This window comes from Salinibacterium sp. NYA9b (genome assembly GCF_976973725.1).
The window spans coordinates 569,748-627,418 of record NZ_OZ333476.1 but is presented as its reverse complement, the minus strand read 5'-3'; the positions used below and the strand labels follow the sequence as shown (position 1 = coordinate 627,418).

The window sequence follows — 57,671 nt, the reverse complement described above, 5'->3', positions numbered from 1 at the left end:
CGGGAGAATCAGCTTGTCGAGGATCTCTTGACGAGGAATAACCTTCAGGAATGCCTGACGCACAGCCTGTGCGGTGTCTTCGTCTCCGCCATAGGTGGCGGGGTCGAAGGGACCACCGTTGTTGAACGTGAGGTCAACGTGCTCGTAAGTTGCTTCATCCGCGGTGATGTAGTCAGCGTTGTCGAGTCCCTTGACGAGCTCAAGCACGTCAGGAGTCGGCTGGCCGGCTGCGATCTGAACGTCACCGTTCTCGATGGCCTGAACCTGTGCGGTCGAGTCCTCGATCTGGCGAACGATGATGCGCTCGTACTTGGGCGAAGGGCCCCACGTGTAGAGAGGGTTCGCGACGAGAGCGACGTACTCGTTTTCGACGAGCTCGTCGAGAACATAGGCACCGCTGGAGAGAGCAACGAGGTCGCTGTCGGGAGTGCTTGCGGCCTGGTACTCGTCGTTCCACGCCTTGGCTACCGGGGTGAGCCATTCGACGTCATCGTTCTGTACAGCCTCGACGAACATCTCCTTGGCTTCCTCGGGATCTTCGATCTCGGGGTACGCAAGGGAAACAACACCGTGAGCGGCAACACCGAGGTCGTATTGGACCTCCCAGTCGACGTAGGCGGAGTCGTAGACGAACGTGATGCTCTTATCGTCGATTTCCGGCAGAGTAGACGAGAGATCCGCGCGAGGGTTCGCATAGGTGAAGAGCGGCTCACCATCAGCATCCGAGACACCGGCGAAGATCGTAGTCCACGCGAGCAGCAAGTCAGCGGAGTCGATGGGGGTTCCATCGGACCACGTGACATCGTCGTTGACCGTGTACTTGACGGTCAGCGGGTCATCGCTCGTCTTCTCGAACGTGCCAAAGTCGGTGTTGTGCACGAGAGCTGGCTCGTTGTCGTAGTACCAGAACGACGAATTCATCATGTACAACACGACAGCGTTAGCAGTGTTGTTGCCTGCTGCACTATCTCCGTTGAAGTTGTCAATCAGGTCATTCCAAGCAACCGTGATTTCGGTGTCGGCAATAACTTCTGACTCGTACGGCGGAGTACACCCGGTTAGGGCGAGGGCTCCGGCCGCGAGCACAGCTATAGCAGCTGAGACGCGCTTCTTCTTCATCTTTCCTCCAGTAGAAAGGTGGTCGAAGGGACGGTGTAGACCAATCCCATGGCCGCCATTACACCGTATTGCTGAACGTCAGGGCAATAGAAACTGACGATTCGCACAATTCGCAACAAGAACGACACAATCCTGCGCGGATTCCTGTGTCTACCCCACAGTGGGGGTGATGCGCGGATGAGCGGAGGGTGAGAGGGCACAGCATTTGTGGCCTCCACGGGGGTGCGCCAAAGGGCCCGCCACACACACACGTTCGAGAATTGGCCTACCGCGCGACTGAACGCTATGACACAAGAAATTTACACACCAGCACAGCAAGAGCACACGGCATCCAACCTAGACTTGAACCCAGCTAAGCCCACACCGGCTGTCACTGTTGCCGCTGGACAACAGAAAGGAGTGCGCTGATGCCTGCAGAAAACGCCCCGATCACCATTTCGATCGAACGCACCGTTGACCCCGCCCGTATCGCGCAAGCTACTGCCTGGATGCAAACCGGCATCAACCTCGCCACCACCTACCCCGGCTTTCTCGGCTCCGGCTGGGTACGCGCCGGCACCGACAGCACTACGTGGCACATGCTTTACCGGTTCGCGGATGACGCAGCACTCTTGCACTGGGAGCAATCCCCCGAACGTGCGTGGTGGCTGCAGAGCGGCAGCCCGTTCATGAGCCAGCACCGCAGCGAGCGCCGCACCGGCATCGAAGGCTGGTTCGATGAACCGACCGAGGTGACCGTCGAGCACGCGGGAGCCACCCCTGCGGTTTCCGCCGCACCACCCCGCTGGAAACAAGCCGTGACCATTTGGTTGGGCTTCTTCCCCCTCAACCTCGCATTCACCTACCTTGTGACCCTGCTCGTGCCCGGCTGGGATACGCTGCCGATCCTCGCGCGCGTGCTTCTCACCACGCTCTTCCTCACGCCGATCATGACCTACGTGTTACTGCCCGGAGTAACCCGGATGCTGCGGCGCTGGTTGTCACCGACGAAGTAACGGCGCGGCCAGAATGGCGCACAGCGCGTAAGCTGAAGGGCTATGTCTGCCTCCGAAGTTCACTCCGCCAGCACCGCGACTGTCGCGAGCGCTGACATCGTGGTGACCTTCCCGCCCGAGCTGCCCGTCAGCCAGCGCAAAGACGACATCGCGAAGGCCATTCGCGACAACCAAGTCGTGATCATTGCGGGAGCGACCGGTAGCGGAAAAACTACCCAGCTACCCAAGATTTTGCTCGAATTGGGCAAGACATCCATTGGGCACACGCAGCCACGAAGGATTGCCGCGCGCACCGTTGCTGAGCGCATTGCCGAAGAACTCGGTAGCGAACTCGGAGACCTCGTGGGTTACCAAGTGCGATTCACCGATCGTGTGGGCAAGAACACGCGCGTGAAGCTCATGACCGACGGCATCCTGCTCAATGAGATCCACCGCGACCGCGACCTCAAAAAGTACGACGCGATCATCATCGATGAGGCCCACGAACGCAGCCTCACCGTCGACTTCTTGCTCGGCTATCTCAAGCAGCTGCGGGCCCGCCGCCCCGATCTCAGCATCATCATCACGAGTGCCACAATCGACCCCGAAAGCTTCTCGAAACACTTCGATGGCGCGCCCATCATTGAAGTCTCTGGCCGCACCTTTCCCGTCGAGATTCGGTACCGTCCCCTCGTTGCCGAAGAAAGCACTGGCGACGATCTCGAAGCGGAGGATGCCGAAGAAGCGGCCGCGAACCGCACCGACCGCGATTATCTCGAAGGCATCAACGACGCCCTCGACGAGCTCTCTCGCGAGAGCGACGGCGACGTGCTCGTGTTCCTCTCCGGCGAAACCGAAATTCGGGATGCCGAAGAATCCATCCGCGCACGCATCAGCGCCGGCAAGCTCTCCGAGGGCACCGAAGTGCTCCCCCTCTACGGCCGACTGAGCTCCGCCGAGCAGCACCGCGTGTTCGAGTCGCGCCGCACGCCAGGCACGCGACGCCGCATTGTGCTCGCCACCAACGTTGCCGAAACCAGCCTGACCGTGCCCGGCATCCGCTACGTCATCGATGCCGGAACCGCGCGCATCAGCCGGTACAGCACGCGCGCGAAGATTCAGCGTCTGCCGATCGAGGCCATCAGCCAGGCCAGCGCCAACCAGCGCTCGGGCCGTTCCGGACGAACGAGTGACGGAATCGCGATCCGCCTCTACTCCGAAGAAGACTTCAACGCACGCCCCGAGTTCATGGAACCCGAGATTCTGCGCACCAACCTCGCGGCGGTCATCCTGCAGATGATCTCTCTCGGCCTCGGCAACATCGCCGAGTTCCCCTTCCTGCAGCCGCCAGATTCTCGCGGCATCAAAGACGGTCTCGACCTGCTCACCGAACTCGGTGCCGTCGAGAACACCGCTGCGCTCCGCAGCACCAAAACCTCATCGAGCGTTACCGGCCCACGCTCAGCCGGCGGAAAAGAACCGAAAGATGCGGCCCCGCGCATCACCCGCATCGGCAAGCAGCTCAGCCAGTTGCCGATCGATCCCCGGCTCGCGCGCATGGTGCTCGAATCGAAGCAGCACAGCACGACCCGCGAAGTCATGGCGATTGTTGCCGGTCTCAGCATCCAAGATCCCCGAGAACGCCCGCTCGATAAGCGCCCGCAAGCCGACCAGCAGCACGCCCGCTTCATCGACCCCACCAGTGACTTTCTCACCATGCTCAACCTCTGGAACTACCTCGAAGAGAAACAGAAAGAACTCTCGGGCAACCAGTTTCGACGTATGTGCAAAAACGAATATCTCAACTATTTGCGCGTGCGCGAATGGCACGATGTTTACCGCCAGTTGAGCCGGATGGCCAAGCCGCTCGGTCTCGTGATCGGTGACGCGCACTCGAATCCCGACGGCATCCATCGCTCACTGCTGGCCGGCTTGCTCAGCCACATTGGCCTCAAGGATGTCGCCAAGCGCGACTACATCGGCGCCCGTCAGACTCGGTTTGTCATCTTCCCCGGCTCAGCACTGGCCAAGAAACAGCCCAATGCGATCATGAGCGCTGAGCTCGTGGAAACGAGCAGGCTCTTCGCACGGATGAATGCGTCAATCGATCCGGTGTGGGCTGAGAAGCTTGCCGGCGATCTCGTGAAGCGCAGCTATTCGGAACCGCACTGGGAGAAGAAGCAAGGCGCCGCCGTCGCGTTCGAGCGCGTGACGCTCTATGGCGTCACGCTGGCCGCTCGCCGCCGCATCCAGTTCTCGCGCGTTGATTTGCCTGCCGCCCGCGAACTCTTCATTCGCCATGCCCTTGTCGAGGGTGAAGACGACCTGACGAAACGCGACAAGCGCGTGTGGGGCTTCGACGCCTCCAACCGCGCACTGCGGCGTGACCTCGAGCAACTCGAAGAGCGCAGCCGTCGCCGCGATATCTTGCACGACGACGAAACCATTTTCGAGTTCTACGACAAGCGTGTGCCCGCCACCGTGGCCTCGGTGCGCGACTTCGAAGGCTGGTGGAAGAAAGCTCGTCACGACTCCCCCGACCTGCTGACGCTCACGACCAACGACCTGCTCGAGAATGCGGATGACGCCGAAGTCGACGACACCGCGTTCCCCACCACGTGGGTGCGCGGCGATCAAACGCTGAGCCTGAGCTACCGCTTCGAACCCGGCACCGACGATGACGGCGTGACCGTCGCTGTGCCGCTGCCCCTACTCGCCGGACTTCGCCCCGAAGGCTTCGACTGGCAAGTGCCTGGGCTGCGCGAAGAACTCGTGACCGCGCTCATCAAGGCCCTGCCGAAGCCCATTCGCCGCAACGTCGTCCCCGCCGCTGACTGGGCTCGCCGCTTGCTCGAAAACGCTCCAGACGATCCGGCAGCCGCCGCCCTCGACGAGGGCCCAGGCGTGACCGAATATCTGGCCAAAGAAATCGCGAGACTGACCTACGTCAAGGTCGCGGCATCCGACTTCGAACTCGACCGCGTTCCCGCCCACTTGAAGGTCACCTTCGCCGTGATCAACGAGAGCGGCAAAAAAGTCGGCGCCAACAAGTCACTGCGCAGCCTGCAAGCGAGCCTCAAGCCGGTCGCCCGTGAGAGTGTTGCCCGGGCTGTGGAAGGCGCCGCCCAACGGTCGCCGGAACGCCCCGCAGACGCCCTCGAACGCTCCGGAATCACAACCTGGGATTTCGGCGAACTCGATCGCTCCCGCGACACCAAGCACGGCGGCAACACCATCCGCGCCTACCCTGCACTCGTGGATGACGGCGACTCGGTGTCCATTCGCCTCATGTCGACTCCCTACGATCAGGCCATCGCGCACCAGAGCGGTGTGCGTCGCCTGCTGCTGTTGGCGATTCCCTCGCCGCTCGGCTACATCAACGAACATCTCACGGGCACTGAAAAGCTGGTGCTCGCCCAGAGCCCGTATCGCTCCACGAATGCGCTCTTCGACGATTGTTTGCGCGCGTGCGTTGACTCCGTGATGGGCGATCGCGACATCTTCTCGCAGAGCGAATTCGAAGCGCTGCGGAACGAGATTTCGGCAGGGCTTGTCGACTCGCTGTTTGCGACCGTCTCGCTCGTGGCATCCATTGTTTCAGGCGTTCGACTGGCCGATAAAGCGATCCGTGCCGCAACAAGCATGCACCTGATTGCACCACTCGGAGATGCGCGCGAACAGCTCGATGCGCTCGTCTTCCCCGGCTTCGTGTCGGCGACAGGGCTCATCCAGTTGCGCCGGCTCCCGGTCTATCTGAAGGGCATCGAGCATCGGGTTGCAAAGCTCACGGAGAACCCCGGTCGCGACCGCGGGTGGATGTCCGAAGTCGAATTAGCGACCCGACGCTATAAGGACGCGGGCGGCACTCTGCCGCTAGAGCAGCATCCCGAACCGCAGATCGTGCGCGCCCGGTGGATGCTCGAAGAACTACGGTTGAGCCTCTTTGCGCAACACTTAGGAACCGCCGAATCGGTAAGCCTGCAGCGCATAGCCAAAGTGCTCGCTTCCTAAACCCTGTTATTCAGCGGCCCGTCACCCCCACAAGTTACTCTGGAGGCTGCGAGAAGCACGATAACCGGCCTCTCTTCTGAAAGAAAGCAGTTCACGCGTGTCCGAAAGCACCACCGATCACCCGACCACCCACGAAGTTTCCGCCGAGATCGCGCGCTCGTGGCTTTTGGTTGCCGCAACTCGCCCCGAAGACTTCGACGCTGCTGAGCGCTCACGCGCCGACCAGATCATCCTCGACGTTGAGGATGCCGTAGACCCGCGCCTCAAGTCCACAGCTCGCGATTCCGTTGTCGAATGGTTGAGCAATGGTGGCAGCGGGTGGGTTCGCATCAACGACCGCACCTCCGATTTCTGGTCAGACGATGTGGATGCTCTCGCCGGTCTCCCGGGCTTGCGCGGAGTCATGCTGGCTAAGGCCGAAGCAGCAGCTCACGTTTCTGAAACCTTCGACCGCCTCAAGGGAGTCACTCCCGTGATCGCCCTCGTGGAGTCGGCCCTCGGCATTGAAGAAGCAGTGTCGATTGCCCGCGCCCGCGGCGCCTACCGTCTTGCCTTTGGCAGTGGCGACTACCGTCGCGACACCGGTGCCAGCGCCGACGACCTCGCCATGGCCTACCCTCGCTCGCGCCTGGTTATCGCCAGCCGCGTCGGCAACCTGCCCGGCCCCATCGACGGCCCAACCGTCGGCACGAGCCACCCCGTTCTTCGCGAACAGGGCGGCATGGCCGTTTCCCTCGGCATGACAGGCAAGCTGTGTCTCGACATCGAGCAGCTGCCGATCATCAACGAAGTCATCAGCCCTACTCGTTCGGATGTCGCGTGGGCTCGCGAATTCTTGGAAGACTTCGAAGCTCGTGGCCGCGTCATCCGCGACGGCAGTGACCTGCCCCGCCTTGGCCGCGCACAGAAGATTGACAAGCTCGCTCGCGCGTTCGGTGTCGAACCGGCCTAACCGTAGTGCTTAAGCGGACTCGCCGTTAGTCTTGAACCATGACAACGGCAGTCATTGTTGACGCGATTCGTACGCCTTCGGGCCGGGGGAAACCGGGCGGAGCGCTCTCTGGCGAGCATCCGGTCGATCTCCTCGCTGTGGTGTTACGCAGCCTCGTCGACCGACACGATCTCGACCCCGCCACCATCGATGATGTGATGGCGGGCTGCGTCACGCAATCCGGCATGCAGGCGGTCAATATCGCCCGCAATGCAGTGCTCGCAGCGGGGCTTCCCGAGACGGTGCCGGGCACCACAATCGATCGTCAGTGTGGCTCAAGCCAGCAGGCTGCGCACTTCGCTGCGCAGTCGATCATGGCGGGCGTGAACGACGTCGTGATCGCGTGCGGTGTGGAACTCATGAGTTCTCACCCCATCGGCCAAGCCACCCTCGGCTACAGCACCACGAGCTCATTGCTCGACGACCGCTACCCCGCAGGCCTGGTGAATCAGGGCATCTCCGCCGAGCTCATTGCGGCACGCTGGGGGCTCGACCGCGATGACCTCGATGTCTTCGCCGCGCTCTCGCATGCCCGTGCTTCCGCCGCCGATTTCAGCGCCGAGATTCTGCCCATTGGCGAGTTCAGCCACGATGAAACGATCCGGCCAGGCACGACAGCAGAAGGTCTCTCCGGCCTCGGCCCAGCCTTCTACGATGCCGAGATTGCCGCCCGTTTCCCCGAGATTCAGTGGAAGGTCACCGCGGGCAACTCTTCACCCCTCACCGACGGCGCTTCGGCGGTGCTCATCATGAGCGAAGAGCGCGCTGCCGCTTTGGGGCTCCGGCCACTCGCACGGTTCCACTCCTTTGCGGTCGTCGGCTCCGACCCGATTGAAATGCTGACCGGGATCATCCCCGCAACCCACCGTGTGTTGGAGCGCAGCGGCATCCGCCTCGATCAGCTCGACAGCATCGAAGTCAACGAAGCTTTTGCCTCGGTCGCTCTCGCCTGGCTGCAAGAGTTCCCGGTCGATCCCACGATCGTGAACCCGCGCGGCGGCGCCATTGCCCTCGGTCACGCCCTCGGCTCGTCCGGCACACGCCTACTCACCACTCTCGTCAACCAGCTCGACAGCACCGGCGGTCGTTATGGCCTTCAGGTCATGTGCGAAGGCGGCGGCATGGCCAACGCAACCCTCATCGAAAGGCTCTAATTGAAGATTCAGGATGCCGCAGCACTCATCACCGGTGGCGCAAGCGGACTCGGTCTTGCTACCGCCCGCGCTCTCGCCGCGCAGGGTGCGAAGGTCACCATCGCCGACCTTCCCAGCTCCCGTGGAATCGAGATCGCCGCCGAATATGGCTTCCTGTTCGCACCAACCGATGTGCGTTCAGAGGTGGATGTTCAGGCTGCCGTTGCCCTCGCCTCCTCAACCGCACCGCTGCGCATCGTCGTGAACTGTGCTGGCGTTGCGACCCCGGGCAAGACGCTCGGCCGCAAGGGAGTGCTGCCGCTCGACACCTTCGAGACCGTGATCGGCATCAACCTCACGGGAACATTCAACGTCATCCGCCTGGCGGCGGCCGCGATGGTCGAAACCGAACCGATTGACGGCGAACGCGGCGTGATCGTGAATACGGCATCCGTCGCAGCCTTCGACGGCCAGATTGGTCAGCCCGCCTACGCGGCGTCGAAGGCTGGCGTCGCAGGTATGACGCTTCCGCTGGCCCGTGAGTTCGCTTCGGCCTTGGTGCGCGTCATGACCATCGCGCCCGGCATCTTCGAGACGCCGATGATGGCAGGCCTGCCGCAGGAGGCGCAAGATTCTCTCGGCGCTCAAGTGCCGCATCCGTCTCGCTTGGGACGACCGGCGGAGTACGCCGCGCTCGTGCAGCACATCGTGGAGAACCCCATGCTCAATGGCGAGGTTATTCGCCTCGACGGTGCGATCCGGATGCAGCCGCGCTAGCAGCAGCACCCGGATCGACCGAAGCCCGCAAGCGAGCCAAAGGAACCGAGCGAATCGCGCTTAGAGTACCTTCGAGAGGAAGGCCTTCGTGCGGCCGTGCTGCGGGTTGCCGAGCACCTCGTCGGGATCGCCGGACTCGACGACAACGCCGCCATCCATGAACACGAGCTGGTCAGCGACTTCGCGCGCGAACCCCATCTCGTGCGTGACCACGATCATGGTCATGCCGGATTCGGCGAGACCCTTCATGACGTCGAGCACTTCGCCCACGAGTTCCGGGTCGAGAGCCGACGTCGGCTCGTCGAAGAGCATGAGCTTGGGCTCCATGGCGAGAGCGCGCGCAATGGCCACTCGCTGCTGCTGACCACCGGAAAGGTGTGCCGGGTAGGCATCCTCTTTCTCGGCCAGCCCAACCTGCGCGAGAAGTTCGCGGCCCTTCGCGATTGCAGCGTCCTTCTTCACCCTGTTGACGCGGATGGGCGCCTCAATGATGTTTTCAAGGGCCGTCATGTGCGGGAAGAGATTGAAGCGCTGGAACACCATGCCGATATCGCGGCGCTGGCGGGCGGCTTCGCGTGGCTTGAGCTCATAAAGCTTGTCGCCGCGTTCTTCGTAACCGACCAGAACACCGTCGACACTGAGTCGACCGGCATCCACATTTTCTAGATGATTGATGCAGCGCAGGAACGTCGACTTGCCGGAGCCGCTTGGGCCAACCAGGCACATCACTTCGCCCTGGGGCACCGAGAGCGAAATGCTCTTCAACACCTCATTGGAACCGAAACTCTTCGAGACGCGATCGGCATGCACCATCGGTGCGCCGCTTGTCGTTGCGTTCGTCATCGGTGCTCCTTTCCTGACGGATCCGTACTGGAATCGGATGCCTCACCCGGAGTGTCAATAACACCGGTCTTCACCGAGATCGCTCCCGTCTCCGTGCCCGCCTTTTCGGGGCGTGCTTGACCAACACCGCGCGAGAATCGCTTCTCGAGGAAGTACTGGCCGACCATCAGGATCGAGGTGAACAGCAGGTACCAGGCCGAGGCTACGAGCAGCAGCGGAATGGGGTCGAAGATCACGACAGAGATGTCGCGCGAGCGACCGTAGAGCTCGAGGCTGAACGGAATGGCTGTGACCAGCGAGGTGGTCTTGAGCATCGAAATGACTTCATTGCCGGTGGGCGGAATGATGATGCGCATTGCTTGAGGGATGACGACCCGCGTCATCGTTTGCATCCACGACATTCCGAGGGCGGTTGCCGCCTCGTCTTGTCCCTTGTCGACCGAGAGAATTCCGGCGCGCACGATCTCGGCCATGTAGGCAGATTCGTTGAGCGCCAATCCGATCACGGCAAGCCAGAACACGCTGATGAGGTCGCTGGTCTCCAACGACAGCCACGGCTCAGTGAACGGGATGCCGACATCGATCGTGGAATAGATCGTGGCGAACAGTCCCCAGAAGACGAGTTGCACATACACCGGAGTGCCGCGGAAAACCCAGAGGTACAGCCAGGCAATGCCCTTGACGACGGGGTTATCAGACAGCCGCATTACGGCGAGGGTGACACCGAGGATGATCGCAATGACCATCGAATACACCGTCAGCAGCAGGGTGTAGCCGGCGGCCTGCGAGATGCGCTGGTCGAAGATGTATTTGCCGAAGTTCGCCCAGCCATACGCCTCACGCTGAGACGCGTCGACGAGAAAGAGCACGAGCATCGCGACGAGGATGACCGCGATGACGTTGCGCCAGGGGTGACGGAGACGAATCGCTTTGATTGCCTCTGCTTGATCAACGCCGTTCGGCGACACCTGTGCAGGTGTCGCCGAACGGTCAGAGCGTGATGCAGCCATCTACTTAGCTGGACGTTGCCGCGTTGATGGTGATGGACGAGACGGCGCCACTGAAGACACCCCAGTCATCGAGGATCGACTTGTAGGTTCCGTCATCGACCATCGACTGCAGCGCTGCCTGGAGGGCATCCGACAGAGCCGAATCCTTCTCTACAGCGATGCCGTACGGTGCGGTGTCAAACGAGTCGCCTGCGAGTTCAATCTTGTCGCCGACCTGGCTCACCGCGTACTGGGTGATGGGCGAGTCAGCGCTCATGGCGTCCGCACGGCCCAGAGCGAGAGCGTTGGTCGCCTCGTCTTGAGTGTCGAACTTGAGAATGTCGATGGGCTCCTTGCCGGCATCCGTGCATTCCTGCGACTTCGCGGGAAGCTCGTCAGTCTCTTCGTACGTCGCGGTCTGCACTGCAACGGTCAGGCCACACGCATTGGCGGGATCAACGTCGACGCCAATGAGCTGGGCCCACTGAATTCCAGCCTCGTAGTAGTTGACGAAGTCGACGACCTTCTCGCGCTCTTCATTGTCGGTGAAGGAGGAAAGCCCGATGTCGTAGCTACCGCCGGTGACGCTGGGGATGATCTTGTCGAAGCTGGAGGGCTGGTACTGGGTGTCGAGACCGAGCTTGGCAGCCATGGCGTTGCCGAGGTCAACTTCCCATCCGATGGGGTTACCCGCGTCATCCTTGTACTCGTTGGGGGCGTAGGTCGGGTCGATACCGATTACGAGAACGCCGGCCTCTTTGATGTCGTCGGGCAAGAGGGCAACAGCTGCTTCGTCAATGCCGACCTCAACAGTGCTGCCGCCGGTGGTACCGGTGTCGGTGTCGGTGCTGTTGTCAACACATCCCGACAGTGCGAGGACGGTGACGACGGCCAATGCTGGCAGCGCGTAGGTGATTTTCATGGTGCAACCTTTTTCTTTATCCCGATGAAAGCTGGTGCCGGCGATAAGGCGTCGCCCCTGACGGGTGCGCCACTGAATCATCGACGCTGGAAGCCTACCCCCGGGTGCGCGCAATATTACGCTCACTTGCGCCGTGTACTTGCGGCGCCAAGAGAGCAGTGACGAATATTCAGCGGATGCACGGCTCAGCGGCAGCCCCGGAGCACGAATGCGGGGCTTAGTACTCGCCCTGCGTCGCAGCTTCGAGCTCGGCCAAGTTGATGGTGCGCAGCTCACGAAGCCGTGTATCGCGGTCTTTCAGGTACTGCGGATCAGCGGTCGGAATATACGAATCGCGCAGCTTCGCGATAATCGCCGTGCCAATCTCACTCCACGCTAGTTCGCGCGCCTCATCGATGATGGCTGAAATGAGTTCGCCATTCATGGATGCCTGGCGCAGGCCCTCAGCGAGCCCCGCCTGCACGGCGCGGTTGCGGTCAGAGTGGGAGCCACGAAGCAGCGGTTCCGTCTGCTCGGCGAGGTGGTCGAATTCGACGTGCACCAAGCCAGCTAACGCACCGTCGTCGTAGTCGAGGTGGTCACGGGCGGCATCCACAATAATGCGGTTCTTGACGGCCATTCGCACGGCATTACGCGCGATCAGCACGCCCTCTTCGACTACCCGTTCGATGGGTGCCGCTTCGACAGGCTCGGGCGCCTTAAACTTGCCCAAGTTAAGGCGCGGGCGCCGCCGAAAAATACTCACAGTGCAATTGTTCCGGGTTAGGTCGATGAGGGGTATCCCCCATCCGGTGCAGCTTAGATGGCGAAGCTGAACGGACTATAAAGACTTCTCATAACAGACGCTGAAAGGGATCGCTGCGTAGGTGCCGAATACATCGATGCGTTCGTAACCAAGGCTCTCGTAGAGCGCCATTGCGGGCGTCTGCAAGTTGCCCGTCTGCAGAATCAGTGAGCGTGCATTCGCTTCGCGAGCAACTGCTTCTAGCTCGAGCATCAGCAGACGCGCTGCGCCTTTGCCACGGTGACGAGAGTCGACGAATACCTTTTTCACTTCAAGCGATTGCTCAAAGGGACGAAGGGCCGCATGCCCAATCACTGTGTCTCCGTCGAGCACCAACAGCGTGTGGCTGATGTCATCGGGCGAGACAGTCAACGCCGCTCTCACCGCGGTGCGTCCGGCATCGTCAAGATCAGCCTGACGGCCGGCATAGATCGCGCCCGTCTCTTCATCCATCGCCGCTCGCTGCTCGACCGCTCGCGGGTCTAACCAACCGACCCGCGCAACGGTCAGGCTCACTCGACTTTGGCTTTGGTGGTTGCCGACGCGTTGGCCTCGTATGAGGTGTTGGTCGACTCAAAGAAGTTCACGAGCTCAAGAGTGTCATTGGCTGTCGCCATCCACTTGGCCGGGTTCGAGACCTTGTAGTGCGCCTCGAATCCGAGCTCCTCCAAACGACGGTCAGCCAGGTACTTGACGTACTGGTTGATGTAGTTGGCGTTGAGGCCGAGAATGCCACCGGGGAGCAGGTCGTGGTTGTAGGCCTCTTCCATCTCCACAGCATCCAAGATCATCTGGCGAATTTCGTCAGCGAACTCTTCGGTCTGAATCTCGGGGTTCTCTTCGAGCACCGTGAGAATCAGGTTGATACCAAACTTGAGGTGCAGGCTTTCGTCGCGAACAACCCAGTCCATGAGCGAACCGAAGTTGCGCAGCAGGTTGCGCTGGCGGAACGACAAAGCAACCATGAAGCCCGAGTAGAACCAGATGCCTTCGAGCACCACGTTGTAGGCAACGAGGTTACGGATGAAGTCCTGCTTGCCCTCGATGGTGTTGATGTCGAGAGTTTGCTCCGTCATGCGACGGATGTACTTCATCTCAAACTCTTCCTTGCGCGCCATCGACGGCACATCAACGTGAGAGTTGTAGGCCGCTTCACGGTCGATGGGGAAGGTTTCGAGAACGTACTCGAAGCTCATGCAGTGGTTAGCTTCTTCCCACATCTGCTTCGCGAGGTACAGCGAGCATTCTGCGGCAGAAACGTAGGGGTACACGCCGAAAGCGAGTGCCTTATTGACGAGCAGCTCATTCGGGTTGAAGTAGCTCATGAGGAACGTCACTGCGTGACGCTCTTCATCAGTCATCTTCTTGAAGTCGGCGATGTCTTCGCCCAGCTGGATCTCGTTAGGGAACCACGTGTTGGCGACGGCCTGGTCGTACAGGTCCATTGCCCACTGGTACTTGATCGGCTTCAGCAGGAGGCCGTCTTGGAGGCCTGTTCCTAGAATTCCCATTACTGGCAGCTATCGCACTGCAGGTCGTCCATGGGATCGACGGGAACGAAGTAGTCGTCTGTGGTGTTTTCGCGGTTCATTATGCTTCTGCCTTCTTTGCGAACCCGCCGAAGCCTCGGCGTGCGGGGGTTGATGATGCTGCTGTTGCTCCGGTCTCAGACGCGGCAGCCTTAGTCGACGAGATCTCCTCGGACTTGTTGACCTTGACGGTCGACTGCTCTGCCTGGTGGCGGGGCTTCATGTGGAGGTAATAGGTGGTCTTGACGCCGCGCGACCAGGCGTCGAAGTAGATGTCCATCATGTCTCCGAGGTCACGCGTCTCGAGGTACATGTTGCGGCTGATCGCCTGGTCAATCCACTTCTGGGCACGAGCGGCAACCTCAAGGAACGCATACGGCGAGAGCTGGAAGCTCGTCTTGAATACGGCCTTGATGTCGTCGGGGATGCCGGCAACGTTCTGGATGTCACCCTGGCTGCGCAGGATGGCTTCGCGGTTCTTTTCCCACAGTCCGTGCTCCTGAAGAGTCGCAACAAGGTTGCGGTTCACTTCGAGGAACTTGCCGTTCGAGGTTGAGCGGCTGAAGATCTGCGAGAACTGCGGGTCGAGGCCGGGCGTGGTGCCCGCAACGAGACCAATGGATGCGGTGGGTGCGATCGCCATGAGCGTTGCGTTACGCATTCCGCCCTTGACCTTCTCGCGCATGGCATCCCAGTCGAGGCGTGTCTTGCGGTTGACCTTGATCTCCATGCCACGGTCTTCTTCCGTGAGCGCGATGGAGTCGAGCGGCACGAGGCCCTCCGACCAGCGGCTGCCTTCGAAGTTCGTGTACGAGCCACGCTCCTTAGCGAGCTCGGTGCTGGCGTCGATCGCAGCGTAAGAAACGTGCTCCATGATTTCGTCGATGAGGTCGTAGGCCTCTTCGCTCTCGTAGCTGTAGCCGAGCTTCTCGATGATGTCGGTGAAGCCCATCACGCCGAGACCAACCGCACGGTTCTGCTCGTTGGAGAAGTCTGCTTCTTTCACGCTGGAGCGAGTGATGTCGATGAGGTTGTCGAGCTGGCGCACAGCCAGTCGAGCGCTCTCGGCGATCTTCACGAAGTCCACTCCGCCCTCGGGGAGGAGGTGACGCGAGAGGTTGATCGACGCAAGGTTGCAGACGGAGACGTTGTCTTCATCCTGCGGGAGCGTGATCTCGGTGCAGAGGTTGGAGAGGTGGATCGTGCCCGTGTTGTTGTTGAGCGCACGGTTGTTGATCGTGTCTTTGAAGGTCAACCACGGGTGGCTCGACGTCTGCAAAGAGATGAGGATCGACTTGAACTGCTCGCGAGCACCGATCTTCTTGAACATGTGCATTTCGCCGGCATCCGCCATCGCAACATATTCGTTGTAGCGCGTGGAGAATGCCTGGCCGTACAGCTCGTTGAGGTCAGTGACTTCGAGCGGGTCGAAGAGGTACCAGGAGTCGTCGTTCTGAACGCGCTTCATGAACTCGTCGCTGATCCACACGGCCGTGTTGGCGGTGCGGGTGCGACGGTAGGGGTCACCAGAGTTGCTGCGGAGTTCGAGGAACTCCGGGAAGTCCATGTGCCAGTTCTCCATGTAGAAGCAGAGGGCGCCGAACTTCTTGCCACCGCGGCTGACCGCACGCAGGATCGAGTCGATCGTGTGCATGAACGGGATGGGACCGGTTGAGGTGGTGTTGTTGGAGCGGATGGGCGAACCCTGAGCGCGAAGCTTGGTGACCGAGAGGCCAATTCCGCCGGTGCCCTTGGTGAGCCACATGACATCGCGCGTCGTCTTGGCGATGTGCTCCATGTCGTCTTGCATTTCCATGACGAAGCAGTTGGCGAGCTGCGGGTAGATCGTTCCCGCGTTCACGAGAGTGGAGCCGGCAGCCAAGTATTCGAGGCTCGACATCTTTTCGTAGAACTTGAGGGCAGCCTCGTTCGGGTTCGCTTCGTTGAGCGAGAGGCCCATCGCGATGCGCATCCAGAAGTACTGCGGAACCTCAAGAGCGTCGCCGTTGCGACCCTTGATGCCGTAGCGGTTGTTGAGGGTGACAACACCGATGTACTTGAGCAGCTCGTCGTGAGCGGGCTCAAGGTGCTCGGCGAGAGCATCCAAGTCGAACATGGTCGTGAGGCGCGGGTCGAGCAATCCCTCTTCAACGCCACGGATGACGTTGGGGCCGAAGTGCTCTTTGTGCAGGCGCTTGAGATCAGCAGCGTCGGTGTAGTCACCGAGAACGCGCTTGTAGATGGTCTTGAGGAGAAGACGGGCTGCAACGGTGTCGAACGCCGGGTCGTCTTTAACGTTCTGGAGCGCTACTTGGATAACAGCTTCGTCGAGCTGCTGCGTCGTGATGCCGTCAAACAGCGTCAGTTCGAGCTCGGAAGCGATCTGGGTTACCCACGTGATGTTGTCGTCGAGACCAGTGGCGGCATCTTCAATTGCGAGGTTGATCTTGTTGGCGTCATACGGCTCTCGCTGACCGTTGCGCTTGACGACTGTAATTGCCACGAAAACTCCCTAAAATCCCCATAAAACCTCGAAAACCGCGACCCCCGGCCAAGCGGTCTCACCACTATATATCGTGGGTGCCACCTGTCGCCAACCCTAGATGTAGTGGGCGTGTCCTCCACAGGTGTGGATAACTTCGCGGAGTTTTCCACAGCCTAGGGATAACCACTGACACCCGAAAACCCGCTGAAATCCGGGCCATTTGGCCAGCTAAGCTGGAGTCCTTGTGAACGCATACATCGACCTGTTGAAAACTCCGGGCATCGCCAGAATCATTGCCGCCCAGCTCACCGCGCGACTGCCCGGCGGCATGCTTTCGTTGGCGATCCTTCTTCACGTCGAGCAGATCCACAATTCCTACGGTGCTGCCGGCCTCGTGCTCGCCGCAACGAGTATCGGGCAAGGCGTGGCCGGGCCTCTCACGAGCCGCTGGATGGGCATTTGGGGAATGCGCAAAGTGCTCATCCTCACCCTCATCATTTCAGCGACCGCAATCTTCACCATCGCACTCGCTCCGCTCAGCGTCGGCATGTTCATGGTCGTGGGTCTCATCGCTGGACTCAGCAACCCGCCCGTGCAGCCTGCTGTGCGCACGATCTACCCCAAAATGGTGAACTCGAAACAGCTCACCCCACTGTTCTCTCTCGATGCCTCCGCCCAAGAAATCATTTGGGTTGCCGGCCCTGTAGTTGCTACTTTCCTCGCGATCCAGATCTCGACCACCACGGCCATTGTGGTTGCTGGCGCGTTTCTCATCGGCGGCGGAGCCTGGTTCATTGCCAGTCCCGAAGTCGGTCAGGTGCGCATCCCGCGCAGCAAACGTTCATTCGGCACCGTACTTCGGCGCCGCCCCGTCTTGCTGGCAACGATCACCGGGTTCCTGCTGGTCGGCGCGGCATCAGCAGTCGAAGCATCCGTCGTTTCAGTGTTCGGTCATGACGGCCCTCAAGCAGGCTTCGTGCTCGGCATCTGGGCGATTGGTTCACTCCTTGGCGGCCTGTTCTTGGGCCATTTGCCCATCGGACCATGGGCACTCGCCCGTCGCATGTTCATCGTTTTCGTCGGCATGGCCTTGGCGATGATCTACCTCGACTTCTGGTGGCTCGCCGCCATGCTGCTCATCGCTGGGGTCGGCATCGCGCCAGCATTCGCCGTCATTTTCGCCATCGTTTCCGCCAGCGTAAAGTTCAGCGATACCGCCGAAGCCTACGGCTGGGTCGGCACTGGTCAGCTCATTGGCGCAGCTCTCGGCTCAGCAATCGCCGGATTCCTGATCGACCTTCACGGGCCCATCGGCGGGTTCTGGGCGGCAACCGTCATCGCCGCACTGGGAGCACTCGTCCCCGCACTACTCCGCGGTTGGCACCCCGACCTGCGCGGCAAAGACGCGAGCCCCATCCCCGACACCGAACCGATCAGCACACTGCGCCAATAGCAACCGCGTCAGGCAGACACTCCCGGCGAGAACACCCGGCTACACGTCTGAGCATGATCGTGGGTGCGGATGCTCGGGCTCCTGCTCGTGCTACCAGCGCGGATGCACAGCCGCACGGAAGTGGCGGTCGTAAATGTCGCGCACCCCGGCCATGAAACCCTCGCTCAGCTCCGGCACTTCGCCAGCACCAGCATTGGACTGAGCCTGAGCAACGTTGCGTGCTCCCGGAATCACTGAACTGACGCCGGGCTGCTGGGCCACCCACGCCAGAGCAACCTGCGGGGTCGAGAAGTCAGCAACAGCGGGCTCGGCAGCGAGCAGCGCCGCAAACTCCCCCGCTGCAGCAACTCCGGTCTCGAAGTCGACGCCGGAGAAGGTCTCGCCCACATCAAACGCTTCACCGTTGCGGTTGTAGGTGCGGTGATCGTTTTGCGCGAACGTCGTATCGACGCGGTACTTGCCGCTGAGCAGCCCCGAGGCCAGCGGAACACGGGCAATGATGCCGACGCCGGCATCGAGCGCGGCCGGGAGTACCTCATCCAACGGCTTGAGACGGAACGCGTTGAGGATAATTTGCACGCTCGCGACGTTAGGTCGCGCGATCGCGGCGAGCGCCTCATCCGCGGTCTCAACACTCACGCCATAGGCCGCAATCGCACCGTCGGCAACGAGGGTGTCGAGGTCGTCAAAGACAGCATCCATGCTGAAGACCGCGGTGGGCGGGCAGTGCAGTTGCACGAGATCGAGGGTGTCGACGCCGAGATTGCGGCGCGAGCGGTCAGTCCATTCGCGGAACTTGGGGAGTGTGAAGTTGCTCGGGTCTTGGGCTTCGCGGCGCCCCATCTTGGTGGCGACCGTAATGTCGAGCTCAGGCCGGTCAGCGAGGTAGCTACCAATGAACTTTTCGCTGCGACCATCACCATAGACATCGGCGGTGTCGAAGAAGGTGACTCCACCATCCGCTGCGGTGTCGAGCACGCTGCGAGCATCCGCCTCGCTCACGTCACCCCAGTCCGCACCGAGCTGCCAGGTGCCAAGACCGATTGCGGAAACAGAGCGGCCGGTGCGGCCGAGAGTGCGAATATCCATGGGATAACGCTACGCCCTCTAGCGGTCGGTCGGCACGCCATCAGTGGGTGCCTGGCGCTCGGGGCGGTCGGTAGCACCGGTTCCTGATCTGGCGCCTGCCCGCTCTCCCGAAACACTGCCGACAGGGTCTTCGCCGCCGATAGCCGTCGACACGAGGGTGGCCGCTGAGTCGTCGCCCGCGTGTGCAAAGCCGCCAAGAATGGTGTCGCCCACGGCGCCGCCGGTATAGGCGTCGTAGCTTGCACCGGCCACGATCACGTCAGAGCTAAAGACAATCGACTGGGTTGTTTTCAGGGTGGTGAAGGCCGCCACCGCATTGCCGGCGCTATCGACGAGAGTCACCACGGTGTCCGCGGGGAGGTCGGTATCGAACGTGAACGAGACAGTGGCCTGTTCGGATTCGGCGTCCGGCGCTTCTGCCATTGCTGAGCTGCCTGCTGCAAGAAGTGTTCCGCCCGAAATGGTGAAGGTGCTGTCGGTATCGAGCGCGCCATTGCGACTGTCGGTGGTGCCGGTGACAACGATCGTTCCGCCCTCAATGCTGGCCACACCGTTCACGTCAATACCGTCGCTGCCAGAATCGATCAGAATCTCCCCACCGGTGATCAACAAAGTGTTAGTGCTTTCGGCGGCGTCCTCTGTTCCCGTCGCTGGCCCACCAGCTTCGTCGCCGTCAGAACCGTCCGATGACGACACGTTGATGCCATCGTCGCTCGCGGTGACATCGATGAAGCCACCCGAAATCGTGACGGCCTGACCTTCGATGCCCTCGGCACTCTGGGTGATGAGCAGGGTTCCGTCGCTGATGTAAGCGGTGCCCTCGGCGTGGAAACCGTCATCACCGGTTGCGAGCGTGACGTCGCCCGAGGCGAGGTGAATGGCGCCATCGGAGTGCACCGCGTCATCCGAAGAATCGACGGTAATGCTAGCGCCCTCGAGCACGGTGAAGTCGCCTGACTTCAGCCCCTTCGACGACACATCAGCATCGGCGAGAACAGCGGCCCCGCCACCGGCCACCACTGCGAGTGAGCCGCCCGTGACGACCAGATCGGTTTCTGCCTGCACGCCGTCGCCCGCGGCATCCACAACCACAATGCCTGCCGTGATCGCAATGAAACCGCGAGTTTCTTCGTCTTCGTTGTCAGCTTTGAGTCCGTCGCCGCCCGCCGTGACCGTGACGTCACCGCCCTGAATCACGAGGTAATCCTTGCCACGGATGCCGTCATCAACGGCGTCGACAGCGATGCTTCCCGAGTCGATCGTGAGCCCATCGGAGCTCGCGATCGCATCGTTCGCGTTGCCGGTTACCGCGAGCGAGCCGTCACCCCAAATGAGGAGATCGGTACTGCTATCGAGCGCTGCCCCCGCCTCGGAATCCTCGGCATAAGCGCTCGTGTCACTGAGCGAATTGGCGCTGCCACTCGCCAGAGCAATCTGTGCCTCATCCGCCGCCGCGAAATGGATCGCGGCCGTGGTCGAGCTGGAGATATCCGCACCATCGAGCACGAGACGCACAATGCCATCGTCGGCGGTATCGACAATGACCTGGCCATCATCGAGGGTGCCACCGAGCACATAGGTACCCGCCGTGGTGATCGTGATCGTGCTGCCATCAATAACCGCACCGGCACCACTGGCGATTGCCGTCGACCCCTGCAGAGCGATCGATACTGCCTGCGCCACGGTGTAGTCAAAGTCGGTGGATGCCGTGGGCTCGGTGTCGTTCGCCGCCATGACCTGCTCGGCATTCTGCGTCGCGTCAATATCCAGAGCCCCTACCGCGGCCGCCTCAGACGCGGTGTCGCCGAGGGCCGTAGTGGAGCATCCGGCCAACACCACTGTGAGCACAATCGTGGAGAGACTGACGGCAAAGAGCTTCGACTTTCTCACGGCATCCTTAGGGTGGGGCGGTTAGGCGGCGAGAACCGAGGCCGGGTCTTGGGCTTCAAGGGCCGGAGTGAAGTGGCGGCGCAATACGCGTGCCCACCGGTTGTTGGGGAGTTCTGGCCGCAACGCAGCGAGCCCCGTCGCAAACTTGGAAATGCGGTCGGGGCGGTGCCCCATTCGCCACAGGATGCGGTCAACCTCGCTGGCCTGACCTGACGACTTCGTCTCCACAATCACCGTGTCGGCGAACGACAGCTCAGTAGTGCCGAACTCGGCATCGTCGAACTCGGAGCTGTCGTGCTCGGAGCTGTAGGGGCCGTCGGCGGCGTGCTCGTCGGCGGCAGTGCGCTGCCAGGCGAGTGAACTGTCGATCGTGCAGCGGCTGCCACTGGCAGGCAAGAACAGGGTGGTGCGGGTGTAGCGGGTGGTGAGCACCGGCTCCATTGTCTCCGTATCGATTCCCTCGACCGAAGCGTCGTGCAGCAGTTCGTCGATGTAACCACGGCCGGCCTCCGTGAGGTGATCGCGCTCGTCGAAGCTATACGGCAAACGCTGCTTGGCGGTGGTTCCCCGCGAGCCCTTGGTCTTGACCTCGAGGTAGCAGTCGCCGGTGTCCATGTAGCTGCGAGTGCGAGCCTTGAAGCGGCGACGACGCGGGTGGGCCGCCAGCAAGTAGCTGGCGGCATCCGGAGTATCGAAGTAGACCGATTCGTAGTCGAAGTGCTGCTGACTGTTGATCTCCAGCACCCTGGCCTGGTCTTCAAGCTCACCGAGCAGTGCGACCAGATCCGAAGCCGGCACCAGATACTTGCGGTCAACGCGCGTCAGGAGAGAGGCCCGTTCGGCCAACTCCTCAAGCGAGATCGTGGCGAAGCGTTCGGTGTTGGGGGTAGTCATCGGTGTGCTCCTTCCAGGAGCTCTGACGCGGTGGTCGGGGTGGTGGCAGTCGAGGTGTGGGCGCCGCCGCTGATCCGGTAGCGCACATCCACGACGGTGGTGTCGTTGACAAGGTCAAGCTTGGTGATCGTGAGGGAGTGCACCTGAGCGCCAAGCAGGTTCTCGAGGCGCAGACGCAGGATGGACTCGTCGGCGATTGCGGCATCCAGAGTCACCGTCTGCTGACGGTAAGCGCGGAACAGTCGCGGGCTATCTCCGAAGGTCATGACCAGCAGAATCATCGCCATGAGAGCGGGAGCCACAAAGCTAGCGAGGGCCGTGCTGGTAGTGGTACTCGAGAGGTCAGCCGCGCCGAGCCCGGCAATGAGACCGAGAGCCAGAGCCGCGAAGTAGTAAGCCACCTCGTGTTGCGCGATCTCAGAAGAGCGCAGACGGATGATGGAAAGCACGCCGAAGAGGCCGAGACCGAGACCAACACCCACCGCGCTATCGGCGAGCATGACCGTGACGGCCATGACACCCACGTTCACGATGAGGTAAGCCACGAGCAGGTCGCGGCGGCGGTGGCGAGCAAAGTACAGAGCGAAGGTGAGAAGGCCGATGGCGACAAGGTCAAGGGCGATCATGGTGAGTTGGCTCATTGCGGGCCTCCAGGTTGGTGCGGACGGTGATCGTGCTTTCACGCTGATACTCATTGAGCCCGAGAACCCTATGTACTTTCTATGAACAGACTTCGCGCGGCGTGGGAGTCTGAAGCTGGCTCAGAATGAACGCCGCAGGTGAGAGAATTCGAGGATGGATGCCCTCCTCGACTCTCTCGCCCGCACAACGCCCGTCGACATTTCGCCGACCCTGCTGATCGTGATCGTGGCCGCCGCAGCCGTGCTGAGCATCCCGCAGCCGATTTGGAAATGGTTTGGACTCTTCACGACCCTCGTGCACGAACTCGGGCACGCCGTTGGCGCGATCCTGACGGGTCGCTTCGTTCACGGCATGAAAATCCGCATGAATCACTCGGGCGAAGCCGTCAGCAGCGGGCGTGGCAAACTCGGCTCCGTCATCAGTGGATCGCTTGGCTACCCGGCTCCCGCAATCGTCGGAGCCGTGCAACTCTGGTGCGTCACGCAGGGCTACACCGCTATGGCATTGTTCGTCGGCGGGATCATCCTCGTGCTCACCCTGCTCGTGATCCGCAACCTCTTTGGCTTCCTCGTTGTCGCCGTCTCCGCCGCCGCGAGCGCCGCCCTCTGGGTGTGGGCAACGCCCGAACAGCAAAGCTACGTATTGCTGATTATCGCGATTGCGCTTCTCGTGGGAAGCGTGCGCGGCCTCGCCACCGTGATCGGCGTACACACTCGTCGCCGCGACCAGCTGAACACCTCAGACGCCTACCTGCTCTTCAAACGGACAGGCGTCCCGTCGGTCTTCTGGCTGCTCGTGTTTGCTGCGCTGATCGGTGCCAGCGTGGTCTGGGCCGTCACCATGGTTCTCGAAACGTACTAGCGCGGTCTCGCCTGTCTAGGCCAGAACGGCCGGAGCTGCGCTGATCGCTGCTAACTGCGCGGCCGCAGAATTCCGCGTGCGATGCGTTCCGGGCGGAACCCGTAGCCCACAAGCCTCGCCAAAAGAGGACGAAGGCGCGGGAGAACCACCGCGATCACAAAGCGTTCGCGCAAGCGCGGTGGGTTGTGCAGAACGACTCCACTTGTCGCGCGATTGATGAGCCGATGCGCTACCCGTTGCATGCGCTGCATGAGCGCCGTTGGAAGCGCGCGGCGACGCTGCAGCGCAGCACACGCCGCATCGATCGCTGCGGCATCCGTTCCCTTGCTCCGCAGTGTGGGAACCAGGATGTTCGCGAGAGCAACCGCATCCTGAATCGCGTAGTTGATGCCCACGCCGAAAGCGGGCGACATGGCATGGGCGGCATCCCCGATACACAGCGCGCCAGGAACGGACCATTCGCGCAAGCGGTTGATCTGCACCGACAACAGCTTCACATCATCGAAGCTGCCAATCTCGGCCGTGACGTCAGCCAGACGCGGGGCGATGCTCGCGATCGTGTGACGGAAGGCTTCGATGCCGGCCGTCTGAAACTCAGGAAAAGTGCCCTTGCGGATGAGGAGCCCGCACTGAAAATAGTCCGGCCGCGGAATCGTCACGAGAGCAGAACCATTCCGGATGTTCGCCAAGGTATCCCGCATGGGTTGTGTCGGCCGCGGCACCCGAAACCACAACACATCAATGGGAACGCCGTAATCAACGGGCACCAAACCGAGCGAGTCTCGCACGGCAGAATCGCGCCCGTCAGCCGCAATCGTGAGCGCGGCATTCACGCGCACAGGGCCATCAGGCGTGCTCGCCTCAACACCGACCACTCGGCCGTTTTCCTGAATTTCCGACTGCGCGGTCGCCTCAAGCACCAGCCGGAACGAAGGCTGTGTGCGCGCTTCCTCAACGAGCAACGTCAACAGATCCCACTGCGGCATGAGCGTGACATAACGATGCGGGGCAGGCAGGGTCGTGAAATCAACCGCCTGCACTCGGACGCCATCAATGACTGCATCCAGACTCGACAGTTCGCTGTGCTCGATCGCTTTCGCAGAGGTGCCGAGCCCCAACTGGTCGAGCAGATTCAGTGTGGACGGGTGCACCGTATCGCCGCGAAAATCGCGCAGAAAGTCAGCGTGCTTCTCCAACACCACAACATCGATGCCAGCGCGGGCAAGGATGAGCCCGGCCACAATTCCCGCCGGACCTCCGCCCGCAATACAGACAGTGGCATCGAGTTGTCGAGCCATAAGAGTTCCCTCCGTTGGCCTCCACGGTACTCCCCCGCTTCACAGCGGTTCGCGACTGCGCTGCTGGGCTGCGCTGGTTCGCTCTTGCGCTAGTGCGCGCTATCGCTGCTTGTCTGCAAGCTCATGGCCCGCGTCAAGAACGGCGACCAAACGCTTCGCGAGTCGTTTGCGCACGAGGTGATCGTTCGCCTCGACCCGGTGCATGGTGACGTGCCTCATCTGTTCGATGATGCGCATGGTGCCTGGCGCAATGAATTGGTCGAGCGAGCCGTAGACAACGTCGATGGGGACGCGCACTGCGGCGATGTCGCTCACGGTGGTTTGTGTCTCGATACAGTTCTGAAGGCTCAGCCCGAATGCCCGCCAATTGTGCTCAGAGACGTCGAGAATGTCATCGAGCTGAAAAAGTCGGCGAAGAGTGTCGACGGTGTTCATGGTGAACTCTTTGTTCGTCCGCAAGAATTCGTAGGCCCGCATGTAGGCCCCGACTCGCGCCCGAATGAGCGGGTCGCCGATCTGGTTCGGCGGAACATAGATGGGCGGGCTCACGAGCACCAGCCTGCTCACCTTGCTCGGGTGGGCTGCGGCGTAGCGGGCTGCGAGAAGACTTCCGAGAGAGTGCCCGACGAGAATGAATGGGGCATCCAACTTGAGGGAGTGGACCGTCGACCGGATGGAATCGACGTGATCTTCGATCGTGTAGTTCGAGTCTGCAGGGCTGGGTGATTCTCCGAAACCCAACAGATCGAACGAGATGCAGCGGTAGTGATCCGACAGTTGCGGGATGACGTGCGCGAACGTCGCCGCTGATGAGGCAATTCCGTGAAGGAAGATGATCACGGGACCATCACCCTCATCCGCGGCGATGTTCAGGAGGGGTGCTCGTGACGGCAGTATCCTGCGTCGAAGTGCGCCCCATAAGTTCATGGCCCTAGTATCCCAGCCTTAGAAGGTCGGATGCGGGACCAGAGCACTTATTAGCGAAGGTCTTCTTTGTATTCGTTCTTCGCTTTCGTGGCTTCGCTCTCGGCTTTCGCACGTTCGAGGTCGGCTTCGGCCTTCGACACTTCGGCGTCAGCCTCGACTTGGTCGGCGGCGTCGCTCACGCGTTCCTTGGTGTCATCGACGAACTCACCTACCTTCTTGGCAGTGGCTTCGCCGGCATCCTTTGCGTTATCAATGAGACCCATGATTGCTCCTTGTGTTGGTAATCCGCGTCTTTCGCGCCCCCTGTCGAGGCACTATTTCACGATACCGACGCGGTGAGAGCAGGTTCATATTTTCCATGGAACACCAAGAGTGCTCCCAGATAACGTTAAGGTCACGCTCCGGCCTCGCTCACCCTGCGCGCGATAACAATCCGGGGGTGACGCTCGAATCGTGACAAACGTTGGGTAGTTTTTCGCCATTGTTCAGCCCACCATGGAAACCATGAGGCGCACACTATTCATCACCACAGCATTGGCACTTTCCGCTTTAACCCTGTCGGGATGTTCGGCAGGGATGAGCGACACATCCACGAGTGAATCCCAAGAGTTCCTTGTGGATCAGGTGGAGGCCGGCAGCTCCGGCGACTCGGCCGTTCTGGACCAAGGCGCACCCGCCGCCGACGGCGCGCTAGTAAGCGAATCGGACATCAGCCGCGAGGTCATCACGACGGGCTACATGTCCGTCATCGTAGAAACCCCCGCAGATGCCACCGCCGAGGCGATTCGCATCACCGAATCCGTCGGCGGTCGCGTTGACGCCCGCAACGAATACGCCCCGTCGGAGCACACCGGCGGAAGCTCGACGCTTACGCTGCGCATTCCGGCATCCGATCTCACTGCCACTCTCGACAAGTTCACGGGCTTAGGTGAACTGCAGGAGGTATCGACCAACGCGGTCGACGTCACGATGCAGTCGCGTGACCTCGAGGCTCGCATCACCGCGCTTGAGGCATCCGTCGACCGTTTGCTTGCACTGCTCACCACGGCAGACGACACCGATACGCTCATCCAGTTGGAGACCGCGATCTCGAGCCGTCAGGGCGAGCTGGAGAGCCTGAAGTCACAACAACGCTACTTCGACGATCAGGTCGCGATGTCCACGCTGACTCTCAGTTTGGTCTCTGAGGCCGAGGCGCCCAGCGTCGAACCAGGCAACTTCTTCGACGGACTCAGTGCAGGCTGGGCCGCCCTCGTCACCTTCTTCTCCGGGCTGCTGGTGCTCGTCGGCGTACTGCTCCCGTGGATCATCTTCCTCGCCATCGTCGCCGCAATCGTTGTGATGATCGTGCGATTCGCCCTACGAAACCGACGCGTCAGCTCGGTGACTGCCACAACCCTCCCCACCGACCCGGTGTCCGGCGAGGAGCCTGCCGAGAAGGTGAAGGCCGACTAGGCCTTCTCCGCCAGCAACTCCCGCACCCGAGGAATGACCTCGGTGGCGTACAACTCAATACTGCGCATCATGCGTTCGTGAGGCAGGGTCCCTGCGCTGTACTTCATGTCGAATCGCTGGATGCCGAGGGCAGAGATAGTGTTCGCTATCTTCTGTGCCACGGTCTCCGGCGATCCGGCGTACATGGAGCCGTGCTTCACTTCGCCGATGAACTCATCGACGCTCGACTCGGGCCAGCCGCGGTCGCGACCGATGCGGTCACGCATCGTCTTGTAGTGCGGCCACAGCTCCTCAACGACATTGTCGTCGGAGTCGGTGATGTAGCCGGGCGAGTGAACGGCGATCGGCAGGTCGGGTTGTCCCAACTCGGCCAGCGCGTTGTGGAACAGCTGCGCATAGGGAGCAAAGCGCTCGGGCTGGCCACCGATGATGGCCAGCACCAACGGCATCCCGTAGCGGGCCGCGCGCACGACGGACTCGGGGCTTCCGCCGACACCGATCCAGGTCTTGAGCGAACCGGATTCGGTGCGCGGAAAGACTTCTTGGTTCTGGAGGCCGGCGCGCAGAGTGCCTGACCACGTGACGGGCTCCTCCTTGATGAGCTCAGAGAACAGGTCGAGCTTCTCGGAGAACAGGGTTTCGTAGTCGGCGAGGTTGTAGCCGAAGAGCGGGAACGACTCCGTGAAAGAGCCGCGACCGAGGATGATCTCCGCGCGGCCGTTCGACAGCGCATCCACGGTGGCAAAGCGTTCGTAGACGCGCACGGGGTCATCAGAGCTCAAGACCGTAACGGCCGAGCCCAGCTGGATGTTCGTGGTTGCGGCAGCGAGCGCGCCGAGCACGGTTTCGGGAGCAGTGATCGCGAAATCATCGCGGTGGTGCTCGCCCACCCCGAAGTAATCAATGCCGAGCTTGTCGGCAAGCACTCCCTCAGCGACAACGTTGCGGATGACTTGCGCCTGGCTGAGCGGCGCACCGTCTTCATCTACCGTGACGTCGCCAAATGTGCCGAGTCCAAACTGAACCTGCTGATTCACGAGCTCCCTTTCGCTGAGACGCCGATCGCGTCTGTAGGCAAAACCGTAGCCGGGCATCCGCTATTCCGCGATTGCGGCGGCTGACCCCGCCAGATGGCGGTCGGGCGGATGCGGGGCTCGCCATCGCGGCGCGTTAGACCGAGTCGCGCCGCACGAGAGAGGTGGGCAGGGTGTCCCTGATCGGCCCCGCCGCCGGAGCAGCAATGAGTTCGGCGAGCGCGGTCACCATTCGAGCGCCGAGTTCTTCCAGCGGCTGACGTACCGTCGTGAGCCGAGGTTCAAGGGTTGTCGCAATCACGGTGTCGTCGAAGGAGACGAGCGCAACGTCTTCGGGCACGCGACGCCCTCGCGCCTTGAGCGTTCCCACTGCCCCAGCCGCCATAAGATCGGACATCACGAATACGCCGTCCAGATCGGGGTGCTGGTCGAGCAGGAGCCCCATGGCCTCCGCGCCTCCGGCCGTTTGAAAGTCTGACTCGGCGACAAGGGAACTATCGAGACCATGGGCGTCGAGGGCCTGCTGAAAACCTCGAAGACGGTCTTGAGAGACGCCCATTCCGTGAGGACCAGTGATGACGCCAATGCGGCGTCGACCGGCAGCGATCAGTGCCTCCGCAGCGAGCGTGCTGCCGCCGACGTTGTCGGAGTCAATATACGACAGCGGAACGTCGACCGATTCAGTGGGGCGTCCCAGAAACACGACGGGAAGATCTGACTGCGCGAGCAAGCGAGGAAGCTCGGTGTTGTGCGCTTCGAGAATAACCATGGCGCCGTCGACGTGGCTTGCTTCGAGGAAGCGCAGAAACTTCTCATCGCTCTCATCGTTGGCGCGCAGCAGCATCACGAGTTGCTGATCGGTCTTGGCGATCTCCCGGATGGCTCCGTGCAGGGCCATCGCGAAGAACGAGTTCGTCATGCCCTCGATGTTCGTTTCCGACACGATGAGCGCGACCGAGTCATGACGGCCGCGGGCCAACGAGCGAGCTGCAGGGTTGGGGCGAAAGCCTAGTTTTTCGGCTGCGCGCTGCACAGCAGCGCTGCGCTCCGGGTGCACGGTGAGCTTGCCGTTGATCGCGCGAGAGGCCGTGGTGCGCGACACACCGGCTTCACGCGCGACGTCGTCGAGGGTAACCATCTGCACATCATCCCCTGCCTCGTCGCAATTCGTGGAATGCGCACCGGTGATCATTGCGAATCTTAGGGAAGCGCAATCTTTTTGTTGTCTTTGCCGACATAAGCCTATACGGTGGCATTACTTCATCAAGGAAGCGCTTCCTCGACTAAACCTCGAACGTCTCTTCCGAAATGAATGCCCCCTTAATTCCCCAATCACACCTCAACGTGGAGGACGCAATGTCAGCGAAAAAAATTGCCAGAACAGTGATCGCGGGAGGCGCAGCTCTTGCGCTTCTTGCCGGATGCTCGGGCGGAGGTGACACCGACGGAAAGATCACCCTCGACGTCTGGACCTTTGGCGGCATGGGCCTCGACGAAGCATTCGCGGTCTACCAAGAGGAAAATCCCGACATCATCCTCAAGGTCACCAATGCTGGCGGATCTGACGAACAAGCTCAAGCGCTCACGACCGCCCTCGCCGGCGGCAAGGGTCCCGATGTAGCGGCGATCGAAGTCGGCTACATGTCTCAGTTCAAAGCTCAGCCGCAAAACTTTGTTGACCTGCGCACCCTCGGTGCCGACGACATCGAAGGCACTTATCTCGATTGGCGCTGGTCTCAAGGCGTCGCCGCCGACGGTTCCGTTGTCGGCATCCCTACCGATGTAGGCGGACTCGCGATGGCCTACCGCACCGACCTGTTCGAGGCTGCAGGGCTCCCCACGGACCGCGATGAAGTGAGTGCTCTCTGGCCCACCTGGGATGACTTCATCGACGTCGGCACCCAGTATCGCGAAGCCACCGGCAAGGGCATGATCGACAATGTCAATAGCGCGATCTTCAACCCCGCCGTGCGCCAAGGCGACGAAATGTACTACGGCTCAAGCGACGATGACCTCGTCTACGACAGCAACCCCGACGTGCAAGAAGCGTTCGGTTACGCCCTCGACGCCATCGACGCCGACATCACATCACGCACACCATCCTGGAGTGAAGCGTGGAACGCCGGCATGAACAACGGCGACTTTGCCGTACTTGCCGCTCCGTCATGGATGATGACCTACATTTCTCAGCAAGCGCCCGACACAGCCGGAAAATGGGACATCGCAGCAGTTCCCGAGAACGCCGGCAACTGGGGCGGTAGCCAACTCACCATCCCGGCGAAATCTGATCACCCTGAAGAGGCGTTCGCCTTCATCGAGTGGCTCATGTCTCCCGAGCGCCAGCTCGAGATCTTCCAGGCCCACGGCAACTTCCCGTCGACTCCGGAACTCTATGAAACTGCAGACATCCAGAACTTCACGAGTGAGTTCTTTAGCGATGCCCCGGTCGGACCGATCTATGCCAACAGCGTGGAATCCATCAAACCGATCTTCGAAGGTCCGCAACAGCGCATCATCGACACCGCGATCTTGAATACGCTCTCGCAGGTCGAGAACGGTGAAGAACCCGCGGCGGATGCGTGGCCTAACGCAATGAAGAACGTCAAGACTGCCCTCGGCGGCTAGCGCTCTCGGGGTGGGCTCACGCTCGTGAGCCCACCCCTCCCATCCCCCGTCAAGGAGTTCGCCATGGTTTTGTCTGCCCCGCCCCGTTCAGCCCCTGCTCGTCAGCTCGCAAAGAGTGCCGCTCCCCCACCTCGACGCCGCATCAAGTCGGCGTCGCGCATGGATGCCTGTGCTCCCTATATGTACATCGCTCCGTTCTTCGCACTGTTCGCGGTGTTCGGTCTGTTCCCCACCGTCTTCACGTTCTATGTCGCACTTTTCGACTGGAACCCGATCGGCGGTCAAACGTTCATCGGCTTTGAGAACTTCGTCACTCTTTACGGAGATGAACGCTTCTGGAATGCGATGCGCAATACCTTCAGCATCTGGATTCTCTCGACGGTGCCGCAGCTGCTGCTCGCGCTCTTTCTGGCCCAGTTGCTCAACAATGCGCGTTTGAAGTTCGCGAACCTCTTTCGGATGACGATGCTCGTTCCGTACATCACCTCGGTGGTGGCGACGACTATCGTCTTCGCGTCGCTCTTCGGTCGCGACTACGGCCTCATCAACAGCTTCCTCAACCTCTTCGGGATCGAGTCGATTGACTTCGCGGCGAACACGTTTGCAAGCCACATCATGGTCTCCACGATGGTGCTGTGGCGCTGGTTCGGCTACAACACGCTGATCTATCTCGCAGCACTTCAGGCCATTCCGAAAGACATTTACGAGGCGGCCGCTATCGACGGCGCCGGCGGATTCAAGCAGTTCATCTTCGTCACGATCCCCTCGCTTCGACCGGTCATCATCTTCACGGTGATCGTGTCGACCATCGGCGGTCTTCAGATCTTCACGGAACCCCTGCTGCTCTCTTCCCCTGGCCTCACGGGCGGTGCCGGTCGCCAGTTCCAGACCCTCAGCCTGTTCATGTACGAGCAAGGATTCGGTGATTTCAAGTTCGGCTACGGCTCCGCCGTCGGAGTGACCCTCTTCGCCTTGATCGTCGTGTTCTCCGTCTTCAACTATCTGCTCTCTCGTCGCATCACCTCAGACGAATAAGGACGCCATCATGACCACTTCCGCAACCGCCCCAGTCACGACTGTTGTTGGTCGCCTCCGCAAACGCGCCTTCGCCGGCCGTGTGCGTTGGTGGACCTATGCCTTCCTCATCGCCGCCGTCTTCTTGAGCGCCTTCCCTCTCTTTTGGATGTTCGTCGTCTCGACGAATGATTCAGCAGCGGTCTCGCAAACACCCCCAACCATTCTTCCCGGCGGAAACTTCTTCGCGCTTGCCGAGCAGGTCTTCACGACGGTTCCGTTTGTGCAGAGCTTGGCGAACTCGTTCATCGTGGCAGGGAGCATCGCGATTGCTCAAATGATCCTGTCCACTCTCGCCGGCTTCGCGTTCGCGAAGTTGCAGTTTCGGGGCAGGGATCCGCTCTTCATCGTGGTGCTCATCACGATGATGGTTCCCACGCAGCTCGCGGTAATCCCGCTCTACATGATCATGTCGAACCTCGACTGGATCGATTCGCTGCAAGCGCTTATTGTGCCCGGCATGGCGAGCGCGTTCGGTATCTTTTGGATGCGTCAGCACCTCTCGACCGTTCTCAACAACGAGCTCATGCAGGCAGCACGAATCGACGGCTGCAGCACCTGGCAAATCTATTGGCGCATTGCATTCCCGCTTGTGCGGTCCGCTGCCTTCGTGCTGGGCCTTCTCGCGTTTGTCACCGCCTGGAACGACTTCCTCTGGCCGCTCATCGTGATCCAATCGCCCGAAAACTACACGGTGCAATTGGCCATCAAGGCGCTGCAGCGGCAGTACTTCGTCGACTACGGCCTCGCCATGTCTGGATCGTTCCTCGCGACAATTCCGCTACTGATCCTCTTCATTTTCGTCGGCCGCAAGATGGTTGCCGGCGTCATGGATGGTGCATTCAAGGGGTAATCCCTTTGCCTGCCGCCAACACCAGTTCGCTTCCACCCCAGAAAGAAACCATGACTCTCTCCACCACTGCACACCCCGACCTTTCCGAAGTGAATGATCAGGTCGAACAGCTGATCGCCCAGATGAGCCTCGAAGAGAAGCTCGCACAACTCGTCGGCATTTGGGTGGGCGCGGGCGCCGATGGCCAGAGCGTGGCACCGATGCAGAGCGCCCAGGATGACGGCGCTCACGACTTCAACGAGTTCTCGAAGAACGGGCTCGGTCACCTCACGCGAGTGTTTGGAACGGTACCAGTCAGCCCCGCCGCTGGTCGCTCCGCGTTGGGCCGCACCCAACGGTGGTTGCGAGACAACACTCGGCTCGGCATCCCCGCGATCGCGCATGAAGAGTGCCTGACCGGTCTAGCCGCTTGGCGAGCGACCACCTTCCCCACACCTCTGGCGTGGGGCGCGACCTTTGACCCCGCCCTCATCGAGGAGATGGGGCACGCGATCGGCGAGAGCATGGCGAAGCTCGGGGTCCACCAGGGGCTCGCTCCTGTGCTCGATGTGATTCGCGACGTCCGCTGGGGACGCGTTGAAGAGTGCATCGCCGAAGACCCTTTCGTTGTCGGAGAGCTCGGATCCGCCTACGTGCGCGGCTTGCAATCAACCGGCGTCATCGCCACCCTCAAGCACTTTGTCGGGTACTCAAATTCGCGGGCGGGGCGCAACTTAGCTCCGGTCCATGCGGGGCCGCGCGAAGTCGCCGACGTGCTGCTTGTGCCCTTTGAGATGGCCGTGCTGGATGCGGGCGTGGGCTCGGTCATGCACTCGTACGCCGAAATTGACGGCGTGCCCGTGGCATCCGACGCCACTCTCTTGACTGACCTCTTGCGCGACCGCTGGGGCTTTGAAGGAACCGTCGTCGCCGACTATTTTGGCGTCGCATTTCTTGAAACGCTGCACCAAGTTGCCAGCGACCTCGGCGACGCGGCCGCTCAAGCGTTGACCGCGGGCGTCGATATCGAGTTGCCTACGGGCAAGGCCTACTTGGCTCCGCTCGCCGAGAAGGTTCGCAACGGCGACGTCGACCCCGCGCTCGTCGATCGGGCGCTGCGCCGGGTGCTCGTGCAGAAGCAGCAACTCGGGTTGCTTGATCCCGAGTCGGCCACGTTCTCGGTAGATGCCGATACCGAAGAGATCGATCTCGACCCGCCGCACCACCGCGCAATCGCCGCGGCCATCGCCGAGAAGTCGGTCACCCTACTGAGCAACGGTGGCATTCTGCCGTTGGCTCCGGATGCTCGTATCGCCGTCCTGGGCCCTAACGCGCACCGCACAGCGGCCATGTTCGGCTGCTACTCCTTCACCAATCACGTGCTCGAGCGTCATCCGGATGTCGACATGGGCTTCGAGGTTGAGACCCTTTTCGAGAGCCTCCACCACGATTTCAGTTCAGTGCTCGGCTTCGCGCAGGGCTGTGCCGTGGATGACGATGACACCTCAAATATTGCCGAGGCTGTCGAACTCGCTGCCGCCGCAGGGGTCGCTGTGATTGCCGTCGGTGATCATGCAGGTCTCTTTGGCCGTGGCACCGTAGGGGAAGGCTGTGACCGTGACTCTCTTGAGTTGCCCGGTGTGCAGCGTCGGCTCGTCGAGGCCGTGCTCGACACGGGAACGCCGGTTGTGCTCGTCGTGATTTCCGGCCGACCCTATGCGATCGATTGGGCTGCTGCTCGCGGCGCGGCCATCATTCAAGCGTTCTTCCCTGGTGAAGAAGGTGCCGCAGCGATCAGCGGTGCGATCAGCGGTCGGATCAACCCTTCGGGTCGACTCGCCGTTTCGGTGCCGCGCTCAGCGGGATCGCAACCGTACTCCTACCTTCACCCGCGCCTCGGCGAACCGAGCGAAGTGTCGAACCTCACGACGGCCCCGGCGTTCCCGTTCGGTTTCGGCCTCAGCTACACGAGTTTCCGATATTCGGATGCGGGCGTCGATTCCGAGACGATCGCTGCCGATGGCAGGTTCGACATCCACTTCACGGTGACGAACACGGGCGACATCGAAGGCGACGAAGTCGTTCAGGTGTACGCGAACGATGTCGTGGGCTCTGTCACCCGGCCCATGCGTCAGTTGGTCGCCTTTACTCGAGTAACGCTTCAGCCGGGAGAGTCGCGAACCCTCTCGATGAGCATCCCGACCACGCGCATCGCGTTCAGCGATCGCAGTATGACGCGCATCGTCGAACCGGGTGACGTGCGGCTGTGGCTCGGCAGCGACTGCGAGACCGAAGCGGCGCCGCTCGGAACGGTCACGATCACCGGGCCCGTTCACCCCGTGACCACGGACGACAGTCGAAACGTGGACATCACCGTCGTCGCGTAGGCGGCCTGGCTTTCGGCGGGCGACAGAGCATCGCCCGCCGAAATAGCGGATGCCGCACCGCCCGTACTTGTCCCATGGGCACGCGGGCTCCGCACACAACAGCGCCCCGGTCAAGATGGTGACCGGGGCGCTGCTGGAGCCGATCAGATGATCGGAGAGGGTGTACTTACGCTGCGGTGAGCGTGTTCGATACCGAGATGAGGGTAACGATTGCCGCGTTGATGAAGCCGGCGATGTACGGGTTGTTCGTCTCACGGTAGATCTTGCGCGAGATGACTGCGGTCACGGCCAAAATGACGATAACCGGGTAGAGCCAGATGCTGAAGATTCCGCCGAAGCCGTCGATCGTGTACCCCGTGGTGAAGAAGTTGGTGTACTGAGCGATGACGAGAACGATGGGTGCCAGAGCGTTGAAGAGCGCCAGCAGTGCCGTGTTGATCCATTCCTTGCCGCGGATGGAGAAGCGGTTGAAGGCGTTGACCGCAACCGAGTTAGCGACAAAGTAGATCGCGAACAGCGGCAGGTACATCAAGGCGATGCCGACCTTGTCAGGCGTGAAGGCCTTGACTGCGATGACCCACCAGCGGAAGTCCGTCTTGAAGAAGTAGTCGAGCACGAAGACGATCGCGTATGCCGAAACAACGACGACCAGTGCGAGACCGATTCCATGGAAGAACTTCTTCCAGCCAGGCAGTACGCCGGATGCGCGAAGGTCGAGACCATTCTTGCGTCCGAAGACGAGGTACGAGATCGTCATGATGATGATCGCGGCGATCGCGTTGACTGCGGCCCAGAAGGCGACGAAGAACACGGCGCCTTGAGGCATGAAGAACTGAACAGCGTTGAACGCAATCGCGCCCACCCACGGGGTATTAGCGAGGATCAACCAGCTCCAACCGGAGATGATTGCCGAAACAACCAGTCCGCCCCAGAACCAGGCGAGGCCCTTGCGGGTAGCGGGCACCACTGCTGCTGCCGGAGTGCGCAGACCTGCGAAGGCGCGGGTCGAGAGCATTGCACGCGTGAAGGCGAGCAGGAAGATTCCGAAGCCGATCAGACCGAAGAGTGTGAAGGTCTCCTTGACCTGCCACACCTGCGAACCGGATGCGATCTCGTTGGGAGCACCGAATGCTTCTTGGAAGAACTCGATCTGGCTGCCGACTGTCGTCTTGGAGATGGTTCCCCAGGGGTGGTTTTCTGCCGGCGTGTAGACAACGCGCAGAGCCTGCTCGCCATCGACGGAGTCGGTGTAGAACTCGCTCGCGCCGCGAACGTCAGAGGAAACTTCTTCCGGGTTTGCACCGAAGTGGAGGAATGACTGTGCGTTCGGGGTTCCGATGTAGTCGCGCGGCGGCGTGAGAACTTCGCCCTCGGGGCTGTAGCTGCGGAAGAAGAACTCGTCGTACTGGTCAGCGACGATTCCGACATCGCGGGCACCGTAAAGGTTGAAGTACGCGTTCTCAGCTTCGGCATCCGTGTACACAGCGTCGTTGTCAACCAGCAGAACAGCAGAGATGAGCTGTTCATCGGCAGCATTGTCGATGAACATCGAGAAGTTGGCTGCACGAGCACCGTTTGAGTGACCGCTGACACCAATCTTGTCGGTGTCGACGTAGGGGAAGTCGGCGACGAGCTTTACAGCGTCGTACATTCCGGTGCCACCGAGGGTGACGTCGGTCGTCAACGGTGACGAGTTGCCGTGACCGAACATGTCGATCGAGACAACAACGTAGCCACGGCGCGCAAGCTCAACATAGTTGGCGTCTTGCATTTCGCGGTTGTTCCACCAACCGTGGCTGACCACGATGGCCGGAACCTTGTTGTCGACGGTCGCGGTGTCAGGCTTGAAGAGCAGAGCGCTCATCATCTGACCCGATGAGGTCTCCCAGCGCATGTCCTTAACGCTGATTGAGCCTGCACCGGTTTGCACGATGGACGCACCAATTGACGCGACCAACATCATTACTAGCGAGAGAACGAGCCAAAAGCTGTTCCTCTTAACTAACGAGGTTTTCATTGATTCCCTACCCCTTCGTGGGTATCGATTGCTGTGTGATTATGAACGTGACTGACAGCACGTCCGTCATGGGTTTTGGCAGGCAGATTAGGTCTCCACGTCCTCATCAACCCAGCCCATGGTCTTGGTTACCGCTTTTTTCCAGTTGCGGTAAAGCTGATCTCTCTCGAGGCGGGCCATTTGCGGCGTCCACCTCTTGTCTTCGTTCCAGGTCGCCAGCACATCGTGCTCGCTGTCCCAAAAACCGATCGCGATTCCGGCGGCGAATGCTGCGCCGAGAGCGGTCGTTTCGGTGATGCGGGGGCGGATGACATCCACGCCCAACTGGTCAGCCTGAAACTGCATGAGAAGTTCGTTTGCCACCATGCCGCCATCGACCCGCAACTCAGCGAGGTCGACTCCGGCATCCGCGTTCATGGCGTCCATAACCTCGCGCGTTTGGTACGCGGTGGCTTCGAGCGCGGCGCGAGCGATGTGGTTCTTGGTGACGTAACGAGTGAGGCCGAGAAGGGCTCCCCGAGCATCCGGTCGCCAGTAGGGGGCGAAGAGTCCGGAGAAGGCAGGCACGAAGTAGGCGCCGCCGTTGTCTTCAACTTCGAGAGCGAGGCGTTCGATGTCAGGCGCATCGGCAAACATGCCGAGGTTGTCGCGCAGCCACTGAACGAGCGATCCGGTCACCGCGATCGAGCCCTCGAGGGCATAGACGGGAGCGGCGTCACCGATCTTGTAGCAAACCGTAGTGATGAGGCCGTTATTGCTGTGCACGCGCTTGTTGCCGGTGTTGAGCAGCAAGAAGTTGCCGGTGCCGTAGGTGTTCTTGGCCATGCCTTCGCTGAAGCACGCCTGACCGAAGGTGGCAGCCTGCTGGTCTCCGAGGATGCCCGCAATCGGCACTCCCGGCAGCGAACCGTGGTCGCGGCAGTGGCCAAAGATCTCGCTCGATGAACGAATCTCGGGCAGCATCGACATCGGGATGCCCATATCGGCGGCAATATCTTCACGCCACTGCAGAGTGTCGAGGTCCATCAGCATGGTGCGGGATGCGTTGGTCACGTCGGTCGCGTGCACTCCCCCGTCGATACCGCCGGTGAGGTTCCAGAGCAGCCACGTGTCAATGGTTCCGAAGAGCAGTTCGCCGCGGTCGGCCGCTTCTTGAGCACCGTCGATGTAGCGGAGAATCCAGGTGACCTTGGGTCCGGCGAAGTACGGTGCGAGCGGAAGGCCAGTGATGGCTTTGTACTTTTCGAGTCCCTCGGCGCCCGCGAGCTCGTTCACGATGTGCTGAGTGCGAGTGTCTTGCCAGACGATTGCGTTCGTGACCGGCTTGCCTGTGAGCTTGTTCCACACCACCGTGGTTTCACGCTGGTTGGTAATGCCGACGGCGGCGATGTCCTGGTACGTGAGGTTCGCACGCGACAGCGAAAGGCCTACTGTCTCTCGAACGTTGTCCCAGATTTCCATCGGGTCATGCTCGACCCAGCCGGCGCGCGGAAATATCTGTTCGTGTTCGAGCTGCCCGTTCGAGACGATACGCGCGTCATGATCAAAGATGATCGAGCGAGAGCTCGTCGTTCCCTGGTCAATTGACAAGATGTACTGTGTCATTTTTGGCGTATCTCCATTGATCGTCTGTACTTCTGTAGGGCAGTTTCGTGCCCGGTTTCAGTAGTTCGGTTACTTCGATTCGAGTGCTGCGGGCGGGGTAACGAGCGGCACGATTTGCGGTGCTGCTTCGCGCACGGTGGATGCGGCTTCGTCATCGCGGGTGAGCGCGGCAGCAGCCACGGCATCCGCCATCTGGTGGTACACGGCAACTTCGTGAGCTGTGGTCTGCTCGTCCCAGCCGAGCAAGCTCGCTGCGATTTCAGCGACCTCAGGAACGGCGGCCATTGCCTCGTTGAGGTACTCGTAGTTCATTCGAGTGCGTCGCGTCATGAGGTCTTCGAGGTGCAAAGCGCCTTCATGCGTGATGGCGTAGGCGATCTCGGCACGCAAGTAAGCGGACGCGTGTGTGAGCGGCTTGCCCATCGTTGCGTCAGCGTCCGCCATTGCAGCGATTTCGCTGATGTTTGCGCCATAGCGGTGCAGGAGGTGGTCGATCATCTGATCGCTCCAGCCGTACGTGGCGCTGAGGCCGGCGGCACTAGCGCGGGCCTCTTCGAGACCGTCAGCACCGAGAAGCGCAACACGAGCGGTGGTCGAAGGGTTAGCTTTGGCAGCCTCTTTGCCGATGGCAAAGTCGACGGCATCCTTGGCCATGACGCGGTACGTGGTGAACTTTCCGCCGGCAATCACCGTGAGGCCGGGGATGGGCGACGCCACGGTGTGCTCGCGCGACACCTTGGCAGAGTTGGTGCCTTCCATCGTGCCGGGCTGCAGCAGGGGGCGAAGACCCGCCCAGGTGCCGATCACGTCGGTACGGTCGATGGGGTCGGCGAGAACGGCGTTCGCTTCGGCAATGACGTAGTCAATGTCGTCGGCGGTTGCTGCGGGGTTGAGCAGGTTTTCTTTCCACGGGGTGTCCGTGGTGCCGATGACCCAGTAACGCGACCACGGGATAACGAAGAGCACGCTCTTGGACGTCTGCAAGATCAGCCCAGCTTCACCCTTGATGCGTTCACGAGGAACAACAATGTGGATGCCCTTGGAGGCCAGAACCTTGAGTCCGCCGCTTTCGTGGGCGAGCTCTTGGGTCTCGCCCGTCCAGACGCCAGTGGAGTTGATGACGGCCTTGGCCCGTACCGGGAAGGTCGTTCCGGTTTCGAGGTCGACCATGACGGCGCCGTTGACGGCACCCTCATCGTTGTGAGTGATTTCGATGACCTGGGTGCGGCTAGCTGCTGCTGCGCCGTGGGCCGAAGCGGTGCGGATGACGCTGACAACGTAGCGGGCATCATCGACGTTGGCGTCCCAGTATTCGATCGCACCAACGGCAGCGTCGTGAGCGAGGCCGGGGAATCGAGCCGCGAGTTGCTTGCGCGACAGGTGGCGGTGCCACGGCACGCTGCGCTTGCCGCGAGAGTTCTTGACCGTGACGGACGCGAGGAAGTCGTAGAGGGCGATACCGGCGCCGACGAAAGCGCGCTCCCACACGTGGTGGCGCAGCGGGTAAAGGAAGGGCAGCGGACGCACGAGGTGCGGTGCCACATTGTTCAGCAGCAGATCGCGCTCGGTGAGTGCTTCGTGCACGAGCTTGAAGTCGAGCATCTGCAGGTAGCGCAGTCCACCGTGGATGAGCTTGCTGGCGCGGCTGGAGGAACCCGCGGCCCAGTCTTGGGCTTCGACAACGACGGTGTCGAGTCCACGTGTTGCGGCATCCAGAGCGATTCCGGCTCCGGTGATTCCACCACCGATAACGAGCACGTCAAGCTCGCGACCCGGCTGAGCGCTATCAACGAGGCGCTGGATGGCGCTGTCGCGGGTTGCTTGGGTGAGGGACTGTTCAGCCATGAAAAGTGCTCTTCTATCGTGTGGTGGTGGCACCGCGAGGGGCGGCTGTGAATCCTCTGAGATGATTCACATTGAGCAGCGTATTACGGTAGCCATACCAAATGACAAACTGAGCAGCACATCTGCACGAACGTGCAAGGATGGACATTATGGAACGCGAAGAGGCAATGCTGTCGGCATCATCGATGTATTACTTGCAAGACATCAAGATGGACACCATCGCCAACCACCTGCACATGTCCCGTTCAAGCGTCTCTCGCCTGCTTCGCGACGCCCGCGAAAGTGGCCTCGTTGAGATCACCCTGCGCCCCACCCCGACGCGTGGTCCCGGCCTCGCCAAAAAGATCGAGGGCTGCTTCGGCGTCGAGACTCACGTTGTGCCGGTTGCAGACCTCGCGGATGAGGCAGAACGGCTCGATCAAGTGGCCCGTGCCACCGCCAGAATGGTGACCAGCTGGTTCGACTCCGACATGATTATGGGGGTTGCTTGGGGTACCACTTTGGCCGCGATCTCCAAGTATTTAGGCAAGAAACCAACCCGTGGCAGCGCCGTAGTGCAGCTCAACGGAGCTGCCAATGTGCGCACCTCGGGAGTGGAGTATGCGGGCAACCTGATCGCCAACTTCGGCGATGCTTTCGACGCCCAAGTGCACCTTTTCCCCGTGCCCGCGTTCTTCGATTACGCGGAAACCCGCAACGCGATGTGGTCAGAGCGGTCAATTGTGCGCGTGCTCGAATATCAGCGCCGAGCCGATATTGCGCTGTTCTCGATCGGTGCCATTGCGGGAGAAGTGCCCAGCCACGTCTACTCCGCCGGCTACCTCGAAGCCGGAGACATCGCCACCCTCGACAGCGAAGGCATCGTCGGTGATGTCTGCACCATTTTCTTGCGCGAAGACGGCACCTATGAAGACCTCTCAATGAACGCACGTGCAACGGGCCCAACCCCGGCAGAACTGCGTTCCATCCCCCGCCGCATCTGCGGTGTCGCGGGCGACAACAAGGTTGTGCCTCTGCTGGCCGCGCTCCGAGCGGGCGTCATTACTGACCTTGTCATCGATGAACAAACCGCAACGAAACTCGTCGAACACGTTCTCGCGCTCAAGGACGACGCAGCATCCGACACAGAACTCGCGTTCCAAAACGAGCAGAGCACGCCCGGGCAGGCGCCGGCCTAACTCTCGCCAGCCGGGCTGCCACTGCGGGGGTTGCTGCAGCTGTGGTTGCTGCTGCTGTGTTCGCTGCAGCCGTAGTTGTTACTTGTCGACGACGTGCATGGCGCGGGCGGCATCCGTAATGCTGCCCGTCAGCGAGGGGTAAACAGAGAACGCGCGAGCCATCTGGTCGACGGTAAGACGGTGCTCTACGGCGAGCGCGATCGAGATGATCAGCTCGGAGGCATTGGGGGCAACGATGACTCCGCCAATCACCGTGCCAGAACCGGTGCGAGCGAAGAGCTTCACGAAGCCATCCTTGATGCCCATCATCTTGGCGCGCGGGTTCGATGCCAGCGGCAGCTTGTAGATCGTTCCCTGAACGAGCCCTTCTTCGATCTGCTTTTGCGACCAGCCAACCGTGGCGATTTCAGGCTGAGTAAAGATGTTGGATGCCACGTTGCGCAGTTCGATCGGCGTCACGCCGTCGCCCATCGCGTGGAATACGGCGGTGCGGCCCTGCATCGACGCCACTGAGGCGAGCGGGAAGAAATCAGAGCAGTCGCCGGCCGCGTAGATCGACGGCATTGAGGTGCGGGCAACACGGTTGACTCGGATGTGGCCAGACTCGGTCAGTTGCACGCCAGCCTCTTCGAGTCCAAGACCTTCGGTATTCGGCAACGAGCCAACGGCCATGAGGCAGTGGCTGCCTTCGACCGTTCGTCCGTCGCTGAGCGTAGCAATCACACCATCCTTGGTGGTGGTGACGGATTCGGCCCGCGACTTGGAGAGCACGGTCATGCCGTTGCGCTTGAACACGTCTTCAATCACGCGGGCAGCGTCTTCGTCTTCACCGGGCAGCACGCGGTCGCGCGAGGAGATCAGGGTGACTTTGGCGCCGAGCGCCGTGTACGCCGATGCGAATTCGGCACCGGTAACACCGGAACCGACCACGATGAGGTGTTCGGGCGTTTCGGTGAGCGTGTAGAGCTGCGTCCACGTGAGGATGCGCTTGCCATCGGGCAGTGCGGAGTCGAGCACGCGCGGGCGGGCGCCGACCGAGACAATGACGGTGTCGGCATCCACTTCGTCGAAGTCTGTTCCTGCTTTGCCCTTGCCGGTCGACACGACCAGGCGCTGCGGACCATCGAGGCGGCCTTCGCCGTGGATGATTTTCACTCCGGCCTTGATGAGTTGCGACTTCATATCGTCGGACTGTTGCTGCGCAAGGCGCATGAGGCGCGCGTTCACGGCAGCAAGGTTCACGGTGATTTCGGGGCGAACGGCACGACCGGAATCGGAGCGCGAGTAGAACTGCACGCCCAGCTCTGCGGCATCCCGAATCGCGTTGGTTGCTTCCGCAGTGGCGATGAGCGTCTTCGACGGCACCACATCAGTGAGCACAGCAGATCCGCCGACACCTTCGCGTTCGACGAGGGTCACCTCCGCGCCTAGTTGCGCGCCCGCCAGGGCTGCTTCGTAGCCACCGGGGCCACCGCCGAGTATTGCAATTCGTTGGGTGCGCTCGAACTCATAGGCCATGCGCCAATTCTCTCGCGGTTCTGCCCCATCGACAAACCGCACGCTCACCGGTGTGCGTCAGCGGAGCGTGCGGCCCGAATCACCAGCGTCGTGCGCGCCTGCCTGCTCACATTCGCGCTGAATGTACCGGTGAGTCGCAGGCACCACCGTTTAGAGTGGATGCCATGTCACAGTCGCCAACCACAAACCCCCTCGACGACCCCACCGCAGACCCGTTTGAGGTCGCGAAAGACGCCGCTGCAGCAATCGCAGCCGCGACCGGAGTCGAGAAGCACGACATTGCCCTCACCCTCGGAAGCGGGTGGGGCAAAGCCGCCGACCTGATCGGTGAAACAACGGCAACGATTGCCGCCTCCGACATCCCCGGCTTCTCCAAGCCTGCCCTCGAAGGCCACGTCGGAACCCTGCGGTCAATCCTGTTGCCGAGCGGCAAGCGCGCCCTCGTCATTGGCGCTCGCACCCACTACTACGAGAACCACGGCGTTCGTCGTGTTGTCCACTCGGTGCGCACCGCTGCCGCCACCGGTGCCACGACCATGATTCTCACGAACGGCGCCGGCGGCATCAAGGAGACGTGGAAGCCCGGAACCCCCGTGCTGATCAGCGATCACCTCAACCTCACGGCGGACTCGCCGCTCGAAGGTGCGACGTTCATCGACCTCACCGACCTCTATAGCAAGCGCCTGCGCGAGATCGCCAAGTCGATCGACCCGAGCCTCGACGAGGGTGTGTACACGCAGTTCCGCGGCCCGCACTACGAGACGCCCGCCGAAGTCCAGATGGCCAAGACCATGGGTGGCCACATCGTGGGAATGTCCACGGCGCTCGAAGCGATTGCCGCGCGCCAAGCGGGCATGGAAATCCTGGGAATGTCACTCATCACGAACCTGGCTGCCGGCATCCAGTCCACTCCCCTCAGCCACGAAGAAGTAATTCAGGCGGGCAAGGATGCTGAAGTACAGATCAGTGGTCTTCTCGCCCAGATTGTGACCGCACTATGAGCACCGAAGTTCTCACCACCGCCGAGCTCATCGCTGCGGCCAACGCGTGGCTAGAGCAAGACCCCGACGCCGTCACCCACACTGAGCTCGAAGCTCTAATTACGGATGCCGCCCAGGGCGACGAGACCGCTATCGCTGGCCTTCATGACCGCTTTGATTCGCGGCTCGCGTTCGGCACTGCCGGGTTGCGCGGCGAGCTGGGTGCCGGCCCCAACCGCATGAACCGGGTGTTGGTCACTCAGGCGGCTGCGGGACTTGCCGCCTACCTTCTCACCCATGAGCTCAGCCCGAGCATCGTGATCGGCTACGACGGCCGCATCAATTCTGAAGTTTTCGCTCGAGACACCGCCACCATCATGGCGGGGGCTGGTGTGCGCGCCATCCTGTTGCCGCGACTGTTGCCCACCCCGGTGCTCGCCTTTGCTGTGCGCCACCTTAACGTCAGCGCCGGCGTGATGGTCACCGCCAGCCACAACCCCGCAATCGACAACGGCTACAAGGTCTATCTGGGCGGCGATAACCACGGTTCACAAATCGTGCCGCCCGCCGACGCCGACATCGCCCACGCTATTGATCTCGTTGCGAAGGGGTCGATTGCCGACCTCCCGCGCTCCACCGATTTCGTCACCACCGACGAGGGTGTTGTCGACGAATACATTGCCCTCACGGCGGCCCTCGCCGGCCCCGTCAAGGACGTCGTTTACACCTACACGGCTATGCACGGCGTGGGTTGGGAAACCAGCAAGGCCGTCTATGAGAAGGCCGGATTCGCTGCCCCCGCCCTCGTCGAAGAACAAGCCCACCCCGACGCCGCGTTCCCCACCGTCGCCTTCCCTAACCCGGAAGAGCCAGGTGCCATGGACCTCAGCTTTGCGAAAGCACGCGAAGTAGGGGCCGATCTCGCCATTGCTCACGACCCCGACGCCGACCGCCTCGCGGTGGCAGTACCCGGTCGCGACGGCGAATGGCGTCGGCTGAGCGGAAACGAAGTGGGAATATTGCTCGGGTGGCGCGCGGCAGAACGCGCCAACGGTAACGGCGTTCTCGCGGCATCCATTGTCTCGTCTCCGGCACTGCGTGCCATCGCTGCGGGTTACGACCTGGACTACACAGACACCCTCACGGGCTTCAAGTGGATCTCCCGTATCGATGGGCTCGTGTTCGGCTACGAAGAAGCTCTCGGCTACCTCGTTGATCCCGCCAAAGTTCGCGACAAGGATGGCATCTCGGCGTCAGTCGACTTCCTCTCGATGGCCGCCGAACTCAAGGCCGATGGCAAGACCGTGCTCGACAGGCTTGACGAGTTCGCGGCACGCTTCGGCGCTTTTGCCTCTCGCCAGGTATCGCTGCGCTTCGCCAAGATTTCAGAGATTGGCGAGACGATGACGCGCTTGCGTGCGAACGCTCCCACCGCCGTCGGTGGTCTCGCTGTGGCATCCTTCGATGACTTTGAGAACGGTGTTGACGGCTTCGCGCCCAGCAACATCATTCGCATGCAATTCGAGGGCGGAGCACGCGTCATCGTGCGCCCCAGTGGCACAGAGCCCAAACTCAAGTTCTATGTGGATGCCTCGAGCATGTCAGGCGAAGGCGCTGAGCGTCAGGCTGCGGCCGAAGCCGTCGCGAGCCAGCTTGAAGCGGGGATGCGCGAGGTTCTCAGCTAGCACCGCAGGTGCTGCTGCCGAACGGCGGCGAGCGAAGAAACGTGGGAGGGCGTCCTCGGTTAGCCGAGGGCGTCTTCTAGTTTTTGGGCAAGTTCCGAAGTATCAAAGAGATTCACGATCACGATGACATCGGCGTTGGTCTTGCCAATCGCCTCAACGAACTCTTGCGTCGTGAGAATAATCTGAGCATCCGCGGCAACCGTGCGAACGGTACTCACTTCAGCGGCAACGACAGTGGCTTCGAGATCAAGCGCGCGCAACGCACGTTCTGCGTTGACCTTGAGCACACCGGAACTGCCGATGCCAGCACCACAGATGGTCACGATTTTCACGACGGATTCACTCCCATGATGCGTTGGACCTCGGCAGCGGACGTTGCGGCGGCGAGCTCGTTAATCGCCGAGGAGTCATTGAAAATGTTAGCGACAGCCGCGACCGCTGCCAAGTGTGCGCCCGCCTCAGAAATAGCGAGGCCAAGCACCACCCGTACCGGATCGTTGTGGGCGTGACCGAACCGTACAGGTTCTTTGAGAGTGACAACCGAGAGCCCGTTTGCGATCACTTGGGGGCCAGGGCGAGCGTGAGCCAAAGCAAGACCGGGCGCAATAACGACGTAGGGACCGTGATCCTCGATCATGCGGATCATCTCGTCGGCATACCCCGGCTTCGCCGCGCCAGAACGCACGAGGGCTTCGCCCGACAGTCGAACAGCGGCTCGCCAATCAACCGCAAAAGCATCAATTTCAATCGCTGATTCGGGCAGCGGAGGGAGGGACATAACTACGCTTTCTCAAAACCGACGCTGATGGCTTCGGAGAGCTCTTCGCGTTCTTCAAGGGGCAGGAAGGCTGCGGCCGCAGCATTGAGCTGGAAGACCTCAAGGTCGGTGAGGTCGTAGCCAAACGCTTCCGTGAGCAACGCGAGTTCACGACTGAGAGTCGTGGCGCTCATCAGCCGGTTGTCGGTGTTGACGGTGACGCGGAATCCGAGTTGGTAGAGCAGATCGAAGGGGTGGTCGATGATTTCGTCGCCCCACTGCTCGATGGCACCGGTCTGAAGATTGGATGACGGGCTCAACTCGAGCGCGATCTCGCGATCCTTGACCCACTGGGCCAAGTCCCCGAGCGTCACATACGTGTTCTCGTCGTCTTCGTTGGCAATCGTGATGTCTTCAGCCAGGCGAACGCCGTGCCCGAGACGAAGCGCTCGACCGTCAAAGAGGGCACTGCGGATGCTGTCGAGGCCGTCTGCTTCCCCCGCGTGCACGGTGGCAGGAATGTAGTTGTGCGCGAGCAAGTCGAACGCACCACGAAGGCGGCTCGGCGGGAATCCTGCTTCGGGACCAGCAATGTCGAAACCGATAACACCGCGGTCGCGGTGACGGATTGCCAGCTCGGCGATGTCGGTGCCGCGATCGGCTTGGCGCATGGCAGACAACAACTGCCCCACCCGGATGCTGCGGCCGCTCGAGCGCACGGCATCCACACCCTGCTCCAAGCCTTCCTGCACGGCGGTGACAACCTGATCGAGGTCGAGCCCCTTCTGCAGGTGCTGCTCCGGCGCCCAACGGATTTCACCATAAATGACACCGTCATCAGCAAGGTCTTCCACGAACTCGCGGGCGACCCGCTGGAGACCCTCGGTGGTCTGCATGACAGCGATGGTGGCGTCGAAAGTCGCGAGGTAATTCACGAGCGAGCCGGAATCGGCCTGAGTCGCAAACCATGATTTCAGCGCCTCCGAATTGTCCTCGGGGAGCGCGTAGCCGACCTCATCGGCAAGTTCGACGATGGTCTGAGGCCGCAACCCTCCATCGAGGTGATCGTGGAGGGAGACCTTGGGAAGCGCTGCAATGCTCGCGCCACCTCCGGGCATCAAAAAGTTCTCAACAGCGGCGTTCATACGTCTAAATCTACCGTGCCTCTGGCTGAAAGCGCGCTGAGGTTAACCTGAACGGCGTTACGATCCTGTGAATGCTTCCCCGTTGAGGAGAATCGAAATTTCTTTTGCGGCGGCGGACGCCAATTCTTGAACGCGGTCCACATCCACTTCGCTGAACGTTGGTGCCACGTATGGCACCGTCAGCGCGGCCACCACAGCACCACTCGCCCCGAGAATCGGCGCTACTACATCGGTGATTCCGGGGTGCAAGGTATCGGCCCGCACGACCGTGTCAGCCGTCAATGGCGATGTTGCCGAAAGCACCGAACCTGTCGCCGTCGTCGTCAAATCGAATGTTGCCCCGACGCGCACTCGAAAACCGAAGTCGGCGGGAGACTCCACCTGAGCGACGACGCGCACTTCACTGCCATCGAGCACGGCGAGGTTGCACGATTGCCGCACGTGCTCCGCGAGAACCTGCATGATGGGTTGCGCCACGCTGACCAATCCCCGAAGTGGCGGATGCCGGTGCGCGAGTTCCAAGAGTTTCATTGCCAGCGTGTAGAGCCCCGACTGCTTGTCTCGGAACACGTAGCCGCGGCGTTCGAGAGTGGAGAGAACTCGAAAAATCTGGCCAATACTGCGCCCGGTTGCTTCCGCAATTTCCGACTGGCTGAGGGCTCCCGATGTTTCGGCGAGCAGCTCGAGAATGTCGAGCCCTTTGTCGAGGGCGGGAGCGGTGTACTCGGGGGTGGTCGCCATTAGCGGTCCGCTTTCATCGCGGCGAGCATCCGCCGGGCCGCCTCGCGGTTGATGCTGTCGGGCACGGGCTGCGCACCTGGTTCGAGCGTGCCTGCCGCTGTCGCGATACGTTCAAGCGAAAGCGCTTGAAGCAGAAATCCGAGATCCATCGATTCGATCGAGTTGCCCCGAGGCTCGCGCCCCGCCAGATTGATCATGCGGCCGTCCGCGAGCAGGGTGACGTGGCGGTTTCCCGGGAGGTTAACTCGCTCGATTGCACCGTCGATCACGGTCGTGCTCGTCGCCGCATCGCGCAGAGCCAGAACGTCGATTTCCCAGTCGAAGTGACCGCAGTTCACGAGCATCGCTCCGTCTGCGACAACCTCGAAGAAGTCGGTAGTTAGAACCTGCGGATGGCCGGTAGCCGTGATGAAGACTTCGCCCCAGCCTGCCAGGTCAAAAACATTTGCCACTCGATAGCCATCGAGTGCTGCCTCAAGGGCCTTGATCTCATCGACTTCCACAACAGCGACCTTGCCGCCCAAAGCACGAAGATAGTGCGCCACACCGCGACCGCACCACCCGTAGCCAGCCACCACAAAGCGGCGCCCAGAGACCATGACGTTCGTGACACGCATAAAGCTCTCAACAACTGACTGACCTGCCGCATGCTTGTTCTCATTGATCACAGTCAGAGGGTTGTCGTCGATAACGATGATGGGAAAGCGGATGTGCGTAGCGAGTTCCTCACGCAGACGGTAGCTTCCTGAGGTGGTTTCTTCGGTGCCGCCGACAATGCGATCGGTCTCTCCGAGCTCGACGAGACGAGCAACAATGCCGGCGCCGTTGTCGAGAATGATGTCTGGTTTCGACTCCACCACGTTTCGAATGTGTGCCTCATATTCGCACTCAGAGTCATCGCGGGCACCAAAAATTGTCATTCCCTGCGACCGCAAATAGGCAACAACATCATCCTGCGTCGACCCGAGATTGCCGGTCGCTACGATCTCCGCTCCCCCGGCCTTCAGGGTCTCGAGCAACACCGCTGTCTTCGGCTCGAGGTGCATCGCCATGCCGATGCGGTGCCCGGCGAAGGGCTTCGCTTGCTCGAACCGCTTTCGCACTTCGGCGAGCAACGGCATACGAGATCTCACCCAGAGCAACCGGGCGGCGGCACCGTCAATAAGATCATTTGTCATATCTCAACTCTACATATATGAATGACGTTTTCATATATGCTTTTGATCATGGCTGAAAAAATTATCCTCGACTGCGACCCCGGGCACGACGACGCGATTGCGATCCTGCTCGCTCACGGTAGCCCGCACATCGAACTCCTCGGAGTCACGACCGTGATGGGCAACCAAACAATCGAGAAAGTCACTCGCAACGCTCTGGCCGTTGCCCGCGTCGCCGGCATCACCGACGTGCCCTTCGCCCGCGGAGCCCACCGCCCGCTCGTGCGCGAAGTCGAAGTAGCCGAATCCATTCACGGCGAATCCGGTCTTGACGGCCCCGTGCTCCCCGAGCCTCTTATCGAGTTGGATGCTCGTCACGCCGTCGACTTCATCATCGACACCGTTATGCAGAACGAGCCAGGCACCGTCACGCTCGTTCCAACCGGCGCGCTCACCAACCTCGCTCTTGCCGTGCGCAAGGAGCCCCGCATCGCACAGCGCGTCAAGCAAGTTGTCATGATGGGTGGCGGCGTCAACGTCGGCAACTGGAGCGCTACTGCCGAGTTCAACATTGTGATCGACCCAGAGGCAGCCCACATCGTCGTCAACGAATCGTGGCCGCTCACGATGGTGGGCATTGACGTCACTCACGACGCCCTCGCCACCGACGACGTCGCCGCTGCGATCGCCGCCGTGGGCACCGCCCCCGCAGCATTCGTCGGCGAACTCCTTGAATTCTTCGGCGCTACGTACCGCGAAGCTCAAGGCTTCGAGCACCCGCCCGTGCACGACCCATGTGCCGTCGCCTTCGTGATCGACCCCTCCATCATGGACACCGTCAAGGTCCCCTTGAATGTGGAACTCACGGGTCAGCTCACGCTCGGCATGACCGTCACAGACTTCCGCGCGCCGGCCCCCGCCGACTGCACGACTCAGGTCGCTCGCAACATCGACGTTCCCAAATTCTGGGACATGATCGTCGACGCCCTCGAGCGCATCGGCGACCCGAAGCTCTAGACCTCCAGCGCGCGTGCCCGGCGCTTGCGTGCACCGAGATCGATAACGCCAACAAGCATCGCGATCGAGAAGAAAAGCGTTGTGGCGAGCATCCCGGTGCCGTAAGCGTGGTGGTACAGCTCGACGGTGCTTTCGCCGCTGTTGCGTTCGTTGTACAGAGTGGAATAGAACAACGAGAGTGCAACGGCGGTTCCGATCGCCGTCCCAATTCGTTGGCCAAGCTGCCCTACGGATCCCGCTAGCCCACCCTCGACGGGCGAAATGTCGTGCAGCGTGAGGGTTTGGTTGGGCGAGACGACGAGCCCACCTCCGGTACCACCGATAATGAGGGCTGCCGCCATCATGTAGGGCGTCAGCTCCGGCGGAGTCAGAATCGCGGCGGCCATGAGGAGCCCAAGCCCCACGAGCAAGATGGCGAGGCCCACAACCACGAGCGAGCGTCCGTAGCGCTCAACCAAGATGCCGCCGCGCCACGACGACACCGCACTGGTCAACGCAAAACCGATCGTCACCATCCCCGCGAAGACGGGCTCGAGGCCAAGCCCTAGCTGCAAGTACAGCGTCGTCATGAGAAACATCGCTGGCATTGCCGCGAAGTACACGGTCGCGAGCAACGTTCCGTTGCGGAACGAGCTGATGCGGAACAGCTGAAGCGGAACGAGAGGCGCCCGTCCCCCTGCCGCGTAGCGACGCTCCCACGCGACGAAAGCGGCGGCAGAAAGTACAAAGAGCACCAGCAGCCACCAGCGGTTGGGGTCATCCGTCGGAGCACCCGTCGTGAAGAGGAATGGCCACATCAACGCAAGCACCGTGATGCCGAAGATCGCGATCCCGACCGGGTCGAGGCTGAGGCGCTCGTAGCCTGCCTTGGAGGTGGTCGGGAGAATGCGCCACGCCAGAACGAGGGCGATGATGCCGAGGGGCACGTTCATCCAGAAGATGTAACGCCAGCCGTCTTCGGTGCCGCCGATCGCGATCATCAGCCCACCAAGCGTGGGGCCGAACGCAGTGGCGACACCGATCATCGCACCGAAAAGACCAAAAGCCCGGCCGCGCTCGGGTCCCCGAAACAGCTGCTGAATGAGGCCAATGACCTGAGGCATTTGGATGCCGGCCGCGACACCCTGCAGCAAGCGGAACACCAGCAACAGGGTCGCATTCGGGGCGAGCGCACACGCGACACTGGCGAGAGTGAAGAGTGTCAGCCCCACGAGAAACAGCTTCTTGCGCGAACGCTGATCGCCAAGGCGGCCCGCGGGCACCAGCACAAGGCCAAAGGTCAGCACATAGCCCGACACAATGAGCTGCAGTTGAGTGGATGTCGCGCCGAGAGCATCCTCGATCGACGGAAGAGCCACGTTGACCTTCGAGAGGTCAAGGATCGTGATTGCGGCGACCACAACACACACCCAGAAGGCACGCCATTTAGCCGAGTGTTCGGCTTCGGTCTCGGTAGTGTGTGCGCCACCCGGTGCCGGATCAGCACTGGCGGTGGTCTCATCCGCGGTCGTCATTGAGACAACATTACGTCAGCGGATGAGACCCACCATTCAGCTTACGAAGCCAGCATGCGGGGCGGTGCGCTAGTCGATGCGCCCAGCGATCAGCGGACCGCCATCGTGGATGGTGTCCCCGGCATCACCGATGCGGTACGCGCCCTCGAGCGACTCGAGTGCGCGCTCAAAACGAGCAGGCTCGTCGGCGTGCATCGTGAACAACGGCTCGCCCTTGCGCACAGTGTCGCCCGGCTTGGCATGCAAATCGATGCCAGCGGCGTGCTGCACCGGGTCCTGCTTGCGAGCGCGACCGGCGCCCAGACGCCATGCAGCAACGCCAAATGGGAGAGCTTCTTGTTCGACGAGAACGCCATCGCGCTCGACGACAACAACGTGGCTTTCCTTCGGCTGCGGCAAGGCAGCGTCGGGGTCGCCGCCCTGAGCGGAGATCATGCCGCGCCAGGCATCCATCGCTTGGCCGTTATCGAGAGCGGCTTCCACATCCGCGTCTTCGTGACCAACCTGAGCCAACATTTCGCGGGCGAGCGCTACCGTCAGCGCGCGCACATCAGCGGGGCCGCCACCGGCGAGAACCTCAACCGATTCGCGTACCTCATTAGCGTTTCCGATCGTGAGACCGAGGGGAACATTCATGTTGGTGAGCAACGCGACAGTCTTGACTCCCGCATCCTTACCTAGGCGAACCATGGTTTCGGCGAGCTCGCGACTGCGGTCGGCATCCTTCATGAAGGCGCCAGAGCCAAACTTAACATCGAGCACGAGGGCCGACGTTCCTTCCGCGATCTTCTTGCTCATGATTGAGGATGCGATCAGTGGAATAGCTTCGACAGTTCCGGTGATGTCGCGAAGGGCATACAACTTCTTGTCGGCCGGAGCGAGCCCTGAGCCGGCAGCACAGATCACTCCGCCAACGCCGCGCAGCTGGGCGTAGAACTCTTCGTTACTGAGGTCAGCACGCCAGCCGGGGATGCTCTCGAGCTTGTCGAGCGTGCCACCCGTGTGGCCAAGACCGCGGCCCGAAAGCTGCGGCACGGCGACGCCGAAGGAGGCGACGAGCGGGGCGAGCGGCAAGGTGATCTTGTCACCAACGCCACCGGTCGAGTGCTTGTCGGTCGTGGGCTTGCCCAGTCCTTCAAAGCTCAGCGTCTCGCCGCTGGCGATCATAGCCAGGGTGAGGTCGCGGATTTCTTCGCGCTCCATGCCGTTGATGAAGATGGCCATTGTCATGGCAGCCATCTGCTCGTCGCCGACATAACCGCGAGTGTAGGCATCCACGAGCCAGTTGATCTGGTCGGTGCTGAGCACACCCTTGTCACGCTTGGTGTGGATGAGGTCCACGGCATCGAAACGTTCGACCTGCTTGGCTTCTGCGCTGTTATTCACTGCGGTACTCCTCAAGAGTGCGTGGCCCGAACGCGTCGGGGATCACTTCGTCAATCGTTTTGATGCCAGAAACGGTGTCGAGCAACATGCCTTCAGCGGAGTGCTCGAACAACAGTTGGCGGCAGCGCCCGCACGGCATGAGGGCGTTGCCTTTGCCATCGACGCACGTGAAGGCAACGAGCTTTCCGCCGCCTGTCATGTGCAGGGCAGAGATCAGAGAACACTCTCCACACAGGGTGAGGCCGTAGGAGGCGTTCTCGACGTTCGCACCCGAAATCACCCGGCCGTCGTCGACAATTGCGGCGACGCCGACCGGGAACTTCGAATAGGGAACGTAGGCGTGGGTCAGGGCGTCTGTGGCGACGAGCCTCAGCGCATCCCAGTCAATAGATTGCGGCTCGATCGTCATAGCGTTACCCCTTTATGTATGGTGTTCCGGATGCTGCTGGCGGCCGAGACTTTCCGACCAGACCGGCGACGGCAATGATTGTCACGACGTACGGCAGCATGAGCATGAACTCGCTCGGAACCGGCGAACCCACCACGCTCAGAGCGTTCTGCAGGTTGCTGGCGAAGCCGAAGAGCAGCGCCGCGAGCGTTGCCTTGATCGGGTCCCAGCGACCAAAGATCACGGCGGCGAGAGCGATAAAGCCGGCGCCCGCAGTGACGTCCTTGCCGAACTGGCCTGTCTGGCTCAGCGTGATGAATGCTCCACCGAGACCGGCGATCGCGCCGGCAAGGGCGACGTTCCAGAAACGGGTAAGAGTCACGTTGATGCCGACAGTGTCGGCGGCCTTGGGGTGCTCACCGACGGCGCGCAGACGCAGTCCCCAGCGAGTGCGGTACAGCGCGAACGCAACGGCGGCCACGATGACGTACAGCAAGTAGACGATCAGCGTCTGCTGGAAGAGCACCGGGCCGATGATCGGGATGCCGCTCAGCAGCGGGATCGCCAGCGTCGAGAACCCTTCCGGGTTGTTCAACTGCTCGGGGTTGTCCGTAAGCCAAGTCGAGTACAGGAATCCGGTGAGACCAGAAACCAGAACGTTGATGACAACACCGACGATGATCTGATTAACGAGGTACTTGATCGCGAAGACCGAGAGCAAGAACGACACGAGCATTCCGGCGACAGCTGCCGCGAAGAGTCCCGCGAAGGCGGAGCCCGTGAGGGTTCCGACGACGGCGGAAACAAACGCACCGGCTAGCAGTTGGGCTTCGATCGCGATGTTGACGACACCGACGCGCTCGGAGATTACGCCACCGAGAGCACCGAATATGAGCGGAACGGCAAGCACGAGAGAACCGGCAAGCAGTTCAGGAACGCGAAGCGTCTCATCGGCAGCAGCCCAGGTGAGGAAGCCGGTGAGAGCGAGAATCGCACCCACGATGGGAATCCACTTAGGCACTGCGCGATCCTGCGAGATCATGAATGCCGAGCCGACCGCGATGAGCGCGGTCAGGATCGTCACGACAACGCCGGTCGCAAGCGCAGGCAAGTGAATAACCGGCAGTTGGAACAGGTCGGACCCCGTTGAGAGGTTGAACCCGGTGGGGGCGTCCTCAGCGAAGCCAACGAAGAGCACGCCAGAGATCAGCGAGACAATCGCGAATGCGATCGGGAGCTTCCAGCTACGACGATCGATCTTCGATCCTGCGTGGTTTTTGCTTTCAGAAGTTTTGGTGAAAGTCATTAGCTGACCACCTTCTTTGCGCGAGCGCCGGGTTGCGGCAGTCGGAACACAGCCCTCACGAGCGGCGGAGCTGCGATAAACAGAACGATGAGGGACTGAACAACGAGAACGATGTCAATCGGGATGCCCTGCGAAGCCTGCATGGTGAACCCGCCCGCTTTGAAAGCACCAAAGAGGAGGCCGGCAGCGAAGGTTCCCCACGGGGTGGAACGCCCGAGGAGAGCAACGGTGATGGCGTCGAAGCCGATTCCCGCATCGACCCCGGAGGTGAATCCGCTCGTGGTCGTTCCGAGCACCTCGGTGCTCGCAGCGAGACCAGCGTAGCCACCCGCGATGAGCATGACGTAGATGTAGATGCGCTCAACCTTGACACCGGCGACGCGAGCCGCGTGAGGGTTGAGGCCCACAGCGCGGAACTTGAAACCGAGGCTTGAGCGGTCAATGAGCCACCAAGCCACAACGGTAGCCGCAACCACGAGGACGAAGCCCCAGTGCAGCTTGAAGCCGTCACCAAAGATGGGCTGCAGAACGGCGCTTTCTGCTGCTGGCGGGGTCTTCGGGTTGTTGGAACCTGGGTTCTTGAGCAGATCAGTGCGCAGCAAGAAGCTGATCAGGTAGTAGGCAACGTAGTTGAGCATGATCGTGACGATCACCTCGTGAGCACCGGTGCGCGCTTTCAAGAGACCAGCAATCGCACCCCAGAGGGCACCACCGATGATTCCCATGATCACAGCAACGGTGACGTGGATGACGATGGGCAGATCCCACGCGAAGCTCGCGTAGCCGGCGAATGCTGCACCGACAATGATCTGGCCGCGGCCACCGATGTTGAACAGACCAACACGGAAGGCGATCGCGACACCGAGCCCGGCGGCAATCAGCGGCGTTGCGAAGACCAAGGTCTGCGTTAGCGGCTTGATGGCCGAAAGGAAGTCATCGCGACGGAAGTCGTAGATCGATCCTTGGAACAGTGCGAGGTAAGCACCGCCGACAGCGGAGCCGATGGCCGCGAAGAGGTCACCGGGACGAGCGAAGAAGTAGCCGGCTGCATCTTGCACATCGGAATCGGTGAATGCGATGAGCACTCCACCAATCAGGATCGCCAAGACGACGGCGAGCAGCGAAAGCAGCGCGTTACCCGACGCGATTTCGCGGAACGCGTTCGTCCAGCGGACAGTGTCCTGGTTCGTTTCCGAGGTCGTGGCAGTCTCTGTCACGGCCGCTTCTTCGGCTTTCAGGTCTTCAGGCTTCTGGTCTTCAGGCTTCTGGTCTTCAGGTTTCTGTGGTGTTGGCTCGCTCATGCTGCCTCCTCCGTAATGCGTTCGCCAGCCATCATGAGGCCGAGTTTTTCGCGCGGGGTGTCCGCAGGCACGATTCCAACAATTTGTCCCTTGTACATGACCGCGATGCGGTCTGCAAGGGAAACGACTTCGTCGAGTTCAGTCGAGACAACGATCACGGGAACTCCGCGGTCACGCACTCGAACAATCTGCTCGTGAACAAACTCGATAGAACCAACGTCGAGTCCGCGAGTCGGCTGCGAGACGACCAACAACGACAGCTCGCGGCTGAGTTCTCGAGCCAACACAACCTTCTGCTGGTTACCGCCCGAGAGCTTCGAGACGAGTTCGCCGATGCTCTGAGCGCGGATGTCGTATTCCTCAAGCTTCTCGGTCGCGAACTCGGTGAGCACGTCCGTTTGCAACGTGGCGTACTTGACGAACGGTTCTCCGTCACTGCGGTCGAGCATCAAGTTTTCGGCAACCGAGAAGGCACCAACGAGACCATCGAGAGTGCGGTCTTCCGGCACATAACCAACGCCAGCATCGAGGATTTGGCGCGCATTGAGGCCGAGCAATTCGGTGCCGTTCAACGTAATTGAACCCGATGCTCGCTCTTGCATGCCGAGCAGCGCTTCGGCCAGTTCAGTTTGACCGTTGCCCTGCACTCCCGCGATGGCGAGAATCTCGCCACCCCGAATCGTGACGCTGAGGTCTGTGACTGCGCGGTGCCCAAGTTCATCAGCGATCGACAGCTTGTCGATCACGAGAGAGTTGTCGGTGAGCTGCGCCGGAGCCTTGTCGATCGTGAGGTCGACAGCACGGCCGACCATGAGCGATGCCAGTTCTTCCTTGTTCGCACTCGGGTCTGCTTCGCCAACAACTTTTCCTAGGCGGATGACGGTGATGCGGTCCGCTACTTCGCGAACTTCACGCAGCTTGTGCGTGATGAAAACAATGGAGGTGCCTTCGGACTTGAGCTGGCGCATGATGGCCATAAACTCGTCAGTCTCTTGAGGCGTCAGTACCGCGGTCGGCTCATCGAAGACCAGGATCTTGGCTTCACGCGAGAGCGCCTTGACGATCTCCACACGCTGCTGCACGCCAACCGGCAAATCCTCGACGAGAGCGTCG

48 protein-coding genes (2 of these 48 cut by a window edge) are annotated in these 57,671 nt (G+C 61.3%); 16 read left to right on the top strand and 32 right to left on the bottom strand.

Going from position 1 to position 57,671, the window contains the following annotated elements; translation table 11 throughout:
- A protein-coding gene (locus ACWFSR_RS03000) for an ABC transporter family substrate-binding protein (protein ID WP_447523041.1) crosses the window boundary here: on the bottom strand, positions 1 to 1,119 show its 5' portion. Its footprint begins 651 nt before the window's first position; only the first 1,119 of its 1,770 coding nucleotides appear in the window; its start codon is at positions 1,117 to 1,119; the stop codon falls past the left edge of the window.
- 407 nt (positions 1,120 to 1,526) lie between these two features.
- Between ACWFSR_RS03000 and ACWFSR_RS02995 the strand changes: the two genes are divergently transcribed.
- From ACWFSR_RS02995 to ACWFSR_RS02975, 5 genes are all read left to right on the top strand, one after another.
- Positions 1,527 to 2,114 carry an antibiotic biosynthesis monooxygenase gene (locus ACWFSR_RS02995; protein WP_197107682.1) on the top strand — a complete coding sequence of 196 codons (588 nt, stop codon included), beginning with the start codon at positions 1,527 to 1,529 and terminating at the stop codon, positions 2,112 to 2,114.
- A gap of 42 nt (positions 2,115 to 2,156) precedes the next feature.
- Positions 2,157 to 6,104, top strand: a complete 3,948-nt coding sequence (hrpA, locus tag ACWFSR_RS02990; RefSeq protein ID WP_447523040.1) for an ATP-dependent RNA helicase HrpA — start codon at positions 2,157 to 2,159, stop codon at positions 6,102 to 6,104.
- A 97-nt stretch (positions 6,105 to 6,201) separates the two neighbouring features.
- Positions 6,202 to 7,056: an HpcH/HpaI aldolase/citrate lyase family protein gene (locus ACWFSR_RS02985; protein WP_197107693.1), complete on the top strand. Its 855-nt coding sequence runs from the start codon at positions 6,202 to 6,204 to the stop codon at positions 7,054 to 7,056.
- Between the two features lie 38 nt (positions 7,057 to 7,094).
- Entirely contained in the window at positions 7,095 to 8,249 is a 1,155-nt protein-coding gene (locus ACWFSR_RS02980; RefSeq protein WP_197107695.1) for a thiolase family protein, read from the top strand.
- Entirely contained in the window at positions 8,250 to 9,005 is a 756-nt protein-coding gene (locus ACWFSR_RS02975; RefSeq protein WP_197110366.1) for a 3-hydroxyacyl-CoA dehydrogenase, read from the top strand.
- A gap of 60 nt (positions 9,006 to 9,065) precedes the next feature.
- Here the strand turns inward: ACWFSR_RS02975 and ACWFSR_RS02970 are convergent, their stop codons facing one another.
- The 7 genes from ACWFSR_RS02970 to ACWFSR_RS02940 all read right to left on the bottom strand — a co-directional run bounded on the left by ACWFSR_RS02970 (position 9,066) and on the right by ACWFSR_RS02940 (position 16,575).
- Positions 9,066 to 9,848 carry an amino acid ABC transporter ATP-binding protein gene (locus ACWFSR_RS02970; RefSeq protein WP_447523039.1) on the bottom strand — a complete coding sequence of 261 codons (783 nt, stop codon included), beginning with the start codon at positions 9,846 to 9,848 and terminating at the stop codon, positions 9,066 to 9,068.
- Positions 9,845 to 10,858 carry an amino acid ABC transporter permease gene (locus ACWFSR_RS02965; protein ID WP_197107699.1) on the bottom strand — a complete coding sequence of 338 codons (1,014 nt, stop codon included), beginning with the start codon at positions 10,856 to 10,858 and terminating at the stop codon, positions 9,845 to 9,847. The genes ACWFSR_RS02970 and ACWFSR_RS02965 overlap by 4 nt, the downstream gene beginning before the upstream one ends.
- A gap of 4 nt (positions 10,859 to 10,862) precedes the next feature.
- Entirely contained in the window at positions 10,863 to 11,759 is an 897-nt protein-coding gene (locus tag ACWFSR_RS02960; protein ID WP_447523038.1) for an ABC transporter substrate-binding protein, read from the bottom strand.
- A gap of 217 nt (positions 11,760 to 11,976) precedes the next feature.
- Positions 11,977 to 12,504 carry a hypothetical protein gene (locus ACWFSR_RS02955; RefSeq protein WP_307783928.1) on the bottom strand — a complete coding sequence of 176 codons (528 nt, stop codon included), beginning with the start codon at positions 12,502 to 12,504 and terminating at the stop codon, positions 11,977 to 11,979.
- Between the two features lie 75 nt (positions 12,505 to 12,579).
- Entirely contained in the window at positions 12,580 to 12,996 is a 417-nt protein-coding gene (locus tag ACWFSR_RS02950) for a GNAT family N-acetyltransferase (protein WP_447523037.1), read from the bottom strand.
- A gap of 59 nt (positions 12,997 to 13,055) precedes the next feature.
- On the bottom strand, positions 13,056 to 14,054 hold the full coding sequence (locus tag ACWFSR_RS02945; protein ID WP_197107705.1) for a ribonucleotide-diphosphate reductase subunit beta: 999 nt from the start codon (positions 14,052 to 14,054) through the stop codon (positions 13,056 to 13,058).
- Between the two features lie 79 nt (positions 14,055 to 14,133).
- Positions 14,134 to 16,575: a ribonucleoside-diphosphate reductase subunit alpha gene (locus ACWFSR_RS02940; RefSeq protein ID WP_197107707.1), complete on the bottom strand. Its 2,442-nt coding sequence runs from the start codon at positions 16,573 to 16,575 to the stop codon at positions 14,134 to 14,136.
- 226 nt (positions 16,576 to 16,801) lie between these two features.
- On the opposite strand from ACWFSR_RS02940, the gene ACWFSR_RS02935 reads away from it, so the two are divergent.
- Complete coding sequence (locus ACWFSR_RS02935; protein ID WP_197107709.1) at positions 16,802 to 18,010, top strand: MFS transporter; 1,209 nt, start codon at positions 16,802 to 16,804, stop codon at positions 18,008 to 18,010.
- Positions 18,011 to 18,100: 90 nt separating this feature from the next.
- Here the strand turns inward: ACWFSR_RS02935 and ACWFSR_RS02930 are convergent, their stop codons facing one another.
- From ACWFSR_RS02930 to ACWFSR_RS02915, 4 genes are read right to left on the bottom strand one after another with little or no spacing between them, the layout of a single operon-like run.
- Complete coding sequence (locus ACWFSR_RS02930; RefSeq protein ID WP_447523036.1) at positions 18,101 to 19,099, bottom strand: aldo/keto reductase; 999 nt, start codon at positions 19,097 to 19,099, stop codon at positions 18,101 to 18,103.
- An 18-nt stretch (positions 19,100 to 19,117) separates the two neighbouring features.
- Positions 19,118 to 20,989 carry a carbohydrate-binding domain-containing protein gene (locus ACWFSR_RS02925; protein ID WP_447523035.1) on the bottom strand — a complete coding sequence of 624 codons (1,872 nt, stop codon included), beginning with the start codon at positions 20,987 to 20,989 and terminating at the stop codon, positions 19,118 to 19,120.
- Between the two features lie 21 nt (positions 20,990 to 21,010).
- Positions 21,011 to 21,883 carry a VTC domain-containing protein gene (locus ACWFSR_RS02920; protein WP_447523034.1) on the bottom strand — a complete coding sequence of 291 codons (873 nt, stop codon included), beginning with the start codon at positions 21,881 to 21,883 and terminating at the stop codon, positions 21,011 to 21,013.
- Complete coding sequence (locus ACWFSR_RS02915; RefSeq protein WP_197110373.1) at positions 21,880 to 22,524, bottom strand: DUF4956 domain-containing protein; 645 nt, start codon at positions 22,522 to 22,524, stop codon at positions 21,880 to 21,882. Before ACWFSR_RS02915 ends, ACWFSR_RS02920 begins: the two co-directional genes overlap by 4 nt.
- A 154-nt stretch (positions 22,525 to 22,678) precedes the next feature.
- On the opposite strand from ACWFSR_RS02915, the gene ACWFSR_RS02910 reads away from it, so the two are divergent.
- Positions 22,679 to 23,386, top strand: a complete 708-nt coding sequence (locus ACWFSR_RS02910) for a M50 family metallopeptidase (RefSeq protein ID WP_197107717.1) — start codon at positions 22,679 to 22,681, stop codon at positions 23,384 to 23,386.
- Positions 23,387 to 23,436: 50 nt separating this feature from the next.
- Here ACWFSR_RS02910 and ACWFSR_RS02905 read toward each other — a convergent pair whose 3' ends face one another.
- The 3 genes from ACWFSR_RS02905 to ACWFSR_RS02895 all read right to left on the bottom strand — a co-directional run bounded on the left by ACWFSR_RS02905 (position 23,437) and on the right by ACWFSR_RS02895 (position 25,874).
- A complete protein-coding gene (locus ACWFSR_RS02905) occupies positions 23,437 to 24,684 on the bottom strand; it encodes an FAD-dependent oxidoreductase (protein ID WP_447523033.1) in 1,248 nt (415 codons plus the stop codon).
- A gap of 99 nt (positions 24,685 to 24,783) precedes the next feature.
- Positions 24,784 to 25,611: an alpha/beta fold hydrolase gene (locus ACWFSR_RS02900; protein WP_447523032.1), complete on the bottom strand. Its 828-nt coding sequence runs from the start codon at positions 25,609 to 25,611 to the stop codon at positions 24,784 to 24,786.
- A gap of 50 nt (positions 25,612 to 25,661) precedes the next feature.
- Positions 25,662 to 25,874, bottom strand: coding sequence for a hypothetical protein (locus ACWFSR_RS02895; protein WP_197107727.1), 213 nt, complete (start codon positions 25,872 to 25,874; stop codon positions 25,662 to 25,664).
- A gap of 313 nt (positions 25,875 to 26,187) precedes the next feature.
- Here ACWFSR_RS02895 and ACWFSR_RS02890 point away from each other — a divergent pair, with 313 nt between their 5' ends.
- Positions 26,188 to 27,066, top strand: a complete 879-nt coding sequence (locus tag ACWFSR_RS02890; protein ID WP_447523031.1) for a DUF4349 domain-containing protein — start codon at positions 26,188 to 26,190, stop codon at positions 27,064 to 27,066.
- On the opposite strand, the gene ACWFSR_RS02885 is transcribed toward ACWFSR_RS02890, so the two are convergent.
- Together ACWFSR_RS02885 and ACWFSR_RS02880 are read right to left on the bottom strand one after the other, a co-directional pair.
- The gene (locus ACWFSR_RS02885) at positions 27,063 to 28,103 is read right to left on the bottom strand and encodes an LLM class flavin-dependent oxidoreductase (protein ID WP_447523030.1); all 1,041 of its coding nucleotides are present in this window, start codon (positions 28,101 to 28,103) and stop codon (positions 27,063 to 27,065) included. The two genes, ACWFSR_RS02890 and ACWFSR_RS02885, sit on opposite strands and share 4 nt — an antisense overlap.
- Positions 28,104 to 28,236: 133 nt before the next feature.
- Positions 28,237 to 29,292 carry a LacI family DNA-binding transcriptional regulator gene (locus ACWFSR_RS02880; RefSeq protein WP_447523029.1) on the bottom strand — a complete coding sequence of 352 codons (1,056 nt, stop codon included), beginning with the start codon at positions 29,290 to 29,292 and terminating at the stop codon, positions 28,237 to 28,239.
- A 164-nt stretch (positions 29,293 to 29,456) separates the two neighbouring features.
- Here ACWFSR_RS02880 and ACWFSR_RS02875 point away from each other — a divergent pair, with 164 nt between their 5' ends.
- The 4 genes from ACWFSR_RS02875 (at position 29,457) to ACWFSR_RS02860 (ending at position 35,018) form a co-directional block, all read left to right on the top strand.
- On the top strand, positions 29,457 to 30,725 hold the full coding sequence (locus ACWFSR_RS02875) for an ABC transporter substrate-binding protein (RefSeq protein ID WP_197107733.1): 1,269 nt from the start codon (positions 29,457 to 29,459) through the stop codon (positions 30,723 to 30,725).
- 63 nt (positions 30,726 to 30,788) lie between these two features.
- A complete protein-coding gene (locus ACWFSR_RS02870) occupies positions 30,789 to 31,760 on the top strand; it encodes a carbohydrate ABC transporter permease (RefSeq protein WP_447523028.1) in 972 nt (323 codons plus the stop codon).
- A gap of 10 nt (positions 31,761 to 31,770) precedes the next feature.
- Positions 31,771 to 32,652, top strand: a complete 882-nt coding sequence (locus ACWFSR_RS02865; RefSeq protein ID WP_447523027.1) for a carbohydrate ABC transporter permease — start codon at positions 31,771 to 31,773, stop codon at positions 32,650 to 32,652.
- Between the two features lie 50 nt (positions 32,653 to 32,702).
- Positions 32,703 to 35,018 carry a beta-xylosidase/alpha-l-arabinosidase gene (locus tag ACWFSR_RS02860; protein WP_447523026.1) on the top strand — a complete coding sequence of 772 codons (2,316 nt, stop codon included), beginning with the start codon at positions 32,703 to 32,705 and terminating at the stop codon, positions 35,016 to 35,018.
- A 166-nt stretch (positions 35,019 to 35,184) separates the two neighbouring features.
- On the opposite strand, the gene ACWFSR_RS02855 is transcribed toward ACWFSR_RS02860, so the two are convergent.
- The 3 genes from ACWFSR_RS02855 to ACWFSR_RS02845 form a co-directional block, all read right to left on the bottom strand.
- On the bottom strand, positions 35,185 to 37,035 hold the full coding sequence (locus ACWFSR_RS02855; RefSeq protein WP_197107740.1) for an alpha/beta hydrolase family protein: 1,851 nt from the start codon (positions 37,033 to 37,035) through the stop codon (positions 35,185 to 35,187).
- Between the two features lie 87 nt (positions 37,036 to 37,122).
- Positions 37,123 to 38,640 carry a glycerol kinase GlpK gene (gene glpK, locus ACWFSR_RS02850; protein ID WP_197107749.1) on the bottom strand — a complete coding sequence of 506 codons (1,518 nt, stop codon included), beginning with the start codon at positions 38,638 to 38,640 and terminating at the stop codon, positions 37,123 to 37,125.
- A gap of 69 nt (positions 38,641 to 38,709) precedes the next feature.
- On the bottom strand, positions 38,710 to 40,485 hold the full coding sequence (locus tag ACWFSR_RS02845; protein WP_447523025.1) for a glycerol-3-phosphate dehydrogenase/oxidase: 1,776 nt from the start codon (positions 40,483 to 40,485) through the stop codon (positions 38,710 to 38,712).
- Between the two features lie 149 nt (positions 40,486 to 40,634).
- On the opposite strand from ACWFSR_RS02845, the gene ACWFSR_RS02840 reads away from it, so the two are divergent.
- Positions 40,635 to 41,663, top strand: coding sequence for a sugar-binding transcriptional regulator (locus ACWFSR_RS02840; RefSeq protein WP_197110380.1), 1,029 nt, complete (start codon positions 40,635 to 40,637; stop codon positions 41,661 to 41,663).
- A gap of 78 nt (positions 41,664 to 41,741) precedes the next feature.
- On the opposite strand, the gene ACWFSR_RS02835 is transcribed toward ACWFSR_RS02840, so the two are convergent.
- A complete protein-coding gene (locus ACWFSR_RS02835; protein WP_197107756.1) occupies positions 41,742 to 43,181 on the bottom strand; it encodes an NAD(P)H-quinone dehydrogenase in 1,440 nt (479 codons plus the stop codon).
- Positions 43,182 to 43,345: 164 nt separating this feature from the next.
- Here ACWFSR_RS02835 and ACWFSR_RS02830 point away from each other — a divergent pair, with 164 nt between their 5' ends.
- Both ACWFSR_RS02830 and ACWFSR_RS02825 read left to right on the top strand, forming a co-directional pair.
- Positions 43,346 to 44,182, top strand: coding sequence for a purine-nucleoside phosphorylase (locus ACWFSR_RS02830; protein WP_197107758.1), 837 nt, complete (start codon positions 43,346 to 43,348; stop codon positions 44,180 to 44,182).
- The gene (locus ACWFSR_RS02825; RefSeq protein WP_447523024.1) at positions 44,179 to 45,846 is read left to right on the top strand and encodes a phospho-sugar mutase; all 1,668 of its coding nucleotides are present in this window, start codon (positions 44,179 to 44,181) and stop codon (positions 45,844 to 45,846) included. Before ACWFSR_RS02830 ends, ACWFSR_RS02825 begins: the two co-directional genes overlap by 4 nt.
- Positions 45,847 to 45,905: 59 nt before the next feature.
- On the opposite strand, the gene ACWFSR_RS02820 is transcribed toward ACWFSR_RS02825, so the two are convergent.
- Genes ACWFSR_RS02820 through ACWFSR_RS02800 form a run of 5 tightly spaced genes read right to left on the bottom strand, consistent with a single transcriptional unit; the run spans position 45,906 to position 49,667 of the window.
- Positions 45,906 to 46,178: a PTS sugar transporter subunit IIB gene (locus ACWFSR_RS02820; protein WP_197107762.1), complete on the bottom strand. Its 273-nt coding sequence runs from the start codon at positions 46,176 to 46,178 to the stop codon at positions 45,906 to 45,908.
- On the bottom strand, positions 46,175 to 46,624 hold the full coding sequence (locus tag ACWFSR_RS02815; protein ID WP_197107763.1) for a PTS sugar transporter subunit IIA: 450 nt from the start codon (positions 46,622 to 46,624) through the stop codon (positions 46,175 to 46,177). Before ACWFSR_RS02815 ends, ACWFSR_RS02820 begins: the two co-directional genes overlap by 4 nt.
- A 2-nt stretch (positions 46,625 to 46,626) precedes the next feature.
- Positions 46,627 to 47,748, bottom strand: coding sequence for an adenosine deaminase (locus ACWFSR_RS02810; protein WP_447523023.1), 1,122 nt, complete (start codon positions 47,746 to 47,748; stop codon positions 46,627 to 46,629).
- A 57-nt stretch (positions 47,749 to 47,805) separates the two neighbouring features.
- On the bottom strand, positions 47,806 to 48,489 hold the full coding sequence (locus ACWFSR_RS02805; RefSeq protein WP_447523022.1) for an IclR family transcriptional regulator: 684 nt from the start codon (positions 48,487 to 48,489) through the stop codon (positions 47,806 to 47,808).
- Entirely contained in the window at positions 48,489 to 49,667 is a 1,179-nt protein-coding gene (locus ACWFSR_RS02800; protein ID WP_197107769.1) for an adenosylhomocysteinase, read from the bottom strand. Before ACWFSR_RS02800 ends, ACWFSR_RS02805 begins: the two co-directional genes overlap by 1 nt.
- A 48-nt stretch (positions 49,668 to 49,715) precedes the next feature.
- Between ACWFSR_RS02800 and uriH the strand changes: the two genes are divergently transcribed.
- Positions 49,716 to 50,663: a uridine-preferring nucleoside hydrolase UriH gene (gene uriH / locus ACWFSR_RS02795; protein ID WP_447523021.1), complete on the top strand. Its 948-nt coding sequence runs from the start codon at positions 49,716 to 49,718 to the stop codon at positions 50,661 to 50,663.
- On the opposite strand, the gene ACWFSR_RS02790 is transcribed toward uriH, so the two are convergent.
- The 6 genes from ACWFSR_RS02790 to ACWFSR_RS02765 form a co-directional block, all read right to left on the bottom strand.
- Positions 50,660 to 52,177 carry an MFS transporter gene (locus ACWFSR_RS02790; protein ID WP_447523020.1) on the bottom strand — a complete coding sequence of 506 codons (1,518 nt, stop codon included), beginning with the start codon at positions 52,175 to 52,177 and terminating at the stop codon, positions 50,660 to 50,662. The two genes, uriH and ACWFSR_RS02790, sit on opposite strands and share 4 nt — an antisense overlap.
- Before the next feature lie 69 nt (positions 52,178 to 52,246).
- Positions 52,247 to 53,563, bottom strand: a complete 1,317-nt coding sequence (locus tag ACWFSR_RS02785) for a thymidine phosphorylase (RefSeq protein WP_447523019.1) — start codon at positions 53,561 to 53,563, stop codon at positions 52,247 to 52,249.
- On the bottom strand, positions 53,556 to 53,972 hold the full coding sequence (locus ACWFSR_RS02780) for a cytidine deaminase (RefSeq protein ID WP_197107777.1): 417 nt from the start codon (positions 53,970 to 53,972) through the stop codon (positions 53,556 to 53,558). Before ACWFSR_RS02780 ends, ACWFSR_RS02785 begins: the two co-directional genes overlap by 8 nt.
- Before the next feature lie 4 nt (positions 53,973 to 53,976).
- On the bottom strand, positions 53,977 to 55,257 hold the full coding sequence (locus tag ACWFSR_RS02775; RefSeq protein WP_447523018.1) for an ABC transporter permease: 1,281 nt from the start codon (positions 55,255 to 55,257) through the stop codon (positions 53,977 to 53,979).
- Positions 55,257 to 56,558, bottom strand: a complete 1,302-nt coding sequence (locus tag ACWFSR_RS02770; protein ID WP_447523017.1) for an ABC transporter permease — start codon at positions 56,556 to 56,558, stop codon at positions 55,257 to 55,259. Before ACWFSR_RS02770 ends, ACWFSR_RS02775 begins: the two co-directional genes overlap by 1 nt.
- Positions 56,555 to 57,671: the 3' portion of an ABC transporter ATP-binding protein gene (locus ACWFSR_RS02765; protein ID WP_197107783.1), read on the bottom strand. The gene runs 398 nt beyond the window's last position; the window shows 1,117 of its 1,515 coding nt (coding positions 399-1,515); its start codon lies beyond the right edge, outside the window; the stop codon is at positions 56,555 to 56,557. The genes ACWFSR_RS02770 and ACWFSR_RS02765 overlap by 4 nt, the downstream gene beginning before the upstream one ends.

Bases quoted from the DNA above. Each gene is read 5' to 3' on its own strand.
- ACWFSR_RS02860 (WP_447523026.1), top strand. From the start codon at position 32,703: ATGACTCTCTCCACCACTGCACACCCCGACCTTTCCGAAGTGAATGAT.
- ACWFSR_RS02775 (WP_447523018.1), bottom strand. From the start codon at position 55,257: ATGACTTTCACCAAAACTTCTGAAAGCAAAAACCACGCAGGATCGAAG.
- ACWFSR_RS02770 (WP_447523017.1), bottom strand. From the start codon at position 56,558: ATGAGCGAGCCAACACCACAGAAACCTGAAGACCAGAAGCCTGAAGAC.
- ACWFSR_RS02825 (WP_447523024.1), top strand. From the start codon at position 44,179: ATGAGCACCGAAGTTCTCACCACCGCCGAGCTCATCGCTGCGGCCAAC.
- ACWFSR_RS02840 (WP_197110380.1), top strand. From the start codon at position 40,635: ATGGAACGCGAAGAGGCAATGCTGTCGGCATCATCGATGTATTACTTG.
- ACWFSR_RS02790 (WP_447523020.1), bottom strand. From the start codon at position 52,177: ATGACGACCGCGGATGAGACCACCGCCAGTGCTGATCCGGCACCGGGT.
- ACWFSR_RS02830 (WP_197107758.1), top strand. From the start codon at position 43,346: ATGTCACAGTCGCCAACCACAAACCCCCTCGACGACCCCACCGCAGAC.
- ACWFSR_RS02835 (WP_197107756.1), bottom strand. From the start codon at position 43,181: ATGGCCTATGAGTTCGAGCGCACCCAACGAATTGCAATACTCGGCGGT.
- ACWFSR_RS02950 (WP_447523037.1), bottom strand. From the start codon at position 12,996: ATGGATGAAGAGACGGGCGCGATCTATGCCGGCCGTCAGGCTGATCTT.
- ACWFSR_RS02965 (WP_197107699.1), bottom strand. From the start codon at position 10,858: ATGGCTGCATCACGCTCTGACCGTTCGGCGACACCTGCACAGGTGTCG.
- ACWFSR_RS02805 (WP_447523022.1), bottom strand. From the start codon at position 48,489: ATGGCGACCACCCCCGAGTACACCGCTCCCGCCCTCGACAAAGGGCTC.
- ACWFSR_RS02880 (WP_447523029.1), bottom strand. From the start codon at position 29,292: ATGATCACCGGTGCGCATTCCACGAATTGCGACGAGGCAGGGGATGAT.
- ACWFSR_RS02905 (WP_447523033.1), bottom strand. From the start codon at position 24,684: ATGGCTCGACAACTCGATGCCACTGTCTGTATTGCGGGCGGAGGTCCG.
- ACWFSR_RS02970 (WP_447523039.1), bottom strand. From the start codon at position 9,848: ATGACGAACGCAACGACAAGCGGCGCACCGATGGTGCATGCCGATCGC.
- ACWFSR_RS02980 (WP_197107695.1), top strand. From the start codon at position 7,095: ATGACAACGGCAGTCATTGTTGACGCGATTCGTACGCCTTCGGGCCGG.
- ACWFSR_RS02915 (WP_197110373.1), bottom strand. From the start codon at position 22,524: ATGAGCCAACTCACCATGATCGCCCTTGACCTTGTCGCCATCGGCCTT.
- ACWFSR_RS02960 (WP_447523038.1), bottom strand. From the start codon at position 11,759: ATGAAAATCACCTACGCGCTGCCAGCATTGGCCGTCGTCACCGTCCTC.
- ACWFSR_RS02865 (WP_447523027.1), top strand. From the start codon at position 31,771: ATGACCACTTCCGCAACCGCCCCAGTCACGACTGTTGTTGGTCGCCTC.
- ACWFSR_RS02920 (WP_447523034.1), bottom strand. From the start codon at position 21,883: ATGACTACCCCCAACACCGAACGCTTCGCCACGATCTCGCTTGAGGAG.
- hrpA (WP_447523040.1), top strand. From the start codon at position 2,157: ATGTCTGCCTCCGAAGTTCACTCCGCCAGCACCGCGACTGTCGCGAGC.
- ACWFSR_RS02780 (WP_197107777.1), bottom strand. From the start codon at position 53,972: ATGACGATCGAGCCGCAATCTATTGACTGGGATGCGCTGAGGCTCGTC.
- ACWFSR_RS02930 (WP_447523036.1), bottom strand. From the start codon at position 19,099: ATGGATATTCGCACTCTCGGCCGCACCGGCCGCTCTGTTTCCGCAATC.
- ACWFSR_RS02910 (WP_197107717.1), top strand. From the start codon at position 22,679: ATGGATGCCCTCCTCGACTCTCTCGCCCGCACAACGCCCGTCGACATT.
- glpK (WP_197107749.1), bottom strand. From the start codon at position 38,640: ATGACACAGTACATCTTGTCAATTGACCAGGGAACGACGAGCTCTCGC.
- ACWFSR_RS02810 (WP_447523023.1), bottom strand. From the start codon at position 47,748: ATGAACGCCGCTGTTGAGAACTTTTTGATGCCCGGAGGTGGCGCGAGC.
- ACWFSR_RS02875 (WP_197107733.1), top strand. From the start codon at position 29,457: ATGTCAGCGAAAAAAATTGCCAGAACAGTGATCGCGGGAGGCGCAGCT.
- ACWFSR_RS02870 (WP_447523028.1), top strand. From the start codon at position 30,789: ATGGTTTTGTCTGCCCCGCCCCGTTCAGCCCCTGCTCGTCAGCTCGCA.
- ACWFSR_RS02900 (WP_447523032.1), bottom strand. From the start codon at position 25,611: ATGAACTTATGGGGCGCACTTCGACGCAGGATACTGCCGTCACGAGCA.
- ACWFSR_RS02845 (WP_447523025.1), bottom strand. From the start codon at position 40,485: ATGGCTGAACAGTCCCTCACCCAAGCAACCCGCGACAGCGCCATCCAG.
- ACWFSR_RS02815 (WP_197107763.1), bottom strand. From the start codon at position 46,624: ATGTCCCTCCCTCCGCTGCCCGAATCAGCGATTGAAATTGATGCTTTT.
- ACWFSR_RS02945 (WP_197107705.1), bottom strand. From the start codon at position 14,054: ATGGGAATTCTAGGAACAGGCCTCCAAGACGGCCTCCTGCTGAAGCCG.
- uriH (WP_447523021.1), top strand. From the start codon at position 49,716: ATGGCTGAAAAAATTATCCTCGACTGCGACCCCGGGCACGACGACGCG.
- ACWFSR_RS02895 (WP_197107727.1), bottom strand. From the start codon at position 25,874: ATGGGTCTCATTGATAACGCAAAGGATGCCGGCGAAGCCACTGCCAAG.
- ACWFSR_RS02800 (WP_197107769.1), bottom strand. From the start codon at position 49,667: ATGACAAATGATCTTATTGACGGTGCCGCCGCCCGGTTGCTCTGGGTG.
- ACWFSR_RS02890 (WP_447523031.1), top strand. From the start codon at position 26,188: ATGAGCGACACATCCACGAGTGAATCCCAAGAGTTCCTTGTGGATCAG.
- ACWFSR_RS02855 (WP_197107740.1), bottom strand. From the start codon at position 37,035: ATGAAAACCTCGTTAGTTAAGAGGAACAGCTTTTGGCTCGTTCTCTCG.
- ACWFSR_RS02995 (WP_197107682.1), top strand. From the start codon at position 1,527: ATGCCTGCAGAAAACGCCCCGATCACCATTTCGATCGAACGCACCGTT.